The organism is Mycobacterium asiaticum DSM 44297 (assembly GCF_000613245.1).
In the GTDB taxonomy this organism is placed as follows: domain Bacteria; phylum Actinomycetota; class Actinomycetes; order Mycobacteriales; family Mycobacteriaceae; genus Mycobacterium; species Mycobacterium asiaticum.
The window spans coordinates 332,447-390,117 of the sequence record NZ_HG964938.1 but is presented as its reverse complement, the minus strand read 5'-3'; the positions used below and the strand labels follow the sequence as shown (position 1 = coordinate 390,117).

At 67.0% G+C, this 57,671-nt stretch carries 50 protein-coding genes and 1 tRNA gene (2 of these 51 running past the window's edge); 29 read left to right on the top strand and 22 right to left on the bottom strand.

Annotated features, from left to right (window positions below; translation table 11 throughout):
* The 4 genes in view from BN972_RS20685 to BN972_RS20670 are tightly spaced (at most 51 nt apart) and all read right to left on the bottom strand, a layout consistent with a single transcriptional unit that may run on beyond the window.
* Positions 1-1,037: the 5' portion of an acyl-CoA dehydrogenase family protein gene (locus BN972_RS20685; protein ID WP_036361951.1), read on the bottom strand. The gene continues 175 nt to the left of window position 1, outside the view; only the first 1,037 of its 1,212 coding nucleotides appear in the window; it begins with the start codon at positions 1,035-1,037; the stop codon falls past the left edge of the window.
* Entirely contained in the window at positions 1,034-1,684 is a 651-nt protein-coding gene (locus tag BN972_RS20680) for a TetR/AcrR family transcriptional regulator (protein WP_036363553.1), read from the bottom strand. Before BN972_RS20680 ends, BN972_RS20685 begins: the two co-directional genes overlap by 4 nt.
* A 51-nt stretch (positions 1,685-1,735) precedes the next feature.
* Positions 1,736-2,659 (bottom strand): NAD(P)/FAD-dependent oxidoreductase, encoded by a 924-nt coding sequence (locus BN972_RS20675; protein WP_036361948.1) that lies wholly within the window; start codon positions 2,657-2,659, stop codon positions 1,736-1,738.
* A 2-nt stretch (positions 2,660-2,661) separates the two neighbouring features.
* Entirely contained in the window at positions 2,662-3,876 is a 1,215-nt protein-coding gene (locus BN972_RS20670) for a GNAT family N-acetyltransferase (RefSeq protein ID WP_036361944.1), read from the bottom strand.
* Between the two features lie 184 nt (positions 3,877-4,060).
* Between BN972_RS20670 and BN972_RS20665 the strand changes: the two genes are divergently transcribed.
* Genes BN972_RS20665 through BN972_RS20655 form a run of 3 tightly spaced genes read left to right on the top strand, consistent with a single transcriptional unit; the run spans position 4,061 to position 6,357 of the window.
* Positions 4,061-4,966, top strand: coding sequence for a metal-dependent hydrolase (locus BN972_RS20665; protein ID WP_036361941.1), 906 nt, complete (start codon positions 4,061-4,063; stop codon positions 4,964-4,966).
* An 8-nt stretch (positions 4,967-4,974) separates the two neighbouring features.
* Positions 4,975-5,151: a ferredoxin gene (locus tag BN972_RS20660; RefSeq protein ID WP_390176225.1), complete on the top strand. Its 177-nt coding sequence runs from the start codon at positions 4,975-4,977 to the stop codon at positions 5,149-5,151.
* 3 nt (positions 5,152-5,154) lie between these two features.
* On the top strand, positions 5,155-6,357 hold the full coding sequence (locus BN972_RS20655; protein ID WP_036361936.1) for an NAD(P)/FAD-dependent oxidoreductase: 1,203 nt from the start codon (positions 5,155-5,157) through the stop codon (positions 6,355-6,357).
* Positions 6,358-6,361: 4 nt separating this feature from the next.
* On the opposite strand, the gene BN972_RS20650 is transcribed toward BN972_RS20655, so the two are convergent.
* Both BN972_RS20650 and BN972_RS20645 read right to left on the bottom strand, forming a co-directional pair.
* The gene (locus tag BN972_RS20650) at positions 6,362-7,834 is read right to left on the bottom strand and encodes an FAD-dependent oxidoreductase (RefSeq protein ID WP_051545696.1); all 1,473 of its coding nucleotides are present in this window, start codon (positions 7,832-7,834) and stop codon (positions 6,362-6,364) included.
* Positions 7,831-8,238 (bottom strand): hypothetical protein, encoded by a 408-nt coding sequence (locus BN972_RS20645; protein WP_036361933.1) that lies wholly within the window; start codon positions 8,236-8,238, stop codon positions 7,831-7,833. Before BN972_RS20645 ends, BN972_RS20650 begins: the two co-directional genes overlap by 4 nt.
* Positions 8,239-8,323: 85 nt before the next feature.
* Here BN972_RS20645 and BN972_RS20640 point away from each other — a divergent pair, with 85 nt between their 5' ends.
* Positions 8,324-8,893 carry a TetR/AcrR family transcriptional regulator gene (locus BN972_RS20640; protein ID WP_036361930.1) on the top strand — a complete coding sequence of 190 codons (570 nt, stop codon included), beginning with the start codon at positions 8,324-8,326 and terminating at the stop codon, positions 8,891-8,893.
* Between the two features lie 3 nt (positions 8,894-8,896).
* Here BN972_RS20640 and BN972_RS20635 read toward each other — a convergent pair whose 3' ends face one another.
* Positions 8,897-9,793 carry a LysR family transcriptional regulator gene (locus BN972_RS20635; RefSeq protein ID WP_036361927.1) on the bottom strand — a complete coding sequence of 299 codons (897 nt, stop codon included), beginning with the start codon at positions 9,791-9,793 and terminating at the stop codon, positions 8,897-8,899.
* A gap of 78 nt (positions 9,794-9,871) precedes the next feature.
* Here BN972_RS20635 and BN972_RS20630 point away from each other — a divergent pair, with 78 nt between their 5' ends.
* The 5 genes from BN972_RS20630 (at position 9,872) to BN972_RS20610 (ending at position 16,043) form a co-directional block, all read left to right on the top strand.
* On the top strand, positions 9,872-12,190 hold the full coding sequence (locus BN972_RS20630; RefSeq protein ID WP_051545695.1) for a CehA/McbA family metallohydrolase domain-containing protein: 2,319 nt from the start codon (positions 9,872-9,874) through the stop codon (positions 12,188-12,190).
* Between the two features lie 126 nt (positions 12,191-12,316).
* Positions 12,317-13,339, top strand: a complete 1,023-nt coding sequence (locus tag BN972_RS20625; RefSeq protein ID WP_051545694.1) for an ABC transporter substrate-binding protein — start codon at positions 12,317-12,319, stop codon at positions 13,337-13,339.
* A gap of 62 nt (positions 13,340-13,401) precedes the next feature.
* On the top strand, positions 13,402-14,136 hold the full coding sequence (locus tag BN972_RS20620) for an ABC transporter ATP-binding protein (RefSeq protein ID WP_036363545.1): 735 nt from the start codon (positions 13,402-13,404) through the stop codon (positions 14,134-14,136).
* Positions 14,126-14,977, top strand: coding sequence for an ABC transporter permease (locus BN972_RS20615; protein WP_235192533.1), 852 nt, complete (start codon positions 14,126-14,128; stop codon positions 14,975-14,977). The genes BN972_RS20620 and BN972_RS20615 overlap by 11 nt, the downstream gene beginning before the upstream one ends.
* Positions 14,967-16,043 carry a metallophosphoesterase family protein gene (locus BN972_RS20610; protein ID WP_036361923.1) on the top strand — a complete coding sequence of 359 codons (1,077 nt, stop codon included), beginning with the start codon at positions 14,967-14,969 and terminating at the stop codon, positions 16,041-16,043. The genes BN972_RS20615 and BN972_RS20610 overlap by 11 nt, the downstream gene beginning before the upstream one ends.
* A 4-nt stretch (positions 16,044-16,047) precedes the next feature.
* Here the strand turns inward: BN972_RS20610 and BN972_RS20605 are convergent, their stop codons facing one another.
* Both BN972_RS20605 and BN972_RS20600 read right to left on the bottom strand, forming a co-directional pair.
* Positions 16,048-17,502, bottom strand: coding sequence for a flavin-containing monooxygenase (locus BN972_RS20605; RefSeq protein ID WP_036361921.1), 1,455 nt, complete (start codon positions 17,500-17,502; stop codon positions 16,048-16,050).
* The gene (locus BN972_RS20600; protein ID WP_036363540.1) at positions 17,499-18,077 is read right to left on the bottom strand and encodes a PadR family transcriptional regulator; all 579 of its coding nucleotides are present in this window, start codon (positions 18,075-18,077) and stop codon (positions 17,499-17,501) included. Before BN972_RS20600 ends, BN972_RS20605 begins: the two co-directional genes overlap by 4 nt.
* A 120-nt stretch (positions 18,078-18,197) precedes the next feature.
* Between BN972_RS20600 and BN972_RS20595 the strand changes: the two genes are divergently transcribed.
* From BN972_RS20595 to nrfD, 5 genes are all read left to right on the top strand, one after another.
* Positions 18,198-18,620 (top strand): nuclear transport factor 2 family protein, encoded by a 423-nt coding sequence (locus BN972_RS20595; RefSeq protein ID WP_036361919.1) that lies wholly within the window; start codon positions 18,198-18,200, stop codon positions 18,618-18,620.
* A 2-nt stretch (positions 18,621-18,622) separates the two neighbouring features.
* On the top strand, positions 18,623-19,660 hold the full coding sequence (locus BN972_RS20590; protein WP_036361916.1) for an LLM class F420-dependent oxidoreductase: 1,038 nt from the start codon (positions 18,623-18,625) through the stop codon (positions 19,658-19,660).
* A 67-nt stretch (positions 19,661-19,727) separates the two neighbouring features.
* Positions 19,728-23,003 (top strand): formate dehydrogenase, encoded by a 3,276-nt coding sequence (gene fdh / locus BN972_RS20580; RefSeq protein ID WP_080697038.1) that lies wholly within the window; start codon positions 19,728-19,730, stop codon positions 23,001-23,003.
* Positions 23,003-23,989 (top strand): 4Fe-4S dicluster domain-containing protein, encoded by a 987-nt coding sequence (locus tag BN972_RS20575; RefSeq protein WP_036361907.1) that lies wholly within the window; start codon positions 23,003-23,005, stop codon positions 23,987-23,989. The genes fdh and BN972_RS20575 overlap by 1 nt, the downstream gene beginning before the upstream one ends.
* Positions 23,986-25,053, top strand: a complete 1,068-nt coding sequence (nrfD, locus tag BN972_RS20570; RefSeq protein ID WP_036361903.1) for an NrfD/PsrC family molybdoenzyme membrane anchor subunit — start codon at positions 23,986-23,988, stop codon at positions 25,051-25,053. Before BN972_RS20575 ends, nrfD begins: the two co-directional genes overlap by 4 nt.
* Before the next feature lie 105 nt (positions 25,054-25,158).
* Here nrfD and selD read toward each other — a convergent pair whose 3' ends face one another.
* A complete protein-coding gene (selD, locus tag BN972_RS20565; RefSeq protein WP_036361901.1) occupies positions 25,159-26,130 on the bottom strand; it encodes a selenide, water dikinase SelD in 972 nt (323 codons plus the stop codon).
* 42 nt (positions 26,131-26,172) lie between these two features.
* Between selD and BN972_RS20560 the strand changes: the two genes are divergently transcribed.
* The 3 genes from BN972_RS20560 to selB all read left to right on the top strand — a co-directional run bounded on the left by BN972_RS20560 (position 26,173) and on the right by selB (position 29,393).
* Positions 26,173-26,268, top strand: a tRNA-Sec gene (locus BN972_RS20560).
* Positions 26,269-26,298: 30 nt separating this feature from the next.
* Positions 26,299-27,606, top strand: a complete 1,308-nt coding sequence (selA, locus tag BN972_RS20555) for an L-seryl-tRNA(Sec) selenium transferase (protein WP_036361898.1) — start codon at positions 26,299-26,301, stop codon at positions 27,604-27,606.
* The gene (gene selB / locus BN972_RS20550; protein ID WP_036361895.1) at positions 27,603-29,393 is read left to right on the top strand and encodes a selenocysteine-specific translation elongation factor; all 1,791 of its coding nucleotides are present in this window, start codon (positions 27,603-27,605) and stop codon (positions 29,391-29,393) included. The genes selA and selB overlap by 4 nt, the downstream gene beginning before the upstream one ends.
* A gap of 13 nt (positions 29,394-29,406) precedes the next feature.
* Here selB and BN972_RS20545 read toward each other — a convergent pair whose 3' ends face one another.
* Genes BN972_RS20545 through BN972_RS20535 form a run of 3 tightly spaced genes read right to left on the bottom strand, consistent with a single transcriptional unit; the run spans position 29,407 to position 32,111 of the window.
* The gene (locus BN972_RS20545; RefSeq protein WP_036361892.1) at positions 29,407-30,432 is read right to left on the bottom strand and encodes a phosphotransferase family protein; all 1,026 of its coding nucleotides are present in this window, start codon (positions 30,430-30,432) and stop codon (positions 29,407-29,409) included.
* The gene (locus BN972_RS20540) at positions 30,429-31,649 is read right to left on the bottom strand and encodes an acyl-CoA dehydrogenase family protein (protein ID WP_036361890.1); all 1,221 of its coding nucleotides are present in this window, start codon (positions 31,647-31,649) and stop codon (positions 30,429-30,431) included. The genes BN972_RS20545 and BN972_RS20540 overlap by 4 nt, the downstream gene beginning before the upstream one ends.
* Positions 31,650-31,697: 48 nt before the next feature.
* Positions 31,698-32,111 carry a cupin domain-containing protein gene (locus BN972_RS20535; protein WP_036361887.1) on the bottom strand — a complete coding sequence of 138 codons (414 nt, stop codon included), beginning with the start codon at positions 32,109-32,111 and terminating at the stop codon, positions 31,698-31,700.
* 100 nt (positions 32,112-32,211) lie between these two features.
* Between BN972_RS20535 and BN972_RS20530 the strand changes: the two genes are divergently transcribed.
* Positions 32,212-32,709, top strand: a complete 498-nt coding sequence (locus BN972_RS20530; protein ID WP_235192532.1) for a DoxX family protein — start codon at positions 32,212-32,214, stop codon at positions 32,707-32,709.
* Between the two features lie 26 nt (positions 32,710-32,735).
* Here BN972_RS20530 and BN972_RS20525 read toward each other — a convergent pair whose 3' ends face one another.
* Positions 32,736-34,973 (bottom strand): NADP-dependent isocitrate dehydrogenase, encoded by a 2,238-nt coding sequence (locus tag BN972_RS20525; RefSeq protein ID WP_036361884.1) that lies wholly within the window; start codon positions 34,971-34,973, stop codon positions 32,736-32,738.
* Between the two features lie 305 nt (positions 34,974-35,278).
* Between BN972_RS20525 and BN972_RS20520 the strand changes: the two genes are divergently transcribed.
* The 3 genes from BN972_RS20520 to BN972_RS20510 all read left to right on the top strand — a co-directional run bounded on the left by BN972_RS20520 (position 35,279) and on the right by BN972_RS20510 (position 38,873).
* Positions 35,279-36,448, top strand: coding sequence for an LLM class flavin-dependent oxidoreductase (locus tag BN972_RS20520; protein WP_235192531.1), 1,170 nt, complete (start codon positions 35,279-35,281; stop codon positions 36,446-36,448).
* 18 nt (positions 36,449-36,466) lie between these two features.
* On the top strand, positions 36,467-37,852 hold the full coding sequence (locus tag BN972_RS20515; RefSeq protein ID WP_036361882.1) for an NtaA/DmoA family FMN-dependent monooxygenase: 1,386 nt from the start codon (positions 36,467-36,469) through the stop codon (positions 37,850-37,852).
* 157 nt (positions 37,853-38,009) lie between these two features.
* The gene (locus BN972_RS20510) at positions 38,010-38,873 is read left to right on the top strand and encodes an alpha/beta fold hydrolase (protein ID WP_051545760.1); all 864 of its coding nucleotides are present in this window, start codon (positions 38,010-38,012) and stop codon (positions 38,871-38,873) included.
* 2 nt (positions 38,874-38,875) lie between these two features.
* Here the strand turns inward: BN972_RS20510 and BN972_RS20505 are convergent, their stop codons facing one another.
* Positions 38,876-39,442 (bottom strand): TetR/AcrR family transcriptional regulator, encoded by a 567-nt coding sequence (locus tag BN972_RS20505; protein WP_036361879.1) that lies wholly within the window; start codon positions 39,440-39,442, stop codon positions 38,876-38,878.
* 127 nt (positions 39,443-39,569) lie between these two features.
* On the opposite strand from BN972_RS20505, the gene BN972_RS20500 reads away from it, so the two are divergent.
* Together BN972_RS20500 and BN972_RS27840 are read left to right on the top strand one after the other, a co-directional pair.
* Positions 39,570-40,481 carry an SDR family NAD(P)-dependent oxidoreductase gene (locus BN972_RS20500; RefSeq protein WP_036361876.1) on the top strand — a complete coding sequence of 304 codons (912 nt, stop codon included), beginning with the start codon at positions 39,570-39,572 and terminating at the stop codon, positions 40,479-40,481.
* Positions 40,482-40,504: 23 nt separating this feature from the next.
* Positions 40,505-41,425, top strand: a complete 921-nt coding sequence (locus tag BN972_RS27840; RefSeq protein ID WP_051545693.1) for an alpha/beta fold hydrolase — start codon at positions 40,505-40,507, stop codon at positions 41,423-41,425.
* On the opposite strand, the gene BN972_RS20490 is transcribed toward BN972_RS27840, so the two are convergent.
* Genes BN972_RS20490 through BN972_RS20480 form a run of 3 tightly spaced genes read right to left on the bottom strand, consistent with a single transcriptional unit; the run spans position 41,422 to position 45,119 of the window.
* The gene (locus BN972_RS20490; protein WP_235192530.1) at positions 41,422-43,032 is read right to left on the bottom strand and encodes an FAD-binding protein; all 1,611 of its coding nucleotides are present in this window, start codon (positions 43,030-43,032) and stop codon (positions 41,422-41,424) included. The two genes, BN972_RS27840 and BN972_RS20490, sit on opposite strands and share 4 nt — an antisense overlap.
* Before the next feature lie 26 nt (positions 43,033-43,058).
* Positions 43,059-43,829 (bottom strand): PP2C family protein-serine/threonine phosphatase, encoded by a 771-nt coding sequence (locus tag BN972_RS20485; RefSeq protein WP_036361874.1) that lies wholly within the window; start codon positions 43,827-43,829, stop codon positions 43,059-43,061.
* Between the two features lie 54 nt (positions 43,830-43,883).
* Positions 43,884-45,119 carry a cytochrome P450 gene (locus BN972_RS20480; protein ID WP_036361870.1) on the bottom strand — a complete coding sequence of 412 codons (1,236 nt, stop codon included), beginning with the start codon at positions 45,117-45,119 and terminating at the stop codon, positions 43,884-43,886.
* 205 nt (positions 45,120-45,324) lie between these two features.
* Here BN972_RS20480 and BN972_RS20475 point away from each other — a divergent pair, with 205 nt between their 5' ends.
* The gene (locus BN972_RS20475) at positions 45,325-48,633 is read left to right on the top strand and encodes a LuxR C-terminal-related transcriptional regulator (protein ID WP_080697034.1); all 3,309 of its coding nucleotides are present in this window, start codon (positions 45,325-45,327) and stop codon (positions 48,631-48,633) included.
* 48 nt (positions 48,634-48,681) lie between these two features.
* Here BN972_RS20475 and BN972_RS20470 read toward each other — a convergent pair whose 3' ends face one another.
* The 4 genes from BN972_RS20470 to BN972_RS20455 all read right to left on the bottom strand — a co-directional run bounded on the left by BN972_RS20470 (position 48,682) and on the right by BN972_RS20455 (position 52,742).
* A complete protein-coding gene (locus tag BN972_RS20470) occupies positions 48,682-50,007 on the bottom strand; it encodes an aromatic ring-hydroxylating oxygenase subunit alpha (protein WP_036361867.1) in 1,326 nt (441 codons plus the stop codon).
* Between the two features lie 13 nt (positions 50,008-50,020).
* Positions 50,021-51,781, bottom strand: a complete 1,761-nt coding sequence (locus BN972_RS20465; RefSeq protein ID WP_036361864.1) for an N-acyl-D-amino-acid deacylase family protein — start codon at positions 51,779-51,781, stop codon at positions 50,021-50,023.
* A 107-nt stretch (positions 51,782-51,888) separates the two neighbouring features.
* Positions 51,889-52,317, bottom strand: coding sequence for an ATP-binding protein (locus tag BN972_RS20460; RefSeq protein ID WP_036361862.1), 429 nt, complete (start codon positions 52,315-52,317; stop codon positions 51,889-51,891).
* Between the two features lie 47 nt (positions 52,318-52,364).
* Positions 52,365-52,742, bottom strand: a complete 378-nt coding sequence (locus BN972_RS20455; RefSeq protein ID WP_036361859.1) for an STAS domain-containing protein — start codon at positions 52,740-52,742, stop codon at positions 52,365-52,367.
* A 243-nt stretch (positions 52,743-52,985) separates the two neighbouring features.
* Between BN972_RS20455 and BN972_RS20450 the strand changes: the two genes are divergently transcribed.
* The 5 genes from BN972_RS20450 to BN972_RS20430 all read left to right on the top strand — a co-directional run.
* Entirely contained in the window at positions 52,986-54,035 is a 1,050-nt protein-coding gene (locus BN972_RS20450) for an ABC transporter permease (RefSeq protein WP_036361854.1), read from the top strand.
* A 3-nt stretch (positions 54,036-54,038) separates the two neighbouring features.
* Positions 54,039-55,031, top strand: a complete 993-nt coding sequence (locus BN972_RS20445; RefSeq protein WP_036361850.1) for an ATP-binding cassette domain-containing protein — start codon at positions 54,039-54,041, stop codon at positions 55,029-55,031.
* 45 nt (positions 55,032-55,076) lie between these two features.
* On the top strand, positions 55,077-56,126 hold the full coding sequence (locus BN972_RS20440; protein ID WP_036361847.1) for an ABC transporter permease: 1,050 nt from the start codon (positions 55,077-55,079) through the stop codon (positions 56,124-56,126).
* Between the two features lie 2 nt (positions 56,127-56,128).
* The gene (locus BN972_RS20435) at positions 56,129-57,124 is read left to right on the top strand and encodes an ABC transporter ATP-binding protein (RefSeq protein ID WP_036361844.1); all 996 of its coding nucleotides are present in this window, start codon (positions 56,129-56,131) and stop codon (positions 57,122-57,124) included.
* 102 nt (positions 57,125-57,226) lie between these two features.
* Positions 57,227-57,671: the 5' end (the start) of a catalase family peroxidase gene (locus BN972_RS20430; protein WP_235192529.1), read on the top strand. It continues 641 nt past the right edge of the window; the window shows 445 of its 1,086 coding nt (coding positions 1-445); the start codon lies at positions 57,227-57,229; its stop codon lies beyond the right edge, outside the window.

Below are 57,671 nucleotides of genomic sequence, written 5' to 3'. Positions count from 1 at the left end.
GTCTCGCTGGCCACCAGCTTGGCCATCGACCCCTCGGCGCTGTCGAAGTTCTGGTTGTTGATCGCCATCCAGCCGGCCCGCCACACCAGCAGCCGGGCCGCGTCGATCCGGCTCTTCATGTCCGCCAGCTTGAACGCGACAGCCTGGAACTCACCGATTTTGCGACCGAATTGCTCACGCTGGCAGGCATAGTCGAGCGCGTACTCGTAGGCAGCCCGGGCTACCCCCACGGCCATCGCGCCCACCGTCGGACGGGTGCGCTCGAAGGTCTTCATCGCCGCTTGGCCGCGGGTCGAGGCACCGGACTTGACCCGGGCGACCCGCGCCTCGAATTTGTCGCGGCCGCCGAGGATAGCGTCCTCGGGCAGCCGGACGTTGTCGAGCACAACCTCGGCGGTGTGCGAGGCACGGATGCCGTGCTTCTTGAATTTCTGGCCCTGCGCAAGGCCTTTGGTGTCCGGCCCGATCACGAAGCTGGCTTGGCCGCGGGTGCCGAGTTCCGGGTAGACCGAGGCGACGACGATGTGCACGTTGGCAATACCGCCGTTGGTGGCCCAGGTCTTGGTGCCGTTGAGCACCCATTCGCCGCTGGCCTCGTCATAGCGCGCCCTGGTGCGGATGCCGCCGACGTCCGACCCTGCGTCGGGCTCCGATGAGCAGAACGCGCCGAGCTTGGGTTCGTCGGCGGTGCCGAACATTTCGGGTAGCCACTGGCCAAGTTGCTCGGGAGTCCCATTCCCCGCCAACGCCGCCGCGGCCAGCCCGGTCCCCATGATCGACAGGGCGATGCCGGCGTCACCCCAGAACATCTCCTCGAACGCGGTGAGCATGCCCAGCCCGGTGGCCTCGGCGGCCTGCTGGGCAAAGAAGTCGGGGGAGTACAGGCCCACCTTCGCGGCCTCCTGGATCACCGGCCAGGGGGTTTCCTCACGCTCGTCCCACTCGGCGGCGGCCGGGCGGATGATGTCGGCGGCGAATTTGTGCACCCAATCGCGGACCTCGATCACGTCGTCACTGAGTTGCATGGAGAATGTCACTGTTGTGCTCCTGAAACATGTTGCTTGGTAGGGGTTTTGGGTGTTCGGTAGTGCGCGAGGACGCTGAGCGTTTGCTTAACCCACGCCTCGAAGTAGCGGTCTTCGTCGATATTTCCGGGTAGGCGGCCGGTGAGGGCGCGCAGCGTCGCGGCGTAGGACAGCGACCCGATCGCGGCGGCGGCGGCCGCCTCCGGGTCGGGGATATCGGTGCGGCCGGAGCGATTGGACGCGGCCAGCTCGTGGGCGAACCGCTGATAGGCGTTGTCGGTGATGACCTGCCACGTCTTCTCGTCGAGGTCACCGAGCTCGTCGGGCTCGCGCAGCATGACCTTGAGCAGGTCCTCGCTCTGCTTGAAGTTGCTCCAGATCAGTTGACCCGCCGTGCGCACCGCGTTCTCGACGCTGTCGGGCTCGCCGGCGTCGTACTGCTCACGCGCGGCGACGATGCTGGCGATCCGGTGCTCGACCGCGGCTTCCAGCAGCTCGCGCTTGGAGCCGAAGTGTTTGTACAGCGCGCCGGATCCCGGCGCTAGGCCGGAAGCGCGCTGGATGTCGGCCACCGAAGTCGCCGCGTAACCCTTGGCGGCGAACAGCTTGAGCGCCTCGGCCAGCAGCCGATCGCGCCCTCGACTCTGTTCGGCGACCATGGTGAGAGAGTACTCACTCACCACCATCCAGTGCAAAATTGGCGCAACCCCTCAGCCGGTGTCCAGCACGAAATCGGCGAGGAGGTCGCCCAGCACCGGCCCGAACTTCATCAGGTTGGCTCCAACGAATCCACTGACCCGGCCGCGACGGCGCAGCGTCCAGCCGTCGCCGCCGGCATCCAGCCAGGACGCACGGGCCGTCACACAATCCACCTGCCCTACCGGCGTCAACGTCGGGAACAGCCGGCGCACGGTCACCGGGTCCGCGACGTCCTGGCCGAAGGCCCAGCGGCCGGTGCTGCCGATCGGCAGCCCATAGCCCTCCGGCGCGGACAGGCAGGCGGCGCCGGTCGCATTGGCGCCCTCGTAGGTGAACCGGGTGTGCGGGCCGAACTCGATGTCGAGTGGACCGAACAAGGCGGGAGTCTGCACTCCGGCACAGATCAGCACCCGGTCGGCTCGAAACTGCGTTCCGTCCACAAGTGCGACCGAGCCGTCGTCGGCGACCGACAGGACGTCGGCACGCCGGATGTCCGCGCGCTGGGCCAGAGCGGTCAACGCGCGACGGATGCGCAAGCTGCCGCCGAGCGGATCGAAAATGCCGGTCTCCCACGGCACCTCCACAAAGGGAAGGTGTGCCGCGAGTTCGCCACGGTCGAGCCGGCGGAACTCGGCGCCGGCCTCGTGCATGGCGGCGGCGACAGCGTCGGCAGCACCGGCGGAAATGAAACCTTCGGAGCCCAGCAGCCGTCCGGCGCCGAACTCCGACTGCCAGCGCTGCCAGCCCGCGCGGGCGCGCAGCGCAAGCCGGCACAGCTCCGGGCGTTGATGCGCGACGCGGAAGATCCGCGCCAGCCCGACCGACTGTTCTGCGAACGGTTCACCGCGCTCGATCACCAGCGCGCGCTCGCCGCGCCGCGACAGTGCGTAGGCGGCCGCAAGCCCCGAGATCCCGGCGCCGACGATGACGATCATGGTCAGAAGTAGAAGCCGGCGTACGGGGCGTCGGTCACCGCGAACAATACGTCGGCAACCGTCAGCGCCGCGGGATCGTCGGCGCGCGCCAGCCCGGCCAGGGCGAGATTGCGCCAGGTTGTACCGCCCAGCAGGACAGCGCCCAGGCCTTCTGCTTCGACATGCACGTCGGGGGATCGATCGGTAAGCGCGGCGCCGTCGGCGCTGATCGCGAATACCCCCGAATTGTTCGGCAACAGAGCATCATTGACCGCCAGGGTGAACGACCCGGCACCGGAATAGCGGCGCGCACCGAGCGCTCGCCGGACATCTACGATGCGCAACCACGTCTCGTCGTGGATCGCGGTCACCTTGGCGGCGCGCCGATCTGCCAACAGCGACGGCAGCGGGTCGTCGAGGGGCAGCATCCAGAACATCACGCGGTCGACCAGATCCAAATCAAGCAGAAAACGGAGCAGGCCGAGGTAGGCGTCGGTGGTGGGGGCGAACAAGTCCTCCACCACGATGGTGCGCTGGTCGCTGACGAACCACCGGTCGGTGTCGATGGGACGGTAGCGGGCGAATCCCGACTCCGATCCGGGTTGGCCGTGCACCGCGATATACAACGGGCCAGGCCCGGATTCACTACGCAGCCGCACGCTCTGCCACCACGCGGCGGGACGGTCGATGGTGCCTGGTCGCGTCGGGCGGTGTTCGGAATAGATGCGGGGCAACACGTCCCACGCTTGCGCCGCGTCCAGCAACCGCACCGCCCCGCCGGACCCGACGCCCGGCCGAAACGCCGCCCGTGCCGTCTGGACCTCCACGCTCTGTGTCGAACTGGCCATCCCGTAGCCGTAGCGTCCGTAGATCGTCGCCTCGGAGGCCCGCAACGTCGCGACCACCTCGCCTCGGGCGGCGAAGTCGCGCAATTGATGGCCGACCAGATCGCTGGCAATGCCCCGGCGGGTGTACGACGGCAGTACTCCAATGTGCGTCACGGCGGCATGGCGCACTATCGCGCCGCCAGGAAGGGTAAGTCCGCTGGTCACCGCGTCGGCGGTGCCGACCAGCTCGTCGTCGACGAACGCGCCGATGGTCCGGCCGGGTTCGAGCATGGTGGCGATCTGACCGGGTGCCAGGTTCAGCGGCGGGAATCCGACCATGGCGGTGCGGAACACCTTCGACGCGGCCAGCAGCTCAGCTTCGCCGTCGAGCACGCGGATGTCGGTGGTCACCCACTCTTCTTACGCCATGTTGTCAGCTGGCCGGCGCCGGCACGTTAGACCGTCGGGCGGGTGGGTACACGTTGAGTGAACGGTTGTTCGCAGTTTTCCGTGCAGCCCGATAGCGCGTCTGCGGCAGCCGCTCTGCCAATGCACGAACGCGCCAAGAGTGCTCAACGGGCGGAAGGAATCCGGTATGCCGGAAGTCGCACTTCATCACGACGGACACCCGAAATTTCGAAGGATGGTTCGCTTCGACTGGTCAGACACACCACTGCATTGGGTCCCCGATGACCCTTTCTCGACACACATGATCAACGTCCTGCATCTGTTGTTGCCCGAGGGTGAGCGCCATTTCATCAAGGCGGTACTAGAGGCGTCGTCGCTCGTCGACGATCCGGAGTTGGAGGCGGCCATCAAACCGTTCATCCAGCAGGAATCCTGGCATGCGTGGGCGCACCAAGTGGTGCTTGACCATTTGGCCGAACAGGGCATTGACACCAAGCCGTACACCGACCGACTTGGCACGACGTTGTCGTTGAGTCTCGGTGATCCGCCCAAGTTTTTTCCGCCTGCGCTGCGCCGCTGGTGGCTGTACCGGCGCCTGGCAGACGTGGCCGCACTCGAACATTTCACGGCAATGCTCGGCGAGTGGGTGCTGACAAATCGCGGCTTGGACTACGCCCGCGCTGACCCGATGATGCTCGATCTGCTGCGCTGGCACGGCGCGGAGGAAGTCGAGCATCGTTCCCTGGTCTTCGACGTCTATCAGCACGTCTGCGGCAGCTACGCCATCCGCGCTTTCTCGATGTTCATGACAGCACCGCTGTTCATCGGTTGGTGGATCGCCGGCGCCAAGTACCTGATGAACCACGACCCGACCATCGATCAGAAATGGCGATGGCGCGACTGGATGCGGGCGGCGCGGCAATACCGACTGCCCAGTCCGTGGAAGTTGTTGGTGACGTCGCCGGTGCGGTATATGCGGCCCAGCCACCACCCCGGTGCCGAAGCGGACACGCAAATGGCGATCGACTACCTGAACTATTCGCCGGTAGCCAAAGCCGCCCGCGAGCGCGCGCAACAGGCGGCCCTGCGATGAAGGTGTCAGTGGATCTCGACACGTGCGACGGCAACGGCGTGTGCATGAGCATCTGTCATGAGGTGTTCGAGGTGGCCGAAGACGGGCTGCACGTCCTGCAGGACGAGCCGGGCGAAGAATTTCGTCAACAGCTCAAGGGCGCCGAAGTGTCCTGCCCGACCCAGGCGATCACGGTGAGGGACTGAACGATGCCGACCGCCCTCAAACAAGTGGTTGTCGTGGGCGCGGGGATTGCGGGGACGCGCGCCGCCGAAACGCTGCGACAAGAAGGTTACGACGGCGAGCTCACAGTCGTGGGTTCGGAGCGCTACGCGCCCTACCATCGTCCACCGCTATCGAAAAAGTTGCTCAGTGGGAAGGTCCATCGCGCCGGCATCGACCTGGCTCCACAGTTCGAGATGCAAGCACGGGTGCTGCGCGGCGCCTCGGCGCTCGCCCTGGACATGTCGTCCCGGACCGTGCAGATCCGCGATGGTGACGACGAGTTAGCCCTGCAGTTCGACGGTTTGGTGATCGCCAACGGTGCCGTTCCTCGTGAGTGGCCGAACGGGCCCGTTCCGGACGGAGTAATGATGCTTCGCACGGTCGACGACTGTCTCGCAATTCGCGAGCGGCTGAGCTCGGGGCCTCGGGTCGTCGTCGTCGGCGGGGGATTCATCGGTGCCGAGGTCGCCGCAACGTGCCGGGAGATCGGGCTCGAGGTGGTGCTGATCGAGCGGTCCGCCAATCCGTTGCTCGCCGCGCTGGGCGGGGAGCTGGCACCGCACTGGGCCGACCTGCACCGCCAGCATGGTGTCGATCTGCGAGTCGACGTGGGCGTCGAGGAGTTCGTCGGCAACGGGCAGGTGGAGGCCGTCCGCCTCACCGACGGTTCACAGGTGCCGGCCGATCTCGTCGTAATCGGCTTAGGCGTCACGCCGGCGACGGACTGGCTCAGGGGCTCCGGACTGCGGGTGGACGACGGAGTGGTCTGTGATGCCACCGGCACGGTCGAGGGAGGCACCGACGTCGTGGCCGCCGGTGACGTGGCGTCCTGGTGGCACCCGCTGTACGGGCGACAGCTACGTATCGAGCACTGGGAACATGCCGGCCGTCAGGGTGCGGCCGCGGCACGGACGCTGTTGACAGGTCGCGATCGCGCGCAGGAGTACCGGGAGGTGCCCTACTTCTGGTCGGATCAGTATGACGTCAAGGTCCAGATGCTCGGTGTGCCAGTTGATTATGACACCGTGGAGATTGTCGAAGGTGATCCGGCGACGTGGGAATTCGTCGCCGCATACGGCCGTGAGGGCCACACGACGGCGGTGTTGAGCACCGTACCGGGCCGGGTGGATGTCTACCGGGATGTCATCCGGACTCGAGCGGAATTCCCGCCCAGTCCACCGGATTAGCGGGTCAGGGTACGGCTTGCAGGCCGGCGCCATGGATGCGCCCGGCTTTGGTCCAGCGTGTCAGCGCCGCGCTCCACCCGGTCGGATCCGCCGACTCACCCGCCCAGGCGATGTAGCCGTCGGGTCGGACCAGCACGGCCGGACCGTCATCACAGCGCTCGGCCTGGTGCAGGTCGACGGCATCGACTACGGCCGCTCCTTTTTCGCGAACCAGTACAAAGCCGGGCAGGATTCGCTGCAGCTCGGTCAGTCGTCCCTGGGTCAGCGGGATCTGGGTGGCACGGGTGCCCACCAGCGGGTGGTCGCCGCGGCGGCGTGCATACCGCAATGTCGTACCGGCGAAACTGCCTGCGACCGTGTCACGCACCCGGGCGACGCGAAGTAGCCTCGGCGCCAGTAAGTTTCGCAACCCTCGCGCCACGCGGGGGTGCAGTGTGACGCCGCGGGCCAGCATGCCGGACTGGAACAGCACCCGCTTCGCGATCGGGTACCGCTCGTCGTGATAGGTGTCGAGCACGCCGTCATCCGCACCGCCGAGCACCGCGTCGATCTTCCACGCCAAGTTCGCCGCATCTTGAATGCCGGTGTTCATGCCCTGCCCGCCCATCGGCGAGTGCACGTGGGCAGCATCACCGGCCAGGAAAACACGACCGTGCCGATAGTGCGCGACTTGCCTTTCCTCGCAATGGAATCGGGATTTCCACTCGATGTCCAGCACGGTCAACTCGGCACCCATGGCCCGGTCGAGGATGGTGACGATCTCCTCGTCGGAAACGGGCTGGTCGTCGGGCACCTGATAGCCACGGTCCCACGTCATGGCTCGGTACCACGAGCCCTGCGCGTCGCGGCGCTGATACGGCGCCAGGAACGCGAACGAGTCTCGGGTACTGCCGACTTTCAGTCCGTCGCCGGCGGGCGGATGCGCCAGCTTGACATCGGCCAGCACGATCGAGGACAGCACCGTCTTGCCCGGGAAATCCGCGCCTACCAAGGAGCGGACCGTGCTGTGTGCGCCGTCGGCCCCGATCAGATACCTTGCGCGCCAGGGTGTCCCGTCAGCCGTGACCACAGTGACCCCGGTGGAATCCTGAGTCAGCCCGGTGACCTCGATGCCGCGACGGACCGCGGCGCCCTGGGCGACGGCGTACCCGCGCAGTGCCGCGTCGACGTTGGTCTGCGGGGTCACCGCGACGAACCGGTAGGGCGAGTCGAGTTGGCTTAGATCGATGCGTGCGCCGCCGAAGATCGAGACGCCGGGGGCCCGATGTGCCCGCGTCAACACGTCCTCGGCTATCCCGCGGGCGTCGAGTACCTCAAGGGTGCGGGCCATAACGGCGAAGGCCCGGCTGGCCGGGTTGACGGTGGGCCAGCGTTCCAGAACGGTGACGGACCGACCGGACCGCGCCAGATCACCTGCGGCAGTGAGCCCGGTGGGCCCGGCGCCCACGACAAGGACGTCGACGTCATGTCCGCTCATTTCGCCACCTCCTCGGGGTGTGGGTACCAACGGCGGATGTCATCAGGTGTCGACTGGGCCGCGTAGTTGAACACGAAGCGGCAATTGGGTTGTGCGACGTGCGCGGCGTTGACAATCGCTTCGAACAGCAGCGTGTTGCTCGCGACCAGCCGCACGCCGGCTCCGATCAGCACCGCGTCGTAGGGCTTGGCTTGCAACCATTGCCGGGCCTTGTCGGCGCCCGCTTCGCCGAAGGTGATGAGGCAGTTGTCGACGTGGTAACCCGCCGCGCGCAACGCCGCGACGTTGTCGTCGTTGGCGGTCCGCAACGCTTCCCGGGTCAGTCCGCGGAACTGAGCGAACTCCGGCGACGAGTAGTCGATCACATTGGGGTCGAGACCTATCTGGATGGCGGTAACGGTCACGGGAGCCTCCAAGTTCAACAACTGTTGAAGTCAACGATAATCCGGGACTCTGGTCGTGTCAACAGTTGTTGAATACACTGTTCCCATGCCCGCCAAGCCCCGCGAAAAGCGCGACGGCCAGACGACGCGAGCGGCCATCCTGGCGACGGCACGCTCGCAATTCGCCAACCACGGTTTCGAACGCACCACCATCCGTTCGATCGCGGCCGCGGCCGGTGTGGATCCGGCACTGGTCATGCACTACTTCGGTAGCAAGGCCGAATTGTTCGCGGCGGCATCGCGATTCGACATCACCTTCCCGGACCTCACTGCGATTCCGCCCGATCGGCTAGTCGATGTGCTGTTACCGATGTTCGTCTCGGTCTGGGGATCCGACGGGCCGTTTCTGCCGTTACTGCGCGCGGCGGCGACCAACCGCGCCGCCGCGGACGCCATGCTCGAGGTGTTCGTAGACCGGGTGGCACCGGCTTTGGCCGCCGCCGTTCCGGACCATCCCGCCGAGCGCGCCGCGCTGGTCGGGTCCCAGGTGCTGGGGCTGGCAACGGCCCGTTACATCCTGCGAATCCCGGCGCTCACCCAGATGGATGACGCGACCCTCGCCGACTGGCTGCGTCCGGTGTTCGCGCGCTACCTGACCGGTCCGGTCAATTCGTGACGCCTATGTGATGCCTATGTGCTCGTGCACGCACTGGACGAAGGCGTGGGTGGCCGCGGACCGCAGGCGGGGCGGGGGCGCCACCAGGTGAACCTCGCGCCGTAGAGCCGCACCCCGCACGGGCAGCAGCACCAGGGTCGCATTGACCTCCGCCCGGCTGCGGGCCACCGACTCGGGCAGCAACGCGACACCGAGCTGCTGGCAGACGAATTGGATGACCTCGTCGACCCGGGTCACCTCGAAGGCGACCCGGCGCCGGACCTCGGCGAACCCGCGGTCGGTCTCGCGACGCAGACCGTAGCCCGGCGGGAAGTCGATGAACGGTAGTTCGGCCAACTCCCGCAGCGACACCGACGGGTGGGCGGCCAGCGGATGTCCCCGCGGCAACACCGCGACCAGCGACTCGGTGAACAGGTGCTCGAAGGTGAGCTGGTCACTTGACCGCGCGTCGTTCGAGCCGACGATCGCCGCGTCCAGGTTGCGATCCCGGGTTGCCTGGACGAGCAGGTCGCTGCCGCCGCTGCGCAACGTCACCGTGACGTCGGGGTAGCGGGCATGGAAGGTCGCCATGAGCGCGGCGACGTCCAGGCTCTCCGAGGGAATTTCCATCATCCCGACGCTAAGTCGGCCGGTCACCATTCCCCGCAGCGCCTGGGCATCGATCGCGATCTGATCCACCCCCGCGATGACCTGTCGGACCAACGGCAGCAAGGCCTCGCCGGCCGGCGTCAGCGAGACTGATCGGGTGGTGCGGTTGAATACCGAAACGCCCAGCTCATCTTCCAGTTTTCGGACTTGCTGGCTCAGCGCGGACTGCACCACGTAGAGGGTCTCCGCGGCGCGGGTGAAGCTGCGGGTCTCGGCCACCGCTAGGACGTAGCGAAGCTGCTGAAGATTCACGATCGATCACTTTCGATGATTGATCGGATCATATCTATGCGCTGGACGCCTAAGTGCCAGACGCACACAATAAGCGGCATGCCTGTCGTCGTGCGGCCCGTTGGTGGGCTCCGGACCAATGACTGCTCGTCGGTCGAGGTGCGGGACCGGATCACGGCCGAGTTCGCGACGCTGCCCTTCCTGGGCGCTTTGACCTGCCAGACAGATCGGGTCGTCGCCGGCGCGATCGAGGAGATCGTATTCACCTACACCGTCGGGCAATCCGGCATCGCCGACAGTGGCTGGCTGAAGCTGTGCTTCCGCTATTACTCCGACTGGGACCTGCAAACCACCGACCCCGGTGGACGTGACTTCGCCACCGCGTCCCTGGTGAGTCGCTCGGTGCTGGGCGGCGCATCGCCCGACGGCCGGGCCACCGTGCAGCGACTGGCCACCCGCTACGACGTCAAGGGCGGGGAGCGGCCCTTCCAGAAATCGCTGCTGGTGCACGTGGTGGACGGCTATCTGCGTCCCGGCGACGTGATCGAGATCCGGCTCGGTGACCGCCGCTTCGGCGGACCCGGAACCCGGGTGCAGACCTTCGTCGAGGACGAGTTCGAGGTGCACCTCTACGTCGACCCGCTCGGCACCTCCCGGATGGCACACGCCGCCGTCGCCAAGCTCGCCGTTACCGCAGGCCGGCCCGACCGCCTGGTGGTGCACGGGCCGCGGGTGGTCGGAGCCGGCATCGGGACGGCACAGTTGCGCGCCCACCTGCAGGACCGGTGGGGCAACGCCTGCCACGACGTCGCGGCGACGGTGCGCGCCGGGGTCGACGGCGAGATCATCTCGGCCGCCACCACTGCGGCGACGGGCTGGGCCCATGCCACCCTGGATATTCCGGCGGAAACGAGCGCCATCGAGCTGAGCGCCGAGGTCAACGGCGCGTCGTTCGGGCCGTGCCGCGTCGCGATCGACGTGGTCGAGGATCTGCCCGCGCCGCGGGGACTGTTCTGCGATCTGCACGTGCATTCCAACGACACAGTCGGAACGCAGAACACGGACTGGAACCTGCGCTACGGGCGCGACATCGGCGGCCTGGATGTCCTCGGGTACACCGCCAACGACTTCCAGATCACCGACGGCGCCTGGTCGGAGGTGGTCGCGGCGTGCCGAACCGCCACCGAGGACCGCACTTTCGTCTGTTTCCCCGGCGTGGAGTGGTGCGGGACCGCCGGGGTGGGCGGCGATCACAACGTCGTCTTCCTCGATGAGGACACCACCATCGCCCGGTCGCTGGAGTGGCGCCAGGGCATGGCCGCGGCCGCCCCGACACCGCAGACGTGGCCCATCACCGAGCTGTACGCCGCCTACGAGAAAGAGCCGGAAGCCTATCTGCTGATTCCGCACGTCGGGGGCCGGCGAGCCGTCCTGGATTGGCACCACCCCGAGCTGGAGCGACTGATCGAGGTGCACTCCAGCTGGGGCAGTAGTCCGTGGTTCCTCGAGGATGCACTGGCCCGCGGCCTCAAGGTCGGTGCCAGCGCCGCCAGCGACGAACACCGCGGCCGTCCCGGTGGCGGCGCACCCGGTGCCAATATCTTCGGTGGACATGGCGGCCTAACCGGTGTGCTCGCCGAACAACTCACCCCCAAGCACGTCGGACGTGCGCTGCGCTCGCGCCGGACCTGGGCGACCACGGGCGCGCGGTCGGTCGCATTGTTGCGCAGCGGCGACGACTGGATGGGCGACGAAATCCTCACGGCCGCTGATGAACTCCTCACGGACTACGCCGTCTACGGCAGCACCGGCATCGAAGACCTGCTTATCTATGACACGCACGGCCCGTTGTGGCGGCGCGACCTCAACGCCGAAACCGGGCTGTCGGATTCGCTGGTCCGGATCCGCTGGGGTGGCGCGCGGCATCGTGATCGTTACCGCTGGGCGACGTGGACGGGCCGGTTGCGGGTCGACGGCAGCAGCCTCGACTCCGTTTCGCCGTGGGCCATCAGCCATCCCGAACAGCACATCGACACCGACGGCCAGGTCGTCAACTGGCACACCGCCACCTATGGTGCGGATATCGGATTGATCATGCGGCTCGGTGACCTGGCCCAGGCGCGATTACACATCGAGACGACGGTGCTCGAGGAAGAACACCGTGCGAGCTTCACCGTGACCGGTTCGCAGTTGATCGATCAGACCGAAATCGCCGAGCCCGCAGGTGGATTGAACCTGCACATCCAGGTCGAGCGCATCGCCGACCCGTCGACATTGCCCGTCACCGTCACCGGCGCGCTGACACTGACGCTGCCACGGGAGCGCAGCGCGGTCTATTTGCGGGCGGCGCAGAGTGACGGACACCAGATCTGGACGAGCCCGCTGTTCGTGACGCGACCCCAGGCGCAGCCACGATGACGGGACACAGCGCGCTGACCCGGCGCCGGCACGTGGACTTCGGCCGCATCACCTGCGCGTCTTGTCCGGGTGCGCCGTACGCCGCGTGATCGCCCCCGTCCCGACCCTTCCACCCTCGGAGCTCCCGTGTTTCCTCACAAATATCTGTCTGCGGTAATCGCTTTCGCCCTTACCGGCGCGGCGGTGCTGGTCGGCTGCGGCGGTCACGCCCCGTCGTCGAATTCCTCCGGTGTCACCCTGCGGCTGGGCTACCTGACCCGAATCACCCACGCCTCGGCGCTGGTAGGCATCGACACCGGCGCGTTCGCCAAGAACCTGGGACCGGGGGTCAAGTTCGAGCCCCAGGCCTTCGGCCAGGGCACGGCCGAAACCACCGCGCTACTGTCCAATAATCTCGACGCCGCCTTCATCGGCCCCAACCCGGCGTTCAACGCCTGGCAACGCTCCAACGGCACCGCCATCAAGATCATCTCCGGCTCCGCGTCCGGCGGGACCTCGCTGGTCGTCAAGCCGGGCATCAACTCGGCCCAGGACTTCCGCGGAAAGACGTTCGCCGATCCGGCGCTGGGCGGCGCCCAGGACGTCAGCCTGCGGGACTGGCTGCTCAAGAACGGATTGAAGACCAATCCGCAAGGCGGGGGCGATGTCTCGATCAAACCGACCAACCCCGAGTCGGCGATCGTGCAACAGTTCGTCAACAATCAGATCGACGGTGCCATCGAATCCGCGCCCTACGATGTGCAGCTGGTCAACGCCGGCGGTGTGCGGCTCTGGTCGGACCCGAACACGATCACCATTCTGGTGGTCCGGCAGGAGTTCCTGTCCGCCCACCCCGATGTCGTCGCTGGGCTGATCCGCGGTCAGATCGAGGCCAACGAGACGATCCACAACAATCCCGACGCCGCCGCCCGGTCCGCCAACGCCGCGCTGACGAAAGCGCTGGGCAGCGGACTGCCGCAAGACATCCTGACTGCGTCGTTCCAGGAGACCACGTTTACCAACGATCCCGGTGTGCAATCGTTGAACGATCAGGTCCGCAAGGCGGTCTCGGTAGGGTTGCTGCAGCCGTTGAACCTGGACGGCATCTTCGACCTCGGCCCCCTCAATCGTGAGCTCGCGGCGAAGGGTGCGCCGCCGGTGGCGGCGTGACGACCGCCGCATTACGCGGTGCCGCCGTGCCGGATCCCGTCATCGAGGATGTCGCGGCGGCGCTGCGCCTGGACCAGGTCACCAAACGGTTCGGTAAGGGGTCGGCGTCCGTGGCGGCGCTGGGCCCGCTGTCATTGACCGTCGCCGCGGGTGAATTCGTCTGTGTGGTGGGGGTTTCGGGGTGCGGGAAGAGCACGCTGTTGTCGCTGATCGCCAAGCTTGACAAGCCGACATCCGGCTCGGTCGAGACCGGCAGTCACCGTATCGCGATGATGTTCCAGGAGCCGGCCTTGTTTCCCTGGCTGACCGCGGCTGACAACGTCGAAATGGCACTGCGGGCGCGGGCTATTCCCCGCAGGCAACGGCGCGAAACGGCCCGCGAACTCCTGCACACCGTCGGGCTCTCCGAGTTCGCCGGCCGGCGCCCGCATCAACTGTCCGGTGGCATGCAGCAGCGGGTGGCGCTGGCCCGAGCCTTGGCCCAGGATGCCGATGTGCTGCTGATGGACGAACCTTTCGCAGCGCTGGACGCGTTGACCCGGGACCGCCTGCAAGCCGAGCTGGAGCGGATTGTCTTGTCCCGCAACCTCAGCGTGGTCTTTGTCACGCACAACGTGCGGGAGGCGGTGCGCCTGGCCGACCGCGTCGTGTTGCTGAGTCAACGGCCTGCGAGCGTCGTCGAACAGTTTGCGGTTCCCCTGTCACGTCCCCGTGACATCAATACCGCGGAGGTCGCGGAGTTGGCCGCCCACGTCACCGAGCAACTCAACCGGAGCGGGAACGCCGGTGGCAACTGAACTGGACCGTGCCGTAGGGCTGCCACCGGCCGCCGACGGCGCCCGAGTCGGCATCGCGCAACGCGTGGTAGCGGCGGTGTGGCCGAAACTGGTTGCGCTCGCGGTGGTTATCGCCGGCTGGCAACTGATCGTCCTGAGCGGGTGGAAACCGTCGTTTGTTTTGCCCGGTCCCGCCACGGTGGCCGAGAACCTCTGGCACCAGCTGCAGGGACCAGTGCTCTGGAACGCCATCGCGACCACGATGGAACGCGCCGTGACCGGATTTGCGATGGCCGCGCTGATCGGCTCGGTGATTGGCGCGCTCATCGCGCGAAACAGGCCGTTACGCACCGCCTTCGGTCCGCTGATCACCGGACTGCAGACGATGCCGGCGATCGCGTGGTTTCCATTCGCCATCATCTTCTTCGGGCTCAACACCTCGGCGATACTGTTCGTGATCGTCATCGGCGCCGTGCCTTCGGTGGCATTGGGAGTGATCTCCGGAGTCGACCACATTTCGCCGCTACTGCTCCGGGCCGCAAAGGCACTGCAGCTCAAACCCTTCGCCCTTTATCGGCATGTGATACTGCCCGCGGCCCTACCGATGTTCGTCGCCGGACTCAAACAGGGATGGGCCTTCGCCTGGCGCAGCCTGATGGCCGGTGAGCTGGTGGTACTGGTCGCCAATACGTCGTCGATCGGGGTGCTGCTGGAAAATGCGCAGAACCTCACCGACATGCCCTCGGCGATGGCCATCATGATCGTCATTCTGACGATCGGGATTCTCGTCGACGCGCTGTTCAGCTGGCTGGACATGCGCATCCGGCGGCGGTGGGGCCTGCTGGACGACCATGACGCCTGACGCACGGGCCGCACGTCCGCTCCGGCTCTGGGCATTCGGCGACGCGCACGTCGGTACGGACAAGGAGTATGGCCGAGAAAGCCTGGCCGAGGCCATCGTTCACTCCGAGAGCGACGGATTCGAGTGGGACTTGGCGATCGATGTCGGGGACATGTCGGGCGCACATCACAGCCTGCCCGACGACGCGGAGGGCCTCGAGGTGCGGCGCCAGTTCGGCGCGCTGCGCCGCCACCGCCGCGAGGACGTCTACAGCGTGTCCGGCAATCACGACCGCAATGGCCTCGATGAACCGGACGCGTGGTGGTGGCAGAAGTGGATCGATCCCCTCGGCGAGCACACCGAGAGCTCCGGGGTGGACCCGCGGGCTCGCCGTTATCCGGTCACGGGAACCTGGGAGCGGTACTCATTCCGGGTGGGGAACCTGCTCTTCCTGATGATGAGCGACCGCAACGAGCCGACGCAGCCCCTCGGCCGGGGAACGCTGGGTGGCAATCCCGGTGGAGTGGTCAGCGGCGAGACGTTCCGATGGTGGAGGGACATCGTGTCGCGGCACCCCGACCTCAACGTGATCACGGTGCATCACTACGTGTTGAAGGACACCACCGTCGCCTCGGGTGAATGGGAGGGCGTGCGCAAGGGATCAGACGGGCAGTGGCACGAGCACTATCACCGCCCCTTCACCCAGGGCACCCCGAACGGGGCGTCCTATCTCTACTGGGTCGACAGCTTGCCCGACTCCGGTCAATTCGAGTCCTTCCTCGCCGAACAGCCGGGCCGGGTGGCGATGTGGCTCGCCGGCCATACCCACACCCACCCCGATGACAATCACGGGAACAAGACGCACATCGAGCAGCGTTGGGGCACATGGTTCCTCAATGTCGCCTCGCTGAGCCGCCATCACATGCCGCTGACCACCCTGCCGATCAGCAGGTTGCTCACGTTCACACCCGGCAGCGCAGACGTTCGCGTTCAGTGCTATCTGCACACCGATCAGCACGCCCCGCAGGGGTGGTACCAGCCCGCGGAGCGCACGATCACCCTGCCGCGGCCCTTCCGATGGTGCTGAGCGGTCAACGGATGTCGAAGTGCGACAGCTCGGGCTCCGCCAGCATGGACGTCAAAGTGGCGCGGTCGTAAGGCCATAAATCGACGGTCTTGTTGTCGGTGAGGTACCACGAGTTGCAACCGGTGTTCCAAACGGTGGGTGTCATCGCCACTGCCACATCGGCGTTGAACTCCTCGGTCGCTTCCTCGGTCACCTCGATCGATGTGGCGACGCCGTCCCGCAACATGCGCAGGAACCGCGCGATGTACTCGGCGGTCCGTTCGGCCGAGTACTGCAACGAGATCGAACCGGTGGGGGAGTTCGGTCCGAGCACGGTGAACAGGTTCGGGAACCCTGGAATCGCGGTCATCCGGTAGGCGCGCGGACCACCGGCCCACTCCTGGTCGATGGTGCGGCCGTCGCGGCCGGTGATCTGCATCGGCCGCATGTAGTTGTGCGGCGCAAAGCCGGTGGCCAGCACGATCACGTCGGCCGGCCGGTGGCATCCGTCGGCGGTTCGGATCCCGCTCGGGGTCACCTGGTCGATCCGCTCGGTCACCAGCTCCGCGTTGCCGGATTGAATTGCCCGGTAGTACGTTTCGGACACCACCTGGCGCCTGCACAGCGGTTGGTAGTCCGGGGTCAACTTCCGGCGTAACGCCGGGTCGCGCACCTGCAGGCGCAGGCACAGCCGCGCGTAGCCCTGCACCGCGCGCCGCCGCCAGGAGGGGCGGGTGGTGACATCGGCCAGAATCCCAGATGCCCACAACAGCGTTCGATACAGCCGGTCTTGGGCGGCCGGGGAGCGGCTCAGCACCCTGGTCGCTAACTTATTCTGCCGCAAGGACATCGGCGCCCACAGGATCCACTGCGGTGAACGCACATAATGGGTGATGGACGCGGCCGCCGGCTGCAGGGCGGACACGATCTGTACACCAGTGGAGCCGGTGCCGATCACCGCGATGTGCTTCTCGTCGGTAGTCACGCTGTCGTCCCAGCGTGCGGTGTGGACTTTGGCGCCGGCGAACTCGTCCAGACCGGGTAGGTCGGGCACCGCGGGATGATGCAGTACGCCGGTCGCGCAGACGACGACGTCCGCCTCGATCCGGCCCCCGCCCTTGGTGGTCAGCGTCCAGTTCGCCGCATCCTCATTCCATTGCGCCGCAACGACTTCAGTGTCCAGCTGGATGCGTTCCCCTAGCCCGAGTGACTCCACCACCTCGCGGTGGTAGCGCTGAATGTCACGCCCGTCTGCGAACAAGTGCGACCAGTCAGCTTTGGGCGCGAACCCGAACTGGTACAGCTGAGACGGCACGTCGCAGGTAAGGCCCGGATAGCGATTCCAGTGCCACACTCCGCCCACGTCGGAAGCCTTCTCCAGCACGGTGACCGCATCGAACCCGAGGCGGGTGAAGACGTGCAGGGCGGTGATCCCGGCCATGCCGGCGCCGATGATCACGACCCGCGGCTCACGGCTCATGCATCGACCTCGTGGCGCGCTGGGCAGCCGCGGCGCTCCATGATTGCCAATGCCCGCTCGGCCCAGCGAACGTTTTCCTGCTCAAACGCTATGCCGCGCAACAACGTCAGGTAGGGGCCAACCCGGTCGGCCTGTGCGACGTAATCGTCCTCGGTGCGTCCGGCCAAGAGCCGGGCCCGCAACCGCTCATAGCGTTCGAGTTTGGCAACTGCCCACTGCAGGCGTTCGGCGACGGAATCGCAAACTGCCCGAAGGTTACCCGCGTCGGCGGCGGCGACCTTGATCATCAATTCGTCCCGGATCGCCGACGGTCGGGGCGCCCGGGCGGTGAATTGTCGAATCGCGTCGCGCCCCGCGTCGGTCAGCGAGTACATCCGCTTGTTGGGCCGGCGTTCCTGGTGCACCACCCGGGCCTGGATCAGGCCCTGCTCGGCCAGCCGGTCCAGCTCGCGATAAAGCTGCTGTGGCGTGGCCATCCAGAAGTTCGCCACCGAGGCGTCGAACTCCTTGGCCAGGTCGTAGCCGGAAGATTCACCCTCGAGGAGTGCGGCGAGCACGGCGTCACGCAGCGACATCGGCCGATCGTACAACACCGCACCTATTCAACAAAGTGATTATTTCCCTATAGACATATTGGCGGCCACGTTCTACCGTCAGTCACGACTATTCAACGTTTTGACTATGCGAGGTTTGTTGTGAGTTCCAAGCACCCCTTCCGGAAAGCGGTGGAGGAGCAGGACGAGGCGGCCATCCAGGCGATGCTGGCCGACGACGTCGTGTTCACCAGCCCGGTCGCGTTCAAGCCGTACGTCGGTAAGCCGATCACGGCGGCCATCCTGCGCGGCGTATTGCGCATATTCGAAGACTTCCGCTACATCCGCGAGATTCACGACGAGAACGGCCGCGACCACGCGTTCGTGTTCGAGACGGTGGTGGCCGGCAAGAAGATCACCGGTTGCGATTTCCTGCATTTCGACGATGACGGCCTGATCGACGACTTCATGGTGATGGTGCGTCCGCTCTCGGGTGCGACGGCACTGTCGGAGGCGATGGGCGCCCAGTTCGAACGCATCCAGCGGGAGGCCGTCGAGCTGGCTCCTGAGCTGAGCCGGGGCTGATCATGCGCATCGGACTGGCGATCAACTATGCCGGCGGCTTCAGGGAAGTCGCCGCCGAAGTGGCGGACCTCGAACGTGCCGGGCTGGACATTGTCTTTGTCCCCGAGGCGTATTCGTACGACGCGGTCAGCGCGCTGGGCTATCTTGCGGCCAGCACCGAGCGGGTCGAGTTGGCCTCGGGGATCCTGCAGCTCTACACCCGCACTCCAACCCTGACCGCGATGACGGCCGCCGGGCTCGACTACGTCTCCGACGGCCGATTCACCCTCGGGCTGGGCGCTTCGGGTCCACAGGTGATCGAGGGTTTCCACGGCGTCCCCTATGACGCCCCGATCGCCCGGACCCGGGAGGTCATCGAGATCTGCCGTCAGGTGTGGCGTCGGGAGACCGTCCGGTACCAAGGGCAGCACTACACGATCCCGTTGCCGCCCGAGCAGGGCACCGGGCTCGGCAAGCCGCTGAAGCTGATCAATCATCCGGTGCGGGAACGTATCCCGGTCCTGGTGGCCGCACTTGGGCCGAAAAACGTTGAGTTGGCCGCGGAGTTGGCCGAAGGGTGGCAACCGATCTTTTTCCTGCCGGAGAAGGCCCAGGACGTGTGGGGCAAATCGCTCGCCGCCGGGCAGGCCAAGCGTGACCCGGCGCTGGGTGAGCTCGAGGTCTATGCCGGCCCGACGCTGGCCATCGGCGAAAACGTCGAGCCGCTACGCGAATTCGTCAAGCCGCACCTGGCGCTCTACATCGGCGGCATGGGTGCCAAGGGCAAGAACTTTTATCACACGCTGGCCACCAAGTACGGCTACGGACCGCAGGCCGACCGGATTCAGGAGCTGTACCTGGCCGGTGACAAGGAAGGCGCCGCCAAAGTCGTTCCCGACGAACTGGTGCGGGACGTGAACCTGATCGGCACCCGGGAGTTCGTCAAGGAGCGCGTGGCGGCCTACCGCGAGGCGGGGGTGACGACGCTGAATGTGGCGCCGATCGCGGCGACGCCTGGCGAGCGGGTCAAGCTCATTGAGACTTTGCGCGAATTGGTTTGACCGCAGCCGCAGCAACGCTTCGTAATGTGCACTGCGGCTGCGTGTCGGCCCAACTAGGCTTTTGACCATGGCTCCAAAGAACCCCGTGTCGCGCCTCTTTCTGGAATGGCCCGTCATACGGCAGTTCCGGTCGGGGGATGTGTTGGGCCGCGGACCTGCGGTCACCTCGAAGCAGACGCGCGCACTCACGCCGCGCACAGCAACGGCCGACCGGGTGGTACAGAGCATCTGCCCGTACTGCGCGGTCGGTTGCGGGCAGCGGGTCTACGTCAAGGACGAGCGGGTCGTACAGATCGAGGGTGACCCAGATTCGCCGGTATCGCGCGGGCGGCTGTGCCCGAAGGGCTCGGCCAGTGAGCAGTTGGTGAATTCGCCGGGCCGGCAGACCAAGATGCTCTACCGGGCACCGCATGCCACCGAGTGGCGGTCGCTGGACCTGGACACCGCCATCGACATGGTGGCCGACCGTTTCGTGGAGGCGCGCCGCCACGCGTGGCAGGACATCGACAAGAAGGGCCATCCGCTGCGCCGCACCTTGAAGATCGCGGCACTGGGCGGCGCGACGCTGGACAACGAAGAGAACTACGTCATCAAAAAGCTCTTCACCGCCGCGGGCGCCATCCAGATCGAGAACCAAGCCCGTATTTGACACTCCTCCACAGTTCCCGGTCTGGGAACTTCCTTCGGGCGCGGTGGCGCCACCCAATCACTGCAGGACATGGCCAACGCGGACTGCATCGTCATCCAGGGCTCCAACATGGCCGAGTGCCACCCCGTCGGCTATCAATGGGTGGAGGAGGCTCGGGCCAAGGGCGCCAAGGTCATTCACGTCGACCCACGGTTCACCCGCACGTCGGCGGTGTCGGATAGGCACATCGCGATCCGGGCCGGCTCCGACGTGGTGCTGCTCGGTGCGCTGATCAATTACGTGATCAGCAACGAGCTGTGGTTCTCCGAGTATGTGGTTGCCTACACCAACGCCGCGACCCTGATCAACGACGACTTCCGGGACACCGAGGACCTCGGTGGGCTGTTCTCGGGGTTCGATCCCGAGACGGGCCAATACGACCCGTCGACGTGGAGCTACGCCGAACAAGAAAACGGCGAGCACGGTGCCAGCGCGTCGGCGCGCGCCGCCGGCCACTCGCACGGCAGCGGCGGCCCGGTCTTGCCGCATGCCCGGGTGTTGCGCGACGAGACGCTGCAGGATCCGCGGACGGTGTTCCAGATCGTCAAGCGGCACTACTCCCGCTACACCCCGGAGATGGTTCGTGACGTGTGCGGGATCAGTCTGGAAGACTTCGACTACCTCGCCCGGGCGGTGACCGAGAACTCCGGGCGCGAGCGCACCACCTGCTTCGCCTACGCGGTCGGCTGGACCCAGCACACGCTCGGTGCCCAATTCATCAGGACCTCAACGATTCTGCAGTTGCTGCTCGGCAACGTTGGACGGCCGGGAGGCGGGATCATGGCGTTGCGCGGCCACGCCACCATCCAGGGCTCCACAGACATTCCGACACTGTTCAACCTGCTGCCCGGCTACCTACCGATGCCTAAAGCGGGACTGCACGACACCTTCCGGGATTACATCGACGCGGTCGGGCCGAAGAACCAGAAGGGTTACTGGGCCGACGCCGACGCCTATATTGTCAGCCTGCTCAAGGCGTGGTGGGGTGATGCGGCCCGCGCAGACAATGACTGGGCGTACGACTACCTGCCGCGCCTGTCCGGTCCGCACGGCACCTATCAGACCGTGATGGCCATGCTTGAGGACGAGGTCGACGGGTACTTCCTGCTGGGACAGAACCCGGCCGTCGGGTCGGCGCACGGCCGGATGCAGCGGCTGGGCATGTCACACCTGAAGTGGTTGGTCGTGCGCGACCTGAACCTCATCGAGTCGGCCACGTTCTGGAAGGACGGTCCCGAAATCGCGTCTGGCGAGTTGAAGACCGAGGACATCGCTACCGAGGTGTTCTTCTTCCCCGCTGCCACCCATGTCGAGAAGGCGGGCTCGTTCACCCAGACGCAACGGATGGTGCAATGGCGACACCAGGCGGTCGACCCGCCGGGCGACTGCCAGAGCGAACTGCAGTTCTTCGTCGAACTGGGCAACCGGATCCGGCAACGCCTGGCGGGTTCGACGGACCAGCGGGACCGTCCACTGCTTGATCTCACCTGGGACTACCCCACCAACGAGCACGGCGAGCCGGACTCCGAGGCGGTGCTAGCCGAGATCAACGGTTTTCAGGTCACCGGTCCCGAGGCGGGCCGCCCGCTCTCGGGCTATCACGAACTGCGCGCGGACGGGTCGACGTCCTGCGGCTGCTGGATCTACTCCGGGGTGCGGGCCGACGGCGTGAACCAGGCCGCGCGCCGGGCGCCGCAGGGCGGTCCGCGGCCGAATCAGTCCGAGTGGGGCTGGGCATGGCCCGCCGACCGGCGCATCCTGTACAACCGCGCCTCTGCCGACCCCGACGGCAAGCCGTGGAGCGAGCGCAAGCGCTACGTCTGGTGGGACGAGCAGCAGGGCCGCTGGGTCGGTCACGACGTGCCGGATTTCCCGCCTGACCGCGCCCCCGGCGACCGGCCCGACCCGGACATCGGCGGACCGGCCGCCCTGGCCGGTGATGACCCGTTCATCATGCAGGCCGACGGCAAAGGCTGGCTGTTCGCGCCGAAAGGCATGGTCGATGGTCCGCTGCCCACCCACTACGAGCCGCAGGAGTCGCCGGTCGCGAACGCGTTGTATCCGCAGCAGCAGAGCCCGTCGCGAATCATGTTCCCCCGCAAGGACAACCTGTGGGCGCCGAGCGCCGGCGACCCGGGCGTGGACGTGTATCCCTACGTATTCACCACCTACCGGCTCACCGAGCACCACACCGCGGGCGGGATGAGCCGGTGGCTGCCCTACCTGTCCGAACTGCAGCCCGAGATGTTCTGCGAGGTCTCGCCGGAGCTGGCTGCCGAACGCGGCCTAAAGCCGTACGGCTGGGCCACCATCATCTCGCCGCGAGCCGCGATCGAGGCCAAAGTGCTTGTCACCGAACGGATGACGCCGCTGGTGGTGGGCGGGCGCACCATCCACCAGATCGGTCTGCCCTACCACTGGGGGGTGGGTAGCGACGCGGTGGTCAGCGGGGACGCGGCCAATGACCTGCTGGGTGTGGTGCTGGACCCCAACGTGCAGATCCAGGAGTCCAAGGCCGGATCGTGTGACATCCGCCCGGGCCGCCGACCGCAGGGCGATGCGCTATTGCGGCTGATTGACGAGTATCAGTCGCGGGCGGGTGTGACCGTCGAGACCGACAATGTCCGTGTCACCGATCCAGAACGGGAGGGCTGATGGGTCAGCTGGCCGGACCTACCGACCCGACCTCCGATGCGCGCTGGCCCGAGCCGCAGCCGCGGAAGGGATTCTTCACCGACACCTCAATCTGCATCGGCTGCAAGGCCTGCGAGGTGGCGTGCAAAGAATGGAATCGCAACCCGCTGGACGGTGACCTGGAAATCCTGGGCTCCTCCTACGACAACACCGGCCACCTCGGGGCCAGCACCTGGCGGCATGTTGCGTTCATCGAGCAGGGGCGGGAAAGAATCGAGCAGGCCCGCGAGTCCGGGCGCGCGCTCGTCAACCTCGGGATGCCGTCGATCCCCAGCGCGCCTGACACTGCGCCGCCCTCGAGCCCACCCGCGACTCCACCCGCCACGCCGGAGTTCCGCTGGTTGATGGCGTCGGACGTGTGTAAGCACTGCACCCACGCCGGCTGCCTCGACGTCTGCCCGACCGGCGCGTTGTTCCGCACCGAGTTCGGCACCGTCGTCGTGCAGGACGACGTCTGCAACGGGTGCGGCACCTGCGTCGCCGGGTGCCCGTTCGGGGTGGTCGAACGCCGCAGCGACGGCACCTATACGACGCCCGCCAAACGTGCCGAGCGGCCAGGGCACGAGTTCGTCACCGGAGTGGCCCAGAAATGCACGCTCTGCTACGACCGGCTCGTCGAGGACGAGATACCGGCCTGCGCCAAGACCTGCCCAACCACGTCGATCAAGTTCGGCGACCACGACGACCTCGTCGCACAGGCCCGCGAGCGGGTCGCCCAGTTGCACGCGCAGGGGCTCACCGAAGCGCGCCTCTACGGCGCCAACGAGAACGACGGCGTTGGCGGCATCGGGTCGGTGTTCCTGCTGCTCGATGAGCCGGAGGTGTACGGCCTGCCGCCCGACCCGCGGGTCTGCACGGCCGACCTGACGACCATGTTCAAGCGGGCCGGCGTCGCGGCGGCCGGCATGGTCGGTGCGGCCGTGCTGGCCTTCTGGAGCAGCCGGTGAGCACGTCGGAATACGACAGTCTGAGGCCACCCGAACCCGTCGGCGGTAAGCGGCGCCGGGGCAAGGGACGGCGCCGGCGCGACGAGTCGCTGATGGTCCCGGATGCGGAGTTCACCAGCTACTACGGGCGCCCGGTGGTCAAGCCGGCGCCCTGGGGGCACGAGGTGGGGGCGTACTTGTTCCTGGGCGGCGTGGCCGGCGGATCCAGCTTGCTGGCCGCCGGCGCGCAGCTGACCGGGCGCCCGACGCTGCGGCGCAATGCGCGGCTGTCCGCGCTGGGTGCGGTGGCGCTGGGCGCGGTGGCGCTGGTCAAGGACCTCGGTCGGCCGGAGCGGTTCGTCAACATGCTGCGCACCGTCAAGCTGACCTCGCCGATGAGCCTGGGCTCGTGGATTCTCAGCGCTTTCAGCGCCGGCGCCGGGGTGGCCGCGGTGTCCGAGCTGGACCGGCTCACCGGCGAACGAGCGCCGCTCGGGCGGCTGCGTCCGGTGCTGCGTGCGGTGGAGGGGCCGGCCGGTTTGGAAGCCGCGCTGTTCGGGGCGCCGCTGGCGGTGTACACGGCCGTGCTGCTCTGCGACACCGCGACGCCGACCTGGAACGCCGCATACCGGGACCTGCCGTTCGTGTTCGTCAGTTCGGCGAGCCTGGCCGCCTCAGGGCTGGCCATGATCACCACCCCGGTAGCCGAGGCCGGGCCGGCTCGCAAGCTCGCGGTCATCGGCGCGGTGTGTGACCTGGTCTCGGCGCGGGTCACCGAGCATCGGATGGACCCGGTCACCACCGAACCGCTGCACCAGGGGACGCCGGGCCGGATGCTGGAATGGAGCGAACGGCTGGCCGCGGTCGGCGGCCTGGGGGCGCTGTTCGGTGGCGGACGCCGCGGTACCGCAGCCCTGTCCGGTCTGACACTGCTGGCGGCCTCAGCGCTGCTGCGGTTCGGTTTCTTCGAGGCGGGCAAGGAATCGGCGCGCGATCCGCGGTACACGATCGAGCCGCAGAAGCGGCGGCTGGCGGCACGGCGCGCGGCCGGTGTCACCGACGACTCGATTACCACCGGGGGCTGACCCCGCGCGTCAGCCACCGGGCATTGACGTGGCGCGTCGAGCGTGAGCCTCTTGCACTTGAAATGGCAATTCTTGGGCCATAACCCCCACGCTCGGTGCGCCCGCTCAGCGGATCTGGATGCCGCTGCCGGCGACGGTGTGGCCGATCACCGGATGACCGGGCAATTCGCCGACCACCAGCAGCCCGCCGGAGGTCTGTGCGTCGGCCAACAGCAGCAGGTCGTCCTCGGTGACGTCCGAGGAGTGCGTGAGATGCGGGCGCACCCAGTCCAAATTGCGTCGGGAACCGCCGGAGACGAAGCCGTCTTTCAGCGCCACGCGCGCCGCCTCTAGCACCGGGACCGCGCCGCGGTCGATGACGGCGCCGACCTCGGACGCCCGGCACATCTTGTGCAGGTGGCCGAGCAGTCCGAAGCCGGTGACGTCGGTGGCGGCGCGCAATCCCGCCTCGGTGGCCGCCGCGGCGGCATCCCGGTTCAAGCGGGTCATGGTGGCGACCGCCTCGTCGAAGATCTCGCCCGTCTGCTTGTGCCGGTTGTTCAGCAACCCGGTGCCCAGCGGTTTGGTGAGGGTGAGCGGCAAGTCGGGCTCGGCAGCGTCATTGCGAAGCAACTGTGCCGGGTCCGCGACGCCGGTCACCGCCATGCCGTATTTCGGCTCCGGGTCGTCGATGGAGTGGCCACCGATCACCGGACAACCCGCCTCTGCTGCCACTGCCAGCCCGCCGCGCAGGACCTCGGTCATCAGCTCCATGGGCAGCACGTCGCGGGGCCAGCCGACCAGGTTGATCGCAATCACCGGCCGCCCGCCCATCGCGTAGATGTCGGACAGCGCGTTGGCGGCGGCGATCCGGCCCCAGTCGTAGGCGTCGTCGACGACGGGCGTGAAGAAATCCGCGGTGGACAACACCGCCAGCTCGCCGACCAGCACCGCGGCCGCGTCGTCGCCATCGTCGAGGCCGACGAGCACGCCGTCGCTGGGCTGTCCGACAAGCCCGCGCACCGCGTCCTCCAGCTCGCCGGGCGGGATTTTGCAAGCGCAACCGCCGCCATGGGCGTAGCCGGTGAGCCGGGTCATGGCCCGAGCGTACGTTCCGAGCCGCAGGTTAGGTTTAGCCGTGGAGGCGTTTGGGTTCCTGGTGGTCCCCCCGGTCTTCAAAACCGGTGAGACCGAGCATCTCGGTCTGGCGGGTTCGATTCCCGTCCGCCTCCGCCAGTTGCCTACCTAGGGAAGCGGTGAAGATCAGTGACGCAGGTCGACCCGCGCCGATTGATTCCGCGCACGGATCAGTTGCTGGCCCTGACCTCGGTGCAACGGGAACGAAAACGGCTGGGCGACAATGTGATCAGAGCGCTGATCAACGAGGTTCAGGATCGGGCACGGCGCGGTGAGGTGCCGCCCGAGCAGGTGCCCGACGCGCTGGAAGCCGCCCTGGCAGCCCGCGCCACCAGCTCGCTGCGGCCGGTGCTGAACGCGACCGGTGTCGTCGTGCACACCAACCTCGGGCGCGCGCCGCTGGCGGCCGGGGCGGCCGAGGCGCTCATCGCCGCCAGCGGCTACGTCGACGTCGAACTCGACCTGACCACCGGCACCCGCTCCAAACGCGGCGTCGCCGCCCGTCGCGCCCTGCTGGACGCCTGCCCGCAGGCCGAGGAGGCGCTCGTCGTCAACAACGGCGCTGCCGCACTGGTGCTTGCCACCACCGCCCTGGCCGCCGGAGCCGAAGTGATCGTGAGCCGCGGCGAACTGATCGAGATCGGCGCGGGTTTCCGGCTGCCTGACCTGATCGCCTCCACCGGCGCCCGGTTGCGCGAGGTCGGCACCACCAACCGCACGCATCTCGAGGACTACGCGGCGGCGCTCGGGCCGGACACCGGCTGCGTGCTCAAGGTGCACCAGAGCAATTTCCGGGTGCAGGGGTTCACCGCGGCGGCAACGCTCACCGAGTTGCGCGGCCTGCTCGCCGACACACAGATTCCGCTGATCTCAGATCTGGGCAGCGGTCTGCTCGCCGCCGACCCGCTACTCCCAGACGAGCCGGACGCCGCCACCGCGCTGCGCGAGGGCGCCGACATCGTCACAGCCAGCGGCGACAAACTGCTCGGTGGCCCGCAGGCCGGCATCGTGCTGGGCCGCGCGGAGGTGGTGTCCAGGATGGCGCGGCATCCGCTGGCCCGGGCGGTCCGCGCCGACAAACTCACACTGGCCGCGCTGGAGGCCACGGTGAGCGCGGGCGCCTCTCCGGTCACCGAGGCCCTACACGCCGACGGCCGGCGATTGCGTGCGCGTGCCGACCAGTTGGCCGCCGCGGTCGGCGGCACAGTCGTCGCCCATGACGGTCGGGTCGGCGGCGGGGGAGCGCCGGGCGTGCCTCTGCCCGGCTGGGCGGTGCGGTTGCCGGAGGCGGCGGCGGGCCCCTTGCGCACGGGAAACCCGGCCGTCTTGCCGCGCGTGCACGACGGCGCCTGCCTGCTGGACCTGCGCTGCATTCCGGAGGCCGACGACGACCGTCTGCTGTCCGCCGTCCGGGCTGCGTTGGGTGCGACGAGCTGAATAGACACGTCGTCGCCACGGCCGGCCACGTCGACCACGGCAAGAGCACCCTCATCCACGCGCTGACCGGGATGGAGCCGGATCGGTGGGAAGAGGAACGTCGCCGCGGGCTGACCATCGACCTCGGCTTCGCCTGGACCACCCTGGTGTCGGGCCGTACGGTCGCCTTCGTCGATGTGCCCGGGCATCACCGTTTCCTAGCTAACACGCTGGCCGGATTGGGTCCGGCACCGGTGGTCTGCTTCGTCGTCGCCGCCGACCAAGGATGGCAGGCCCAGTCCAGCGATCACCGCGATGCCGTTGCGGCGCTTGGTATTCGACACGGCTTGATCGTGGTCACCCGCGCCGACCGGGCCCCGCAGCAGGGACTCGAAGTGCTTGCGCAAGCCCGGGCGGAACTCGCCGACACGGGGTTGCGTGATGCGCCCGGTGTGGTCGTTTCCGCGGTCACCGGCGCGGGGCTGGCCGAGCTGCGCGAGACACTCGACGGCGTGCTCGCGGGAGCGCCGGCGCCCGATACCAGCGCCCGGGTACGGCTCTGGGTCGACCGGTCCTTCACCATTACCGGCGCCGGCACGGTCGTCACCGGCACCCTCTCGGCCGGCGCCCTGGCAACCGGGGACCAACTCGATCTGCTCGGCACCTCGCGCACCCGATCGGTCCCAATCCGCGGGTTGCAAAGCTGCGGCGTGCGGCACACCGCGCTGGAACCGGTGGCGCGGGTGGCATTGAACCTGCGCGCGGTCCCGCGGGAAGCCGTCCGGCGCGGTGACGCGCTGCTCACCCCCGGCGCGTGGCCGAGCACCCGGGTGCTGGACGTGCGCCGAGCCACCGGCGGCCCGCTGACGAAACTTCCCGCGCAGCTCGTCGTACATGTCGGCACCGCTGCGGTGCCCGCGCGGTTGCGCCCGCTCGACGACGACCACGGCCGGCTCACCTTGAGCCGCAAGTTGCCGTTGGTGCTCGGCGACCGGTTGGTGTTGCGGGACCCAGGCAGTGTCCGGCTATTGGGTGGTGCCCAGGTGCTGGACGCCGAACCGCCCGCGCTGCGCAGACGCGGTGACGGTGGGCGCCGGGCCATCGCGCTGGCCGCGGTGGGCGCCGACGGCGACGCCGCCGCCGAGGTGGCCCGCCGCGGTGCGGTACGGGCCGACCACCTGCGTCGGCTCGGTCTGCTGACCGACACCGTGCCCGCCGACATCGTGGTATTCGACGGCTGGTGGGTGCACCGTCCGACGCATGAGGCGTGGCAGCAGCGGCTGCGAACCGCGGTCGAGGACCTGCACTCGCGAGACCCCTTGAGCGAAGGGATATCCCGAGGGGCCGCGGTCGACCTGCTGGGCCTTATCGACGAGTCACTGCTCGAGATTGTCGTCGGCCAAGCGGGCTTGGAGCAACGGGGCGGCCACATCCGAAGAGCCGGCGCCCCAACCGGACTTGGAGGTGCCGAAGCGCCGGTGAGCGACTTGGAAATCCGGTTGCGCGCCAACCCGTTCCGCGCGCCGGAGATCTACGAACTGCAGGCGCTGGGCTTGGGCAACCGTGAATTGGCCGCCGCCGAACGCGCCGGCCGGCTGCTGCGGTTGCGCGACGGCGTCGTGCTGCTGCCGAGTGCACCCGCGCTGGCCATGCGTACGCTGGCCGGGCTGCCGCAGCCCTTCACCACAAGCCAGGCGCGGCAGGCGCTCGACACCACTCGAAGGGTGGCGATCCCGCTCCTCGAACACCTCGACTCCCGCGGGTGGACGCGGCGACTCGACGCCGGTCACCGTGAAGTCGTGCGGTAGCCGGTTAGTGGCGCTAAATGCCTGCGGCGTCGGCGATTTCACGTGCCCGCTGCACCCGCGCATCAATCCAGCTGGTGTCCGGGGTACCGGCCGACGCCCTGTTCTGTGGATTCTCCAGGGCACGGCGCAGGACACCTTCGGCGATGATCGCCAACTTCCACAGCCCGAAGGCGTGCCAATACTGCAGCGCGGCGGGATCGCGGCCGGTCGCGTCCAGGTACAGCCGCGTCATCTCGGCCCGATCGGGGAACCCCTCCAGCGTCGACGGCGCGTAGTCACCGGGCACGGTCTCACCGGGCTCGGCCCAGTAGGTCAGCAGCGAGCCCATGTCGGCCAGGGGATCCCCGAGCGTGGACAACTCCCAATCCAGGGTTGCCACGATCTCGCCGGTCTCCGGCGAAGTGATCAGGTTCCGTAGGTGAAAGTCCCCGTGCACCAGGCTGATCTCGCGTTGCTCGGGGGCCGCGGCCACCAGCCGCCGGGTGAGGTCCTCGAGCTCGGGCAGTTCCCGCATCTTGGACAGCTCCCACTGCCCGGCCCAGCGTTTGAGTTGTCGCTGCGCATATGGCTTGTGGCTGGCCAGGTCCGCCAGTCCCACCGCGGTGAGATCGACCGCGTGAATCCTGACCAAGGTGCGCGGCAGATCCACCGCGATCTGCCGCCGCTGCTGCGGCGTGAGCGCCTCGGCGACGCCCATCGTGTCCACCACCAAACCGTCGACGAACTGCATCAGCACCAACGGCACCTCGGAGAAGTTTGGATCCGTTGTGGTGCCCAGAATTTGGGGAACCGGAACGTCGGTTTCCCACAGCGCCGAGATGATCCGCGCTTCGCGCAGCACATCGTGCGCCGACGCCAGTAGATGGCCCAGCGGCGGGCGCCGCAGCACCCACGCCCGCCCGGCGGCGTCCTGGATGCGATAGGTCAGGTTCGATTGCCCGAGGCCGATCCGCTGGAATTGCAGCGGCGCATCGAACTCGATGCCCAGCGAGCTGAGCCAGCGGGCGACCGCGTCGGGGTCCAGGCCGACGACGGTCACTTCGGCGCGCCCGCGCGGTACTTGCGCAATTCCTGGCTGGCGATGGCGCGCTTGTGCACCTCGTCCGGGCCGTCGGCCAGCCGCAGGGTGCGCAGGTGGGCCCAGGCCATCGCCAGCGGAAAGTCGTCGGTGACCCCGCCGCCACCGTGCACCTGGATGGCCCGGTCGATGATCTTCAGCGCAATGTTGGGCGCGGCGACCTTGATCGCGGCGATCTCGGTGCGCGCCTCCTTATTGCCGACCGTGTCCATCAGGTACGCGGCCTTCATGGTCAGCAGCCGGATCATCTCGATGTCGATGCGGGCCTCGGCAATCCAGTCGCGGATGTTGGCATTCTCGCTGATCGGCTTGCCGAAGGTGACGCGCGACTGGGCACGTTTGCACATCAGCTCCAGCGCCCGCTCGGCCATGCCGATCGCCCGCATACAGTGATGGATACGGCCAGGGCCGAGCCGGGCCTGGCTGATCGCGAAGCCCTCGCCCTCCCCCTTGAGCACATCCTTGCTCGGCACCCGCACGTCGGCGAAGTCGATCTCCGCGTGCCCCTCCCGATCCTGATAGCCGAACACCGACAGGTTGCGCCGGACCGTGACACCCGGCGCGTCGATGGGCACCACCATCATCGACTGCTGCCGGTGCGGCGCGGCATTCGGATCGGTCTTGCCCATCACGATCAGTACTTTGCAGTTGCGGTGCATACCGTTGGAGGCGAACCACTTTCGGCCGTTGAGCACATAGTCGTCCCCGTCCCGCACCATCGACATCTCCACGTTGGTGGCATCCGAGCTGGCGACCGCGGGCTCGGTCATGGCAAAGGCCGAGCGGATCTTGCCGTCCAGCAGGGGCTTGAGGTAGCGCTCCTTGTGTTCGTCGGTGCCGAAGAGGGTGAAAACCTCCATGTTGCCGGTGTCCGGCGCGCTGCAGTTGCACGCTTCGGAGGCAAGGTGGCTGCGGCCCATGATCTCGGCCAGCGGCGCGTATTCCAGGTTGGTCAGCCCCGGTCCCCACTCGGGGTGCGGGTGAAATAGGTTCCACAGGCCGCGCTTTCGCGCCTCGGCCTTCAGGTCCTCGAGGATCGGCGGATGAAAGTGCGGATCACCGGCTTCCCGCATCTGCTCGTCGTAGACCGCCTCGGCCGGGTAGACGTGCGAATCCATGAACTCGCGCAAATCGGACTGGTACTGCTGGGCGCGCTCGGAGATCTCGAAGAGGGACATACCCACTGTCCTACACTCGCGCGACTGGGCAGACGCTGCCGGGCTCGCCTACGTCGGCGCGGATAGCCGCAGATGCTCCTTGGCGGCCAGTTCTTCGTCGTCCACCCGAACCAGCATCGGCTGTCCCGGCACGCACAGCATGGTCACCACGAACCTGACCCTGACGTCGTCGCGGTAGTTGGCATCCCGGTAGTGGATGACGTCACCACCCGGCTCCCAGAACGCCTCGCCTGCCCGCACCACCCTGGGTGCCCCGCCTTCCAGTTCGAACAGCATTTCGCCCTCGAGCACGTAGCCGAACGCGGGTCCGCCCGGATGCCGGTGCGGCGGCGCACCGGGGCTGCCCGGCGGGTACTCGACCACGATCGTCATGGCGTCGGCGCCCTGCGGGATTGACGGCGGCTTGACATGCTGCACGACCGTGAAGGCCTTGTCCCAATTCGGGTCGAAATCTTGCGGCATTGCTGAAACCTACAGCGCCGGCTGTGAACTTCCTATGGGTATCGACCGTGGTCAGTACGGACTCGCACCGGCGAGTGTCGCACATCGATGATCGGAGGACGTGTTGATCGGAAAAACATGGCGTTGGCTGGCAGAGCCGCCGGACAGCGCACCCGCCGCGACGATCTTGATCAGATTGATGGCGGGTGGAGTCTTTCTCTGGGAAGGCGTCATCAAGTTCGTCTTTCCGAACCAGGGCGTCGGACGGTTCACCAAGATCGGCATTCCATTTCCTGAGCTGTCCGCCGACTTCGTCGGTGTCCTGGAGATCGTCGGCGGCATCCTGCTGCTGCTTGGCCTGTTCACCCGATTCATCACAATTCCGTTCATCGTCGAGATGATCGTCGCAATGCTGTCCACCAAAATCGCCATCTTCTACGGCGTTTCGCCGCTGCCCCTGCCGCCGGTGCCACCGCAAACTGGATTCTGGGCCGTGCTACACGAAGTGCGCTCTGAGTACGCCCAGTTGCTCACCGTCACATTCCTGCTCATCGTTGGCGCCGGGCCGTGGTCGTTAGACGGTCTGATGGCACGCCGAAAGAAGCGCCTTCGCAACTGAATTCGACCTGGCGACGACGCGCAGCGTCACTCCCGAATATCGGCGAGCGCGTCGTTGAGCGTCTTGCTCGGCCGCATCACCGCCGCCGTCTTCTCCGCATCCGGGTAGTAGTAACCGCCGATGTCGACCCGCTCGCCCTGCGCCTTGTTGAGTTCGGAAACGATCTTTTCTTCGTTCTTGCCCAACGTGTCGGCGACGGCGGCGAAGTGTTCCTTCAGTTCCTCGTCGTCGTCCTGGGCGGCCAGCTCGCGCGCCCAGTACAGCGCGAGGTAGAACTGGCTGCCCCGGTTGTCGAGCTCACCGGTCTTGCGCGACGGGCTCTTGTCGTTCTCCAGGAGGTTGCCGATCGCCGAGTCCAGCGTCTTGCCCAGGATCTTGGCCCGCTCGTTGCCGGTCTTGATGCCGATGTCTTCGAAACAGGCACCCAGCGCGAGGAATTCGCCCAGGGAATCCCAGCGCAGGTGGTTCTCCTCGACGAGTTGGTGCACGTGTTTGGGTGCCGAACCGCCCGCGCCGGTTTCATACAACCCGCCGCCCTTCATCAGCGGCACGATCGAGAGCATCTTGGCGCTGGTCCCCAACTCGAGGATCGGGAACAGGTCGGTGAGGTAGTCGCGCAGGATGTTGCCGGTGGCCGCGATGGTGTCCAGGCCGCGGATCAGGCGCTCGAGCGTGTATCGCATCGACCGCACCTGGGACATGATCTGGATGTCCAGGCCCTCGGTGTCGTGATCCTTGAGGTAGGTCGTCACCTTCTTGATCAGTTCGTTCTCGTGGGGCCGGTAGGGGTCGAGCCAGAACAGCACCGGCATGCCGGATGCACGCGCCCGGTTGACCGCCAGCTTGACCCAGTCGCGGATCGGCTCATCCCGCACGATCGGCATACGCCAGATGTCGCCTTCCTCGACGTTCTGCGTCAGCAGCACCTCGCCGGTCTCCAGGTCGACGATGTCGGCGACGCCGTCCTCGGGAATCTCGAAGGTCTTGTCGTGCGACCCGTACTCCTCGGCCTGCTGGGCCATCAATCCCACGTTGGGGACCGTGCCCATCGTGGTCGGGTCGAACTGGCCGTTCGTCTTACAGAAGTTGATGATCTCCTGGTAGATCCGGGAGAAGGTGGACTCCGGGTTGACGGCCTTGGTGTCTTTCTGCCGCCCGTCGGCGCCGTACATCTTCCCGCCGGCGCGGATCATCGCCGGCATCGAGGCATCGACGATCACGTCGCTGGGCGAATGGAAGTTCGTGATGCCCTTGGCGGAATCGACCATGGCCAACTCGGGACGGTGTTCGTGACAGGCGTGCAGGTCGCGAATGATCTCGTCGTGCTGCGACGCCGGAAGCGACTCGATCTTGTCGTACAGGTCGACCAGCCCGTTGTTGACGTTGACGCCCAGTTCGTCAAATAGCTCCTGGTGCTTGGCGAAGGCGTCCTTGTAGAAGATCTTCACGGCGTGCCCGAACACGATAGGGTGCGAGACCTTCATCATGGTCGCCTTGACATGCAGTGAGAACATGACGCCGGTCTCGTACGCGTCCTGCATCTGTTCCTCGTAGAACTCGCACAGGGCCTTCTTGCTCATAAACATGCTGTCGATGATGTCGCCGTCGAGGAGTTCGACTTTCGGCTTGAGCTCTAGAGTCTCGCCGCTGTTGGTCTTCAGCACCATTTTCACGTTGCGCGCCCGGTCCAGCGTCATCGACTTCTCCCCGTGGTAGAAGTCGCCGCGCTTCATCGTCGCGACGTGGGTGCGCGACGCCATCGACCACTCACCCATGCTGTGCGGATGCTTGCGCGCGTACTCCTTGACCGCCTTGGGGGCGCGACGATCGGAGTTGCCCTCCCGCAGGACGGGGTTAACGGCGCTGCCCAGCACATTGGCGTAGCGCTGGCGGATTTCCTTTTCCTCGTCGGTCTTGGGGTTGCCGGGGAAGTCCGGGATCTTGTAGCCCTTGCCCTGCAGCTCTTTGATCGCGGCCACCAACTGCGGCACCGAGGCGCTGATGTTGGGCAGCTTGATGATGTTGGTTTCGGGGTCCTGGGTCAGCTCGCCCAGCTCGGCGAGGTTGTCGGGGACGCGCTGGTCTTCGTCCAGATCGTCGGGGAACTGCGCGAGGATGCGCGCAGCGACGGAGATGTCGCTGGTTTTGATCTTGATGCCTGCCGGCTCGGCAAAGGCGCGCACTATCGGAAGGAAGGCGTAGGTCGCCAGCAACGGCGCCTCGTCGGTCAGCGTGTAGATGATTGTCGGCTGCTCGGCGCTCATACGTACTCTCCCGGCGTCAGTGTCGGTCAGATTGTGAGGGGCTCACTTCATCGCCAGCCACAACAGCGACACTAACGCACGCCGGGGATCGGGGGCCGAGACAGACGCCGCACTCTGGGTGGTTACACATTGCCGGCCAGCCGCGACCGGTGGCTCCTGGCGCGTAACGATCGTCACTCACGGCGGAATAAACGCAGCTGGCGGCGGGTTTTGCCGAACATGCTTTCTCTCAGTGGGAGCCAAACCCGTTACCCGTCGAGACAAGCGACTTAGCCTCGGCACCGAGAACGAAAGGTGGCCCGCCAGTGGCTAATCCGTTGGCAAATCCGTCGGATCATTTTCACCTGGCCGTAGCGCTGGACGGTGCCGGCTGGCACCCCGCGGCTTGGCGAGAACCGGAGGCCGCAACCACGCAGCTATTCACGCCCGGCTACTGGGCCGATCTGGTCGTCGAAGCCGAACGCGGGTCGGTCGACTTCGTGACCATCGAGGATTCACTGGCGCTGCAATCCGACGATCCTCGGCAACCCGACGACCGGACCGATCGCGTTCGCGGCCGGTTGGACGCGGTGCTCATTGCCGCGCGGATCGCGCCGCTCACCAAGGGCATCGGTTTGGTGCCGGCGGCCGTCGTGACGCACACCGAACCGTTCCACCTGTCCAAGTCGATCGCCACGCTCGACTACGTGAGTTCGGGCCGGGCCGGGGTCCGCGTCCAGGTCACCGGCCGCGCCGATGTGGCGGCGCACTTCGGCCGCCGCCACGAGTTCGACGACCTGTTCGCCGAGGCCGCCGACTACGTCGAGGTGTTACGGCGGTTATGGGACAGCTGGGAGGACGACGCGGAGATCCGCGATGTCGCCAGCGGCCGGTTCATCGACCGGAACAAGTTGCACTACATCGACTTTCGTGGCCGCTGGTTCTCGGTAAAGGGTCCCTCGATCACGCCCCGGCCACCCCAGGGCCAGCCGCTGGTGGCGGCGTTGGGCCACGGCGGACTGTCCTACCAACTTATCGCCGCGAGCGCCGACGTCGGGTTCGTCACGCCCCGAGATGCGGCCGAGGCGGCCGACATCGTCGTCGAGATCGCCGCCCTGCGGCAAGCCGTCGGCCGCGACGACGAACCGCTGCACCTTTTCGGTGACCTGCTCGTCCTGCTTGACGACACGGGATCGGCGGCACAGGCTCGGCGACGTCGGCTCGATGACCTGGCCGGTGCCGAATTCCGCAGCGACGCAACGATATTCACCGGCACTGCCGCGCAGCTGGCCGACCTGCTTCAGGATTGGCATGCCGCGGGTTTGTCCGGGTTCCGGCTGCGCCCGGCTGCGCTCCCGCATGACCTGGTGCAGATTACCGAACGCCTGGTGCCGGAACTACGCCGACGGGGGTTGTACCGCAACGGCTATCCGGCCGACACGCTGCGCGGGTTGCTGGGCTTGGCCCGTCCCCGCAACCGCTACGCCACCGCCTGATCGACACTAGGATTCGCAATGAGTAAGCCGCTGAAACAGATTCACCTGGCCGCGCACTTCCCGGGGGTCAACAACACCACGGTGTGGAGCGATCCCGCCGCGGGCAGCCACATCGAGTTCAACTCGTTCGCCCAATTCGCCCAGACGGCCGAGCGGGGCAAGTTCGACTTCCTGTTCCTCGCCGAAGGACTGCGCCTACGCGAGCAGAACGGGCAGATCTACGACCTGGACGTGGTCGGGCGTCCGGATACCTTTACCATCCTCGCCGCATTGGCGGCGGTCACCGATCGGCTCGGTCTGACCGGCACGATCAACTCGACCTTCAACGAGCCCTACGAGGTCGCCCGGCAGTTCGCGTCCCTGGACCATCTGTCCGGCGGGCGCGCCGCGTGGAACGTGGTGACCTCCTGGGATGCCTTCACCGGCGAGAACTTCCGGCGCGGCGGATTCCTGGCCGAGGACCAGCGCTACGAGCGGGCGAAGACGTTCCTGCGGACGACCCAGGAATTGTTCGATTCGTGGCACGGCGACGAGATCGTGGCGGACAAAGAGACCGGCGTCTTCCTGTCCGAACCGGACGCCGGAGCGTTCCTACACCGGGACGCGCACTTCGACATCCACGGTCGATTCAACGTTCCGCGCAGTCCGCAGGGCCGGCCGGTTATCTTTCAGGCGGGCGACTCCGACCAGGGACGCGACTTCGCGGCATCGGCCGCCGACGCGATCTTCTCCCGGCACAGCACGCTGGAGGCCGGCCAGGCGTTCTACGCCGACGTCAAGGGCCGGCTCACGCGCTACGGACGGCGCCGCGACGAGCTGCTGATCCTGCCGGCCGCGACCTTCGTGATCGGAGACAACGATGCCGAGGCCGCCGACCTCGCATACGAGGTCCGGCTTGCGCAGGTCTCCCCGCAGACCGCGATCAAATTCCTCGAGCAGCTCTGGAACCGGGACCTGTCCGACCACGACCCGGACGGACCGCTGCCGGCGGTGGACCCGGTCGTCGGCGAAAACACCATCTCGCGCGGGCGCGCCAGCGTGCGCATGCACCGCGACCCGATCGCGGTTGCCAACGACTGGCGCGCCAAAGCCGAGGCGGAGAACCTGACCACCCGCGAACTGATCGTCGAGGTCACTGGCCGTCAGTCCTTCATCGGTGCACCGGACACCATCGCCACGGCGATCAACGATCTGGTGCAGGCCGACGCCAGCGACGGGTTCATCCTGGTCCCGCACATCACCCCCGGCGGGCTCGACCCGTTCGTCGACCGGGTGGTGCCGCTGCTGCAGGAGCGCGGCGTGTTCCGCGCCGACTACACCGGGACCACGCTGCGCGACCATTTGGGCCTGGCGCCGCTGCCAGTGCCCCGCCGGTCGAAAGACTCGCGGTGGGCGGCGTCATAGCCGCGTGAACAGCCGCTTTGTGTCGAACGGGCAGTTCGTCGCATCAGCGGTCCAGGTTGCCGATCGACACCGGCGAGTCGGTTGTCACTACGATCACTCACCGAAACCGGGATCGATTGCGCTCGTATGAGTTGCTCGCCGAGGAGTGGGAGGGCCGATGACCGACGCGTCGGCGGCGCAGTTATGGATCAGTCAAGGCGAGACGCTCGTCAGTCGACGGGGACACCGCATTGCCTTCCGCCGCCGGGGTCAGGGGCCCGCCGTCCTCCTGCTGCACGGCTTTCCGACGTGGTCGTTCGATTACGCCGATGTCGCCGACGATCTCGAGGCCGACCATGACGTGATCGCACCCGACTTCCTCGGTTACGGCGCCTCGGACAAGCCGAACCCGTATGCGTATTCAGTCGCCGAATCAGCCGATCTGGTAGAGGATTTGGTGGCTCACCTGCAGTTGGACTCGGTGGTGGTAGTCGCTCATGACTACGGCGGCATCGTCGCCCAGGAGCTGATCCACCGAGCGCTCAGTGGCGCGCTGGGGTTCACCGTTTCCGGTCTGGTCCTGCTGAACTGCGGCATCGTCTACCGCGCCTACCGGCCGACGCTCCTGCAGAAGCTGCTGATTCGGCCCGGCATCGGCAAGTTCATCTCGGGCCGGATCAGGGCGAACCGAGTCCGCCGCGCGCTGGACAAGATTCGCGGAACACGGCTCAGTGATCAGGAATTCGCCAACCTCTGGTTCGGCATCTCCCTGCGCAACGGCCACAAACTCGCGCACCTGCTCATCCGCTACAACGCCGAACGCTCCCAACATCACCGTCGCTGGGAGGATGCACTGGCCAACTGGCAGGGACCCCTGCACCTCGTATGGGGGCTCGACGACCCGGTGTCGGGCGCCCACGTACTGGAGCAGGCGATCGCCGCGCTGCCAAAGGCCAAGGTCACCAGACTCATTGGGGTGGGCCACTATCCGCAGTCCGAGGCACCCCGGGCGGTCACGGCCGCCGTGCGCACGATCGCATAGTTTTACGGCTTGGCCCGCAGCCCGTCGAGCGCGACGTCCGTCACGGTCGCGGCCGCATCGGCGTTGTAAACCTGCATCGCCTGACACCCGACCAGCAACGTCTTCACCTCGCCGACGCCCACATCCGGCCGCGCTGTCCCGGCGCGCTGTGCCGCCTGCAACAAGTCGGCAAGCACGCTGAGGAACTCCTCCTCGGCCCCTGGGACTGCATCGCTGATATCGATGCCGATGCCGGCCAAGGCTTCGACCAGGCCGCGGTCGGCGGCGCCCCACTGCAGCACCATCGAGCGCAGGAAAGTGAAGAGTGCATTCCCGGGCGCCTCCGACTCGAGCAAAGAGCGCCCTTCACCGATGAGGTGACGCATCCGTTCGGCGATCACGGCCTCAAACAGCGCTTCCTTGGTGGGGAAGTGGCGGTAGACCGTGCCTGCGCCGACGCAGGCGCGCCGGGCGATTTCGTCGATCGGTACCGACAGACCTTCGTCCGCAAAGGTCTGATAGGCGACTTCCAAGACACGGGCCCGGTTTCGGGCCGCGTCGGCACGCACTGGCCGAGCCGTACTTGCCATGCGGCACCTCCTTCGACCCAAAAAAGTTAGCCCAGCCCGCACTATTGACAAAACGGGGCGCGCGTTCCGTATAGTGGCGCTAAGCGGAGCGCTCGCCCCGTTTAACCATCATAGCGAGGAGCCCCTGATGACAAAATGGACCACCGCCGACATTCCCGAACAGACTTCCCGGACGGTCGTGATCACCGGTGCCAATACCGGACTCGGTTTCGAGACCGCCGCTGCGCTGGCCGCGCGGCGTGCGCGGGTGGTGCTGGCCGTGCGCAACCTCGAGAAGGGCAAGGAGGCGGCGGCGCGCATCGCCGCCGCGACGCCTGGCGCCGACGTGGCTCTGCAGGAACTCGACCTCACATCGCTGGACTCGGTGCGCGCCGCCGCAGCCCAACTGCGCTCCGACTACGACCACATCGATGTGCTGATCAACAATGCCGGCGTCATGTACACACCCAAGTCGACCACCAAGGACGGCTTCGAATTGCAGTTCGGCACCAATCATCTGGGTCACTTCGCGTTCACCGGACTGCTGCTGGACCGGCTGCTGCCGGTGCCCGGTTCGCGGGTGGTGACGGTCAGCAGCATCGGCCACCGCATCCGCGCCGCGATCCATTTCGACGACCTGCAATGGGAACGCCGCTATAGCCGGGTAGCCGCGTACGGCCAAGCCAAGCTCGCCAATCTGCTCTTCACCTACGAACTGCAGCGCCGGCTTGCCCCGCACGGAACCACCGTCGCGGTGGCGGCACACCCGGGCGGCTCCAAGACTGAGCTGACCCGCAACCTGCCCCGGCTACTCAGGGCGTTGACGCCGCTGATCGAGCCGCTGTTCCAGGATGCCGAGCTGGGCGCGTTGCCGACGCTGCGTGCGGCCACCGACCCGAGCGTGCTGGGCGGCCAGTACTACGGGCCCGACGGCTTCCAGGAAACCAGGGGGTATCCGAAAGTGGTTGCCTCGAGCGCCCAATCGCACGATGAGGCACTGCAGCGCCGGCTCTGGGCAGTGTCTGAGGAGCTGACCGGGGTGGTCTATCCCATCGGCTGAACCCGAGCCGAGACAATGGCCGCATGCGCCTGCTGAGGATCCTGGTGATGACGGCACTGCTATTCGCTTCGGCGGGTTGTAGTGCCGCACCACCGGGTGGCCGTCCCGCCCTCGGCGACTTCAGCGGCCCGGTCGATATCGGCAATGGACGGCACCTCTATCTTGAGTGTCGCGGAACAGGCAGTCCCGCAATAATTTTGGAATCCGGGTATCACAACTCGGCGGACCCGTGGAATCAATCCGACGCGGCCGCACCGGCGGTCGGGCCGGCTGTGCTGCCGGCCGTTGCCCGCAGCCATCGGGTCTGCGCCTACGACCGTCCCGGGACCGTGCGCAATTCGGACCCACCGACCCTCGCCGACCGCAGCTCAAGTGTGCCGATGCCGCGTACCGCGGCCGACGTCGTCGCCGACCTGCACACCCTGCTCGAGGCCGCGCACGTCCCGGCGCCCTATGTTCTCGTCGGGCATTCGCTGGGCGGGCTGTTCATTCGACTCTATGCCCAAACCCACCCGGATCAGGTGCGGGGACTGGTGTTCGTCGATGCCTTCGGTGTCGAGATCCCGGACCTGATGGGTTCGGACTGGCCGGACTATCGACAGGCGCTGGACGCACCGCCGCCGCAGTTGCGGGACCCGGCGTCGTTCGAGGTGATCGACATCGATCGCAGTGTGGCGCAGGTGGCGGGCGCTCCCGCCTTCCCGCCGATTCCGACTGCCGTGCTGACCCGCACGGAACCTTTCACGATCCCGCCGGACCTGCCCGCCGACAAGAGTGCGAAGTTGGAACAGGCGTGGCGGGATGCCACCACGGGTCTGGTCGCGCTGCGGCCGCAAACGCCGCACGTCGAGGCGACTGGCAGCGACCACTTCGTTCAGATCCATCAGCCCGACGTGGTTGCGGCCGCCGTCGAGTTGGTGATTGCGCGGTCAGCGGCGCATTAAGCTTGTGTTGCAGCGGATCTCCCGGCGCGTCGGCCCGCGAAGACACAGTCGGCAAGGGAAAGCCCGCTGACGTAGGAGTTGGAGCAGATTCCAGTTGCGGTGCGTCCGGCGCTGAACAGTCCCGGAATCGGCGTGCCGGATCCGTCGAGCACGGCCCCGGTGCCCTCGTCGACGCGGATTCCGCCGAGGGTCAGCATCGGGGTGGGGTTGATCAGGCTCGGGCGCACGGAGATGTTCAACAGCGTGTAGGGGCCCGGGCCGATGCGGCGCACGAAGTCGGCGGGTTTACCGGCGGGATCGGGTGCGCCGGCGTCGATGGCGTTGTTGTGTGCCTCGACGGTGGCTACCAGGCCGTCGGGGTCGATGCCGGCACGCCGGGCGGCATCTTGCAGCGAGGCGCCCCTGACCGAATCGAAGAGCATCAGCGCCGCCGACTGCAGCCGTTGAAACCACAACGGCTGCTTGATCATTTGCCGTCGCGCCTCTTTCATCAGCGCGGCGTCGGCAAGCAGCCAGCCCTTCCCGTTGTGGTGACGGACCATGGCGTGGCCGACGGCCGCGCCGTAGCGGCTCTCGTCGATGACGCGTCGGCCCAGCGCATCGACGATGATCGCGCTGATGAAAGCGCTTGGCGGCGTGATGAATCGCCACGCCGAGACATTGTCCATCCGCTCGGTAACCGCGCCGACGCTTTTCGCCATGGCGATGCCGCTGCCGTCGTCGCCACTGGTGCCCAGCTGCATTCCGCCCCGATATTGCGGGGCGAACCGTTCGATCCATTCCGCATTGGCCATATAGCCTCCGGCGCAGATGATTACGGCTCGCCTGGCCAGTATCCGCACCGGCTGCGCGTAGCGCCGCTCGAGGTTGCGCAGGCGACGTTCCACCGCGGAGCGTAGCGGTGGATAGTAGATGCCGGGCTTGGTCGACAGCCCTGCCAGCCGCGCGTACCGGCGGCGGACGCGGGCCGGCGCATAATGCATCGTCGTTGCTTCCACTCCGCACACCCGCCCGGACGGCTCTTGAATCAGCTGGCTGGCGCGGGTTTGTGGGCGCAGTTGAACCCCAAGGGCGAGTGCGGATTTCGCCAACGGCGCGTAGAGCATCTTGCCGGAGACACCCTTGCCCTTCACACGGTGGCCGCGCTGGACCGGTGGCGTGTGTACGCGGAACGCACCGGCATTCTCACTGCCCGAGTGGTACAGGTAGTAATGGTTGTTCGGGTAGGAGGTCTTGTACGGGCACAACGTCGAATCGAACGGGACGCCGTAGTCGGTGAGCCAGCGGATCATCTCCGGACTGCCCGCCACGAATGATTCCAGCGTCTGTGGGCTGACGGCGTCGCCGACCTCGAGGCGAAGGTAGGTCAGCATCTGCTCGGCGGTGTCCGCAACGCCGGCCCGTTGCTGGACGGCGGTGCCGCCCCCGGCGTAGATAATGCCGCCCGACACCGCGGTCGAGCCGCCACCGTTGGCGCGGTCGATCGCGATCACGTCGGCCCCATGTTCGCGCGCGGTGATCGCCGCGCAGGCGCCCGCCGCACCGAATCCCACCACCACTACGTCGGCCACCCATTCGGTGCCGCGCGTCGACAGGTCAGCATTCACCGCTGCACCCTAACGTGGGCGCGCGCCTACCACGAGGGGTCGATGACCATGGCGGTGATGTTGTCCGGCCCGCCCGCCTGCAGTGCCGCATCGATCAGAGCGGCGCACGCGTCGTCGGGTGCTGCATGCTCGATGAGCGCTGCGGCCAGGGCGTCGTCGTCGACGACACCGTGCAGCCCGTCGCTCGACAGCAGGATCCGGTCACCGGGCAGCAGCTCCACCGCCGCTGTGTCGGGCAGTGCGCCCGGAAACATCGCCACGTGCCGGGTGAGGGTGGCTCTCGCCGGGTGCCGCCCCGCGTCTTCGGGGGCGACTTCACCGGAGTCGATTAAGTCCTGGATCACACTGTGGTCCCGGGTGAGTTGCTGCAGCTTCTGGTCGCGGAACAGGTATGCGCGGCTGTCGCCCAGATGGGCAACGACTGCCCGCGCCTGGGCGATCACGACGGCGACGAGCGTGGTGTTGGCGCCGGCGGCGCGTGGATCGGTTCGGGCGTAGGCGCAGAAGTCGCTGCAATATTCGACGACGGCGCGCCCCAGCAGCTCATCCGCGCCCTCGTCGTTCACGTTGTCGGGTTTGAGATGTCGACTCACGTAGGTCGGCAGCAGCTCCATCACAAGCGCGGCGGCCAGCGCGCCGTCGGTGCTGCACGCGACGCCGTCGGCGACCATGAACAACGATTGCTCGGGGTCGGCACCCCACCGGTCCTGGTTGGTGGCGCGCAACCGGCCGATGTCGGACAGACCTGCGAACTGCACGCCCATCCGCTCCGCCTTCGGTAGGTCCAGGTAATACACGGGGTCGCGGCCATCCTAGTGACCCGGTGCTCGCGCAATGCAACGCAACCAAAATCAGCCGCCGGGGTCGAATTCGATCGGCAGGGTGATGGGGCCGCCCAACGCGTTCACCGGTTTCCACGGCGCCGGGCCGGTGCGGCGGGCGTTGGGCATCCGCCGCGTGATCACCCTGAGCGCCTCGGCCAATTCGAGGCGGGCCAGATTGGAGCCCATACAGAAGTGCATGCCGGCGCCGAACGTCTGGATCGGCGGGGCGCCGTGGCGGCGAATGTCGAGGCGGTCGGGGTGGTCGTAGACAGCGGGATCGCGGTTGGCGGCTCCGGTGTTGATCACGACCAAAGTACCGGCGGGAATAGTGACGCCGGCGAGCTCGACATCCTCTCGCGCGGTGCGCAGCGTCACGAAGGTGACGGGGGAATGGCGGATGAGCTCCTCGACGGCATTTCCGGCCAGCTCGGGATGCTCGCCGAGCAGGGCCCACTGCTCGGGGTGATCGCACAACACGTGTGCCGCCGCTCCCAACTGCAGCCGGGTGGTGTCGGTGCCGCCCAATAGCAGTGCGGCGACGAGCATTCGGAGTTCGTCGGCGCTGAGGCGGTCACCGTCGTCCTCGGCCTGGATCAATTCGGAGATCAGGTCATCGGTCAGGTGGTGCCGCCGTCGCGCGGCCATGTCGTCGATATAGGTGTCGAGTGCAGCCCAGGCGGTCAGGATCGCCGGCGTCGCACTGGCGGCATCCCAGCTGAAGGCTTTCAGGATGTCATCGGTCCAGTCCGAGAACAGTTTCCAGTCTTCGGCGGGTGCACCCAGTAGCGCGCAGATGATCGGGATCGGGTACCGGCGGGCAACGTCGGCGACCACATCACAATGACCGCGGGCGATCTGGCGATCGACCAGCTCGGTGATGACATCGATCATCGTCGTGCGCAACCGAGCGGCGGCTCTGGGTGTGAAGGCTTTGCTCACCAGTCGACGTAGCCGGTGGTGTTGGTCCCCATCGAGGCTGAGAATGTTGACGGCGATGCGGTCCCACAACGGGCCGGATGTAATCCCCTGCCCGGCAAGGAACATACCCTGTGGTACGCGCAGGCGTGGGTCACGCAGCGCGTCGTGCACCAGGTCGTAGGTCAACAGCTCGGGCCCGTATGGGCCGATCGCGATCGGTGCCCGCGCGCGGGCTTCTCGGATGATCACGTGGGCGTCGTCGGGGTGCTCGGCATGTTCGTAGTCGAGCGTCGGTAGGCCGGCGTCGAAGACGTTCGGGCGGTTTCGGTCCATGGTGATTGTCATGCGGTTCAGCCTGTGCCCACGGGAGATGAAGACCATCCGGGAGAACACGCAAATACGGGAAGTTTCTGACACTGCGGCTATGGCGGTGAAGACCGCGAAGACTACGCCGTGAGCGCAGAGTCAACCCATCCATTGCCACCAGATCGGGCCCGCATACGGGATTTCCCTGATGTTTTCTGGTGGCCGCCGGCCGAGGCTGGCTAGCATGACCGAAACGCATCCACGCGTGGACACACCGGTGAACTGGGGTGATTTGGGTGTGAGCGGCCTACCGACCGGAACGGTGACCATGCTGCTCGCCGATGTCGAGGGTTCGACGAGGCTGTGGGAGACCCAACCAACCGAGATGGCGTCGGCCGTCGCGCTTCTGGATCGCACGCTGTCCGAGCTTCTCGCGATCCACGGCGGGGTGCGGCCGGTCGAACAGGGGGAGGGCGACAGTTTCGTGATCGCGTTCGCCCGGGCTAGTCAGGCAGTCGCTTGCGCGCTGGACCTGCAGCGAGCGCCGTTGGCGCCGTTGCGATTTCGTATCGGTCTGCACACCGGCGAGGTCCAGTTGCGGGACGAATCCAACTACATCGGCCCGACGGTGAATCGAACGGCGCGGCTGCGCGACCTCGCCCACGGTGGCCAGACGGTGCTGTCCGGCACCACCGAGGACCTCGTGATCGATGCCCTCCCGGAAGATGCGTGGTTGACCGACCTCGGCCGGCACGAATTACGCGGGGTCGCGCGACCCGAGCGGGTTGTGCAACTGTGCCACCCGGATGTCCGCAGCGAGTTTCCGCCGCTACGAACTCTGAAATCCAATGCCGCCGAACACTTGCCGGTGCAACTCACCAGTTTCGTAGGCCGCGACGGTGAGATTGCCGACTTGCGTAGGATCCTCCCGGCCGAGCGGCTGGTTGTCTTGACCGGCGCCGGTGGTGTGGGTAAGACCCGGTTGGCCATCCAGGTCGCAGACCAGGCGGCGGCCGATTTCGATGCCGGAGTCTGGTTCATCGATCTGGCGCCGATCACCGACCCAGGCCTCGTCCCGGCCGCCGCCGCCGAAGCCCTCGGACTCTCCGACCAGCCGGGACGGTCTACGACCGACGCAGTGGCGCGGTTTGTGTCGGACCGTCGGACGTTGATGGTGTTCGACAATTGCGAGCACTTGGTCGACGCGGTTGCTGTGCTGGTCAACGCGCTGTTGAGCGCCTGTCCGAACCTCACACTGCTGGCCACCAGCCGTGAGCCGATCGCCGTGCCAGGCGAGGTGACCTGGCGGGTGCCATCCTTGTCGCTGGACGACGAGGCCGTCGAGCTCTTCGTCGACCGCGCCCGCCGCGCGCGTCCCGACTTCAGCGCCGACCAGGTTTCGGCGATCCGGGAGATCTGCCGCCGGCTCGACGGCATGCCCCTGGCCATCGAATTGGCCGCGGCGCGGGTGCGCGCATTGTCGCTAGAGGAGATTGCCGGAAGTTTGAATGACCGCTTCCGGCTGTTGACCGGTGGTGGGCGCATCGCGGTGCGCCGTCAGCAGACGCTGCGTGCCTCGGTGGATTGGTCGCATGCGCTGCTGACCGAGCCCGAGCGGGTGCTGTTTCGCCGGCTCGCGCCCTTCATGGGGGGCTTCGATCTGGCCGCCGCCAGAGCGGTGGCCGGCGGCAGTGAGGTCGAGCGGTTCCAGCTGCTCGACTTGTTGACGCTACTGGTGGACAAATCGTTGGTGGTCGCGGACAACACCGGCGGTCGATCGCGCTACCGGCTGCTGGAAACGGTCCGCCAGTACGCCCTGGAAAAGCTCGGCGAGTCCGGGGAAGCCGACGCCGTCCGCGGGCGCCACCGGGACTACTACACCGCGATGGCTGCCATGCTGGACGCCCCGGCCGCTACGGGTCACCAACGGCGGGTCGACGACACCGAGATCGAAATCGACAATCTGCGTGCCGCTTTCGGCTGGAGCCGCGAAAACGGCGACATCGAGCTTGCGCTACAGCTCGCGTCATCGTTGCAGCCGCTGTGGCTAACCCGCGGCCGCCTGCGTGAGGGAATGAGTTGGATCGATGAGGCGCTGGCCGAACGGGACTCGGTAGACCGCGAGGTGGCTCCGGCCGTGCTCGCCCGGGCGCTGGCCGATGCTGCCCTGTTCGACGGCTGGCTTGGTCTGCCGGCGCGGATGGAGCAGGCGACCGAAGCCCTCGCGATCGCTCGCCGACTCGACGACCCTGCCCTGCTGGTCCGCGCCCTCACCGGCTGCGTTGGTACGGCAGCCGCCCTGAACCCCGAACAGGCCGAAACATTCTTCGCCGAGGCCATCGAGTTCGCGCGCGCCCTGGGCGACAAGTGGCGACTGAGCCAGCTGCTCGGCTTCCGGGCCTATGCGGCCGCCATGGCCGGCGGCTCGATCGCCGAGCACGTGGCCGCCGAAGGACGAGACCTCGCCGACGCGATCGGTGACCGAGTCGCCTCGGGTCAGTGCCGCCTGTATGGCATCGCCGGTGGGCGGACGATGCGGGGCGACCTCGAGGGCGCCGAGGATGAAATACGGGATGTACTCGCCGACGCCGACGCGGCCGGCGACCTGTTCACCAAATTCAATGCCCTGATAGCGCAGAGCTTTGTGCTGGGGTGGCACGGCAAACCGGCTGCGGCGCTGGCCGCCGCCGAACTGGCGATCGAGTCCGCCGTCGAGCTCGGCGCGTCCATCGAAGGACTCGGCCATCTCGCGTTGGGTGCCGCACACTTGGCCGCGGGAGACGCCGCGGCCGCCAAAGACGCCCTCGCCAAGGCATATGGCCAGATCCCGGACGCCGGCTTCTCTGCGACGAACTTGATGTGGAGAGCAGACGCCGAGCGAGCGGCAGGCGATGTAGCGACGGCCCGGCTCTGGGCCGATCAGGCTGTGTCGGTAACCGCAGGATATTTTCGAATGCTCGCGCTGAATGCTCGTGCCCGCGTTGCCCGTGCCGAAGCTCACCCTGAAGCGATCGAGGCGGCCGAGCGCGACGCGCACGAAGCGCTGGCGTGTGCGGCTGAGACCGGGGCACAGTTAGGCGTGCCCGACGTCTTCGATGCGCTTGCCGCGCTTGCCGCGCAAGCCGCGAGCCATACCGAAGCGGCCCGGCTGCTGGGTGCAGCACAAGGTATCCGGCAGCGTACCGGCGAAGTGCGGTATGCAATTCACCAAGCCGACTACGAAGCATCGGTTTCCGCGGTACGAGATGGCTTGGGCGAGAACAATTTCAATGCGGCGTTCGGCGAGGGTGCGGCGCTGTCCAGTTCGGAGGCGATCGCCTACGCGCAGCGCGGTCGCGGGGAACGCAAACGCCCGTCCGCCGGTTGGGCATCGCTTACGCCGGCCGAGCGGGACGTCGTGCGGTTAGTTAGCGAGGGCTTGGCCAACAAGGACATCGCCACAAGGCTTTTCATTTCACCGCGCACCGTCGAAACGCATCTCACCCACGTCTACACCAAGCTCGGTTTGGCGTCCCGTGTGCAACTGGCCCAAGAGGCCGCCCGCCGGGGGTGAGTGACCCGGCGAACAGACGCTCGCGCAATGGACTTCGCGCCTGGCGCCTCAGCCGCCGGTCATCCGGTCGGACTCGGGCAGGTCAAGATAGCGCTCCAGGTTGCGGTGTATGTTGATCACGCGACGCTCTTCGTTGGACAGCACCAAATGGGTGAGCCCGGGCTGATGCAGCCCGCGCTGCAGGCCGGGCAGCACCCGGATGTCCTGCGTGAGCACGATTCCGGGTTCGGCGTCCGCGGCCGACATCCGCACATCGGTCGGCTTGTTCCACCCGGCGCCCGGTGGCAAACGCGACATCAGGAACATCACCAGCTCACCGTGATCGGGATCCGGGCCCGGCCGCGAGCACATGATCGTCAAATGGTCGGCGTTGGCCAGGAACGTCATGTTGGGGAAGACGTTGTACTGGTGCAACCGGGTGATCCGGTCGGTGTCGGCCCAATCCAAGTCGACACCGCGACTCGCGGCGAACGCCCGAGTGTGGGCCGCGATCAGGTCGGGCACCGTTTGGCCGGGCTGCCGTTCGGCGGCGGGGAACGGAGTGCCCTCGGCCGCGCCCATCAACGCGCCCTGCGTGTAAACGTAAGCGTCCCAGACCTCTTCGTCGCTCAACTTGCCTTCGAACCGAGGGCTCGGCACCCCGTAGGGTTGATCCGACTTTCCGGTATGCACCCAAATCTTCTGCGGGGCATGAATATCGTCGACACAGCGCAATAGTTCGGGATGCAGCGTCTGGATGTGATAGGTCTCGCTGTAACCGTCGGCGATTGTCTTCCAGTTGGCCTCGACCTCCACCGTCAACGTGGCATAGCAACGGAAGTCGCCGATATTGCACCACGCGATGTCCTGCGGAATCTCGTCCAGGTACTCCAGTAACGGCACCGCGCCCAGGTCGAGATTGACGAACACCATGCCCTCGAAGGTGTCGACCAACGCTGGCAACAGAGGAAAGTCGGACATCTTCAGCGAGCCGAAACCCTTGCGGTTGGGCACTCGCTTGAGCACACCGGCCAGGTCCCAGGTCCAGCCGTGGTAGCCGCATTTGAGTTCGCGCAGACCCGAACCCGAACCCACACACAGCGAGTTGCCGCGATGCCGGCAGGCGTTCTGAAACGCGCGCAGCACGCCGTCGTCTCCTCGGACAATCAATACTCCGTATGGGCCGCAACGGTATTCGAAGTAATCACCCGGTTCGGCGACATGGTCGACCATGCACGCGATCTGCCATACCCGCGGCCACATGCGTTGGATCTCCAGCGCGGCGAACGCCGGAGAGTAGTAGCGCTCGGCCGGCACCAGAGTCGGGGAGGCGGGCGGGGCGCCGATCGCGTCCTCGCCCCCGGTACGGGTCGGGTTGCCCTCGGTCGTCGTCATCGGCTCCGAACGCCTAACGCGCTCCGCGCACCAATCGGCCCGGACGTGCCCCGGTGTCGACATCCTTGCGGCGGGTCACGGTCCCGCTCACGATTGTGGCGGCGTAACCGCTTGCGCCCTGCAGGATCCGGCGTCCGCCTGCGGGCAGGTCGAAGGCCATCGTTGCGGGATGCAGCCGCAGCGCGTTCATGTCGATCACGTTGATGTCGGCCTTCTTGCCGGCTTCGATGGTGCCGCGGTCGGTGAGGCCGAACAAGTGAGCGGTGTCGCGGGACTGCTTGCGGATCACGTACTCCAGCGACAACTTCTCCCCGCGCCGCCGGTCGCGTGCCCAGTGCGTCAGCAGGAACGTGGGATAGGAAGCGTCACAGATCATTCCGCAATGGGCTCCGCCGTCGGACAGGCCCAGCACACCCGCCGGGTGCAGCATCATCTCCCGGATCGCGTCGTGGTTGCCTTCGGCGTAGTTGAACAGCGGGAGCATCAACATCGCCGTCGCGTCCGACTCCAGCATCAGGTCATAAAGAGTCGAAAGCGGGTCCTCGCCACGCGCTTTGGCGATCGCGGCGACGGTGCGGTCCGGTGTGGGCTCGTAGTCCGGCGGATCGCCGAGCGCGTACAGCCGGCCCAGCGAATGCTGCACCATCGCGAACATGCCGTCGAACAACTGCGTCGGATCGATGGGCAGGTCGTCCTCGGACAAGATCGCGGCTTTGACCGCGGGGTCGGCGAGGCGCTGGGCAAGCTCCTCGCGACTGCACTCGGCCTTGAGCCGGCGGTACGTCGGCCGATGGGTGAAACCGTGGTGACCCTGGAACCCGATCATCATCCCGAACGGGCGGGCCGCGATCTGCGGATGCAGCCGGCTGCCTTGCGCGTGGGCGGCTGCCGAGACGTCCAATTGCTCCCGCCACAGGTTGGGGTCGGCGTCGACCTGGATCAGGGCGAAGGACACCGGGCGGTCGATCTCGCGGCTCAGTCGCCGCATCCAGTCCAGTTCCTTCTTGGGGCCGACGATGTCCTCTCCGGCGGCTCCCTGGGGCGCCAGTTCGAACACCGCCTGGCCGCCCGCGGCCATGGCGCGACCCAGTCCGAACAGTTCCTCTTCGGCGGCGAACGTGCCTGGCACCGGTTCGCCGTCCATCGCCGTGTGGGCCAGCGTGCGCGACGTGGAGAACCCGAGGGCGCCCGCTTCGATGCCTTCGCGGACCAGCCGGGCCATCGCCTCAATGTCCTCGGGGGTGGCGGGCTCGTTGCGGGCGCCCCGCTCGCCCATCGCGTACGCGCGGACAGCGCCGTGTGCGATCTGGCTGCCGACGTCGACGGAGAACTGCTGCTTGCCGATCGCGTCGAGGTACTCCGGGTAGGTCTCCCAGCCCCAGGTGATGCCCTCGGTCAATGCGGTGCCCGGGATGTCTTCGACCCCCTCCATCAGCTTGATCAACCAGTCTTCGGTGCCGGGGCGAACCGGAGCGAAGCCGACGCCGCAGTTGCCGGTGACGATCGTCGTGACGCCGTGACCGCTGGACGGTTCGAGCAGGCTGTCCCAGCTCACCTGGCCGTCGTAGTGCGTGTGGATGTCCACGAAACCCGGCGCGACGATGTGCCCGCTCGCGTCGATGGTTTCCGCGGCCTCCCCGGCCAGTTCCGGGTCGTCGGCGCCCCGGCGGGCCACCTCGACGATCTTGCCGTTCTTGATGCCGATGTCCGCGCGATAGCGATCCGCGCCCGTGCCGTCGACGACGGTGCCACCGATGATTTTCAGGTCAAACATGACTGCCTCCACGGCACGAACCCGGGCTGGGGAATCAATACGCTACGCGCCGTAGCGTATGTAAGACGTTATGCGCCCCGCCCGGCACAGTCAATGAGTCGGAACGGTCAAGCAGTCGTCGCGTTGAGGCGCTTCCAGAGCAGCCGCACCTGGGTGCCTCGCGGGGTGCCGTTGATGTCAGCTTCATCGGCCAACGCGCGCATCAGAGGTATTCCGCGGCCGCGGGAAAAGTCCTCCGCAGGTGCGTGCTTTCGCCACTGGCCGCGATCGTTGACGGTGACCGCGAGGCTGTCCGAGTCGGGGTCGTAGGCCGCGTGGATGTCCATCGTGCCGCGGTCGGGTGCCGAGTAGGCGAATTCGGCGACGTTGGCCAGCGCTTCGCTGACCGCCAGCACCAGGTCGCTGAACCGCTCGGCGCCCAGGGTGAAATGTCGATCGAGCCAATTGCGGAACTCGACCCGCAGCCGTGCGGCGTTCGAGCCGTCGGCGGCAACGCCCGTTCGGACGAAACTGGATCGATCGTCGAGAGGCGTCATGGCGGGCCGATGCTCAGCGCGTCCGGCCCTCCCGAGCACAACCGGGGTCAGGCACCAGCGACCCAGCTCAGGGCGTTGTCGAGGGTGCGGTGCAGGGAAAGCAGACTGTCGATCCCCATCAGCTTGATCGGGCGACTGGTGGCGGGTCCGTCGGCAACGACCGCGAACTTGGTCGGCGCGACGACCTCGGCCTGCCCGTTCACCAGTACGCTCAGTCCGGCCGAGGCCAGGAATTCCACCTTGCTGAGGTCCACGATGAGGGCCGCGGGCTTGTGGGCCAGAGACGTGCTGATCGCTTCGGCCAGCTGCGGCGCGCTGAGCATGTCGACCTCGCCGGACACGGCGAGCACAACGGCCCCGTCTCTCTCGTGCTGTTCCACCTCGAATGAGGCCCTGTTCACTGGATCGCCGGGTTGATCGACCATGCTGTATCCAAATCCGTCCTTGCGGGAAAACGCTTAGTTTTCAGACAACCACGCCACGTCGGGGCTGTTGATTCAACCCGCCGAGCACGGCCGCCGTTATGCGCACCAAATGCGGCGCCGCGGCGGCTAACAGACACCAATTCTAAGCCACTCCCGCTAAACCCTCACAACTGCCGTCGTCAGAGGAGTCATTTGCGCAGGCACAATCCGTATGGGTCTTGTGCACGTTGGTAGCGTCTGGGAATGCTCTTTGCCGCCCTGCGCGATATGCAATGGCGAAAACGGCGCCTCGTTATCGCCATTGTCAGCACCGGACTCATCTTCGGGATGACACTGGTGATGAGCGGGCTGGCGAACGGTTTTCACGTCGAGGCCCGGCAGACCGTCGATTCGCTCGGCGTCGACGCGTTTGTGGTCAAGGACGGCTCCGCGGGACCGTTCCTGGGCTCGACCCCGTTTCCCGACGTCGACCTGGGCCGGGTGCGCTCGGAAGCTGGAGTCTCGGCGGCGGCGCCGCTGGGCTGCGTGGGCACGATCATGCGGGAAGGGACGTCGACGCGGAATGTCACCGCGTTCGGTGCGCCCGAGCACGGGCCCGGCATGCCGCAAGTCTCCGAGGGCCGGGCGCCGGCCCGGCCGGATGAGGTCGCGGCGTCCAGTGTGCTGGGCCGGCATCTCGGCGACACCATCCAGGTGGGCGCGCACACCCTGCGCATCGTCGGCATCGTGCCCAACTCGACCGCGCTGGCGAAAATCCCCAACATCTTCCTGACCACCGAGGGCCTGCAGCGGGTGGCCTACAACGGTCAGCCGATGGTCACCTCGATCGGCGTCAACGGCACACCCTCGGCGCTGCCCGACGGCTACCGGACCTACGACCGGACCGGCGCGGTCAACGACCTGATCCGGCCGCTGAAGGTCGCGGTCAACTCGATCACGATCGTGGCGATCCTGTTGTGGATCGTGGCGGTGCTGATCGTGGGGTCGGTCGTCTACCTTTCCGCCCTCGAGCGGGTCCGCGACTTTGCGGTGTTCAAGGCGATCGGAACGCCGACCCGCTCGATACTGGCGGGGCTGGCGCTGCAAGCGCTCATCGTCTCCCTGTTTGCAGCGGCGGTCGGCGTCGTGCTGTCCAAATTGCTGGCGCCGTTGTTCCCGATGGTCGTCGCGGTCCCGGTGCAGGCGTACTTCCTGCTGCCGGTGGTCGCGATCATGATTGGACTGCTGGCCAGCCTCGCCGGCCTGAGACGCGTGGTAGCCATCGATCCCGCACTTGCGTTCGGAGGTCCTTAACCGTTGGGCGATCTCAGCATCCAGAATCTGGTCGTCGAGTACTACAGCGGCGGCTATGCCCTGCGACCGATCAACGGGCTCAATCTCGACGTGGCATCCGGCTCGCTGGTGATCCTGCTAGGGCCCAGTGGTTGCGGCAAGACGACGCTGCTGTCGTGCCTCGGCGGCATCCTGCGGCCTAAATCCGGGGCCATCAAGTTCGACGACGTCGACATCACCTCGCTGGACGGCAAGGAACTGGCCCAATACCGGCGCGACAAGGTGGGCATCGTCTTCCAGGCCTTCAACCTGGTGCCCAGCCTCAGCGCCCTGGAGAATGTGATGGTGCCGCTGCGGGCCGCCGGCATGTCCCGCAAGGCCTCCCGCCGGCGCGCCACCGAACTGTTGGAGCGGGTCAACCTCGGCGACCGGCTCAAGCACCGCCCGGGTGACCTCAGCGGCGGCCAGCAACAGCGGGTCGCCGTCGCGCGTGCGATCGCCCTGGATCCGCCGCTGATCCTGGCGGACGAACCGACCGCCCACCTCGACTTCATCCAGGTTGAGGAGGTGCTGCGGCTGATCCGGGAACTCGCCGACGGCGATCGGGTGGTGGTGGTCGCGACCCACGATTCCCGGATGTTGCCGATGGCGGACCGGGTGGTGGAGCTGACACCCGGATTCGCCGACACCGATCGGGCGCCGGAGACGTTCGAGCTCAAAGCCGGCGTCGTGTTGTTCGAGCAGAGCACCATGGGCGAGCTCATCTACGTGGTGAAAGAGGGCGAATTCGAGCTGGTGCACGAACTGGCCGACGGCGGCGAGGAATTGATCAAGGTGGCCGGACCCGGAGATTACTTCGGTGAGATGGGTGTGCTGTTCCACATGCCCCGGTCAGCGACCGCGCGGGCCCGCACCGACGCGACGGTGGTGGGCTACACCGCGCAAGCTTTCCGGGAACGCCTCGGGATGGGCGGCAAGCGCGATCTGATCGAGCATCGCGAGCTCAGCAGCGAGTAGAAAATGACCCTGCCCAGACAGGGCAAACGACGGTAGCGTCAGTGCATGCTGTTCGCGGCCCTACGCGACATGCAATGGCGAAGACGTCGCCTGGTCATCGCGATCGTCAGCACCGGACTGGTGTTCGCTATGACGCTCGTGCTCACCGGGTTGGCCAACGGTTTCCGGGTGGAGGCGCAGCGCACCGTCGACGCGATGGGTGTCGACGCGTTCGTCGTCAAGTCCGGTGCCGCCGGGCCGTTTCTGGGCTCCACCCCTTTCGCGCCCGTCGACCTGACCCGGGTGGCCGCGGAGCCCGGTGTGGTGGCGGTGGCGCCGTTGGCGACTGCCGCGGCCGCGATCCGGGAAGGCACGGCAACCCGCAACGCCACCGCCTTCGGTGCGCCGGAACGCGGACCGGGCATGCCGCAGGTTTCCCAGGGCCGGGCCCCGGCGACACCGGACGAGGTCGCGGTGTCGAGCACGCTGGGCCGGAAGTTGGGCGACAGCGTGCAGGTCGGCGCCCGCACGCTGCGCGTGGTGGGCATCGTGCCCAACTCCACCGCACTGGCCAAGATGCCCAATATCTTTCTCACCACTGAAGGGCTGCAACAACTCTCGTACACCGGGCAGCCGATGGTCACCTCCATCGGCGTCAAGGGCACACCGAAAGACCTGCCCGAGGGCTATCAACTCGTCGACCGCGCGGTCGGCGTCGCCGACCTGCTGCGGCCGTTGAAGGTGGCCGTCGATGCGATCACGATCGTGGCGATACTGCTGTGGATCGTGGCGGTGTTGATCGTGGGCTCAGTGGTTTACCTTTCCGCGCTGGAGCGGTTGCGGGACTTCGCGGTGTTCAAGGCGATCGGCATTCCGACCCGGTCGATCCTGGTGGGGCTGTGCCTGCAGGCGCTCGTGGTGGCGCTGCTCGCCGCCGTGGTAGGCGTCCTGCTGGCGCAATTGCTGGCGCCGCTGTTTCCGATGCTGGTGGTGATTCCGGCCGGCGCCTATCTGGCGTTGCCGGTGATCGCCATTGCGATCGGGTTGTTGGCCAGCGTCGCCGGATTGCGGCGGGCGGTGGCGGTGGAACCGGCGCTCGCTTTCGGAGGTCCCTGACCGTGGGTGATTTGAGCATTCAGGACCTCGTCGTCGAATACTCCAGCGGTGGCTACGCGCTGCGGCCGATCAACGGCTTGAGTCTCGACGTGGCCGCCGGGTCACTGCTGATTTTGTTGGGGCCCAGCGGCTGCGGGAAGACGACGCTGCTGTCCTGCCTCGGCGGTATCCTGCGGCCGAAGTCGGGGGTGATCAAGTTCGACGGCGTGGAGATCACCGCACTCGACGGCGCCGCGATGGCGCGCTACCGACTGGAGAAGGTCGGCATTGTGTTCCAGGCCTTCAACCTCGTGCCCAGTCTCACCGCCCTAGAGAATGTGATGGTCCCGCTGCGCGGCGCCGGGATGTCGCGCGGGGCGGCGCGCCGGCGCGCCACCGAGCTGCTCGAGCGGGTCAACCTCGGCGAGCGGATGAAGCATCGTCCTGGCGACCTCAGTGGCGGGCAGCAGCAGCGCGTCGCGGTGGCCCGGGCGATCGCGCTGGACCCGCCGTTGATCCTGGCGGACGAACCGACCGCGCATCTGGACTTCATCCAGGTCGAGGAGGTGCTGCGGCTGATCCGGGAACTCGCCGACGACGACCGGGTGGTGGTGGTCGCCACCCACGACAGCCGCATCCTGCCGATGGCCGACCGGGTGGTCGAGATGGTCGCCCCCGCCGCTGCCTCCACCAATCGGGCACCGGAGACGGTGCGATTGAAGGCGGGCGAGGTGCTGTTCGAGCAGTGCACCATGGGCGACCTGATCTACCTGGTTTCCGACGGGGAGTTTGAGATCGTGCGCGAATTGGCCGACGGCGGTGAGGAATTGGTCAAGGTCAGCGGCCCCGGCGACTATTTCGGCGAGATGGGAGTGCTGTTCCACATGCCGCGGTCAGCCACCGTCCGCGCCCGCACCGACGCGACCGCCGTCGGTTACACGGCACAGGCCTTCCGCGAGAGGTTGGGACTGGGCGGTATCAGCGACGTGCTGGACCATCGCGAACCGGCCGACGATTAACCGGGTTGAACGATTCCGTTCGCCCGCTCGTGATGCGGATTGAACCTGTGTCGCCGACACTGTGTCTGTTTGCGGTCTGTTCGTGCCGAAAGGACGGTGGGCATGGGGCCCCAGCACGAGGAATCCACTGAGGTCAAAGCCGCCGATCGACCGGCGCTGAGCAGACGCGGCGCGCTGTTGGGCATAGGCGCCGTGGCCGGTTTCGCCGCGGTGGATGTCGGCGGGTTCGCCTACGCCAGTGGGTGGTTGCGACCGGACACGCTGACACCGGGGCGATTCGCCGACCGCTTCGAACACGTCTACGGCCGGCACGACGGGTTTCGTCGCAACCACGCCAAAGGGCTCAGTGCGACAGGGACTTTCGAAAGCAATGGCGCTGGTGCGCAGATCTGTCGTGCTTCGGTGTTCCGCAACGGCACGGTGCCGGTGGTCGGCCGCTTCTCGCTGGGCGGCGGTCTGCCCGATCAGCCCGACAAGCCCGACACGGTCCGGGGCCTCGGGTTGTTGTTCCGCGCGTCCGACGGCCAGCAGTGGCGCACGGCGATGA

Coding starts and splice junctions, on each gene's coding strand:
- BN972_RS20680 (WP_036363553.1), bottom strand. CDS start 1,684: ATGGTCGCCGAACAGAGTCGAGGGCGCGATCGGCTGCTGGCCGAGGCG.
- BN972_RS20675 (WP_036361948.1), bottom strand. CDS start 2,659: ATGATCGTCATCGTCGGCGCCGGGATCTCGGGGCTTGCGGCCGCCTAC.
- BN972_RS20665 (WP_036361941.1), top strand. CDS start 4,061: ATGCCGGAAGTCGCACTTCATCACGACGGACACCCGAAATTTCGAAGG.
- BN972_RS20655 (WP_036361936.1), top strand. CDS start 5,155: ATGCCGACCGCCCTCAAACAAGTGGTTGTCGTGGGCGCGGGGATTGCG.
- BN972_RS20650 (WP_051545696.1), bottom strand. CDS start 7,834: ATGAGCGGACATGACGTCGACGTCCTTGTCGTGGGCGCCGGGCCCACC.
- BN972_RS20640 (WP_036361930.1), top strand. CDS start 8,324: ATGCCCGCCAAGCCCCGCGAAAAGCGCGACGGCCAGACGACGCGAGCG.
- BN972_RS20630 (WP_051545695.1), top strand. CDS start 9,872: ATGCCTGTCGTCGTGCGGCCCGTTGGTGGGCTCCGGACCAATGACTGC.
- BN972_RS20610 (WP_036361923.1), top strand. CDS start 14,967: ATGACGCCTGACGCACGGGCCGCACGTCCGCTCCGGCTCTGGGCATTC.
- BN972_RS20605 (WP_036361921.1), bottom strand. CDS start 17,502: ATGAGCCGTGAGCCGCGGGTCGTGATCATCGGCGCCGGCATGGCCGGG.
- BN972_RS20600 (WP_036363540.1), bottom strand. CDS start 18,077: ATGTCGCTGCGTGACGCCGTGCTCGCCGCACTCCTCGAGGGTGAATCT.
- BN972_RS20590 (WP_036361916.1), top strand. CDS start 18,623: ATGCGCATCGGACTGGCGATCAACTATGCCGGCGGCTTCAGGGAAGTC.
- BN972_RS20575 (WP_036361907.1), top strand. CDS start 23,003: ATGGGTCAGCTGGCCGGACCTACCGACCCGACCTCCGATGCGCGCTGG.
- selD (WP_036361901.1), bottom strand. CDS start 26,130: ATGACCCGGCTCACCGGCTACGCCCATGGCGGCGGTTGCGCTTGCAAA.
- BN972_RS20540 (WP_036361890.1), bottom strand. CDS start 31,649: ATGTCCCTCTTCGAGATCTCCGAGCGCGCCCAGCAGTACCAGTCCGAT.
- BN972_RS20535 (WP_036361887.1), bottom strand. CDS start 32,111: ATGCCGCAAGATTTCGACCCGAATTGGGACAAGGCCTTCACGGTCGTG.
- BN972_RS20525 (WP_036361884.1), bottom strand. CDS start 34,973: ATGAGCGCCGAGCAGCCGACAATCATCTACACGCTGACCGACGAGGCG.
- BN972_RS20515 (WP_036361882.1), top strand. CDS start 36,467: ATGAGTAAGCCGCTGAAACAGATTCACCTGGCCGCGCACTTCCCGGGG.
- BN972_RS20510 (WP_051545760.1), top strand. CDS start 38,010: ATGACCGACGCGTCGGCGGCGCAGTTATGGATCAGTCAAGGCGAGACG.
- BN972_RS20505 (WP_036361879.1), bottom strand. CDS start 39,442: ATGGCAAGTACGGCTCGGCCAGTGCGTGCCGACGCGGCCCGAAACCGG.
- BN972_RS20500 (WP_036361876.1), top strand. CDS start 39,570: ATGACAAAATGGACCACCGCCGACATTCCCGAACAGACTTCCCGGACG.
- BN972_RS27840 (WP_051545693.1), top strand. CDS start 40,505: ATGCGCCTGCTGAGGATCCTGGTGATGACGGCACTGCTATTCGCTTCG.
- BN972_RS20480 (WP_036361870.1), bottom strand. CDS start 45,119: ATGACAATCACCATGGACCGAAACCGCCCGAACGTCTTCGACGCCGGC.
- BN972_RS20475 (WP_080697034.1), top strand. CDS start 45,325: ATGACCGAAACGCATCCACGCGTGGACACACCGGTGAACTGGGGTGAT.
- BN972_RS20470 (WP_036361867.1), bottom strand. CDS start 50,007: ATGACGACGACCGAGGGCAACCCGACCCGTACCGGGGGCGAGGACGCG.
- BN972_RS20465 (WP_036361864.1), bottom strand. CDS start 51,781: ATGTTTGACCTGAAAATCATCGGTGGCACCGTCGTCGACGGCACGGGC.
- BN972_RS20460 (WP_036361862.1), bottom strand. CDS start 52,317: ATGACGCCTCTCGACGATCGATCCAGTTTCGTCCGAACGGGCGTTGCC.
- BN972_RS20455 (WP_036361859.1), bottom strand. CDS start 52,742: ATGGTCGATCAACCCGGCGATCCAGTGAACAGGGCCTCATTCGAGGTG.
- BN972_RS20450 (WP_036361854.1), top strand. CDS start 52,986: ATGCTCTTTGCCGCCCTGCGCGATATGCAATGGCGAAAACGGCGCCTC.
- BN972_RS20440 (WP_036361847.1), top strand. CDS start 55,077: ATGCTGTTCGCGGCCCTACGCGACATGCAATGGCGAAGACGTCGCCTG.